At 71.3% G+C, this 57,112-nt stretch carries 45 protein-coding genes and 5 pseudogenes (1 of these 50 running past the window's edge); 18 read left to right on the top strand and 32 right to left on the bottom strand.

Going from position 1 to position 57,112, the window contains the following annotated elements; genetic code table 11:
- The 11 genes from HHL19_RS21150 to HHL19_RS21095 form a co-directional block, all read right to left on the bottom strand.
- On the bottom strand, positions 1-736 hold the 5' portion of the coding sequence (locus HHL19_RS21150; RefSeq protein ID WP_346768323.1) for an MFS transporter. It extends 671 nt beyond the left edge of the window; the window shows 736 of its 1,407 coding nt (coding positions 1-736); it begins with the start codon at positions 734-736; its stop codon lies beyond the left edge, outside the window.
- A gap of 125 nt (positions 737-861) precedes the next feature.
- Complete coding sequence (locus tag HHL19_RS21145) at positions 862-1,215, bottom strand: metalloregulator ArsR/SmtB family transcription factor (protein ID WP_169091848.1); 354 nt, start codon at positions 1,213-1,215, stop codon at positions 862-864.
- Positions 1,212-1,655: an SRPBCC domain-containing protein gene (locus HHL19_RS21140; RefSeq protein ID WP_169091847.1), complete on the bottom strand. Its 444-nt coding sequence runs from the start codon at positions 1,653-1,655 to the stop codon at positions 1,212-1,214. The genes HHL19_RS21145 and HHL19_RS21140 overlap by 4 nt, the downstream gene beginning before the upstream one ends.
- Before the next feature lie 149 nt (positions 1,656-1,804).
- Complete coding sequence (locus HHL19_RS21135; RefSeq protein WP_169091846.1) at positions 1,805-2,989, bottom strand: acyl-CoA dehydrogenase family protein; 1,185 nt, start codon at positions 2,987-2,989, stop codon at positions 1,805-1,807.
- Between the two features lie 53 nt (positions 2,990-3,042).
- Positions 3,043-3,948 (bottom strand): alpha/beta hydrolase, encoded by a 906-nt coding sequence (locus HHL19_RS21130; RefSeq protein ID WP_346768322.1) that lies wholly within the window; start codon positions 3,946-3,948, stop codon positions 3,043-3,045.
- Between the two features lie 66 nt (positions 3,949-4,014).
- A complete protein-coding gene (locus HHL19_RS21125; RefSeq protein ID WP_169091844.1) occupies positions 4,015-4,761 on the bottom strand; it encodes an SDR family oxidoreductase in 747 nt (248 codons plus the stop codon).
- A complete protein-coding gene (locus HHL19_RS21120; protein WP_346768321.1) occupies positions 4,758-6,308 on the bottom strand; it encodes an AMP-binding protein in 1,551 nt (516 codons plus the stop codon). Before HHL19_RS21120 ends, HHL19_RS21125 begins: the two co-directional genes overlap by 4 nt.
- Positions 6,305-7,819, bottom strand: a complete 1,515-nt coding sequence (locus HHL19_RS21115; protein WP_240981781.1) for a p-hydroxycinnamoyl CoA hydratase/lyase — start codon at positions 7,817-7,819, stop codon at positions 6,305-6,307. The genes HHL19_RS21120 and HHL19_RS21115 overlap by 4 nt, the downstream gene beginning before the upstream one ends.
- Before the next feature lie 72 nt (positions 7,820-7,891).
- Positions 7,892-8,587, bottom strand: coding sequence for a maleylpyruvate isomerase family mycothiol-dependent enzyme (locus tag HHL19_RS21105; RefSeq protein WP_169091842.1), 696 nt, complete (start codon positions 8,585-8,587; stop codon positions 7,892-7,894).
- On the bottom strand, positions 8,584-9,645 hold the full coding sequence (locus tag HHL19_RS21100) for an NAD-dependent epimerase/dehydratase family protein (RefSeq protein ID WP_169091841.1): 1,062 nt from the start codon (positions 9,643-9,645) through the stop codon (positions 8,584-8,586). Before HHL19_RS21100 ends, HHL19_RS21105 begins: the two co-directional genes overlap by 4 nt.
- 40 nt (positions 9,646-9,685) lie before the next feature.
- A complete protein-coding gene (locus tag HHL19_RS21095; RefSeq protein ID WP_169091840.1) occupies positions 9,686-11,326 on the bottom strand; it encodes an MFS transporter in 1,641 nt (546 codons plus the stop codon).
- A gap of 177 nt (positions 11,327-11,503) precedes the next feature.
- On the opposite strand from HHL19_RS21095, the gene HHL19_RS21090 reads away from it, so the two are divergent.
- The gene (locus tag HHL19_RS21090; RefSeq protein WP_169091839.1) at positions 11,504-12,253 is read left to right on the top strand and encodes an SDR family oxidoreductase; all 750 of its coding nucleotides are present in this window, start codon (positions 11,504-11,506) and stop codon (positions 12,251-12,253) included.
- Positions 12,254-12,267: 14 nt separating this feature from the next.
- Positions 12,268-12,903, top strand: a complete 636-nt coding sequence (locus HHL19_RS38190) for a TetR/AcrR family transcriptional regulator (protein WP_277349167.1) — start codon at positions 12,268-12,270, stop codon at positions 12,901-12,903.
- Between the two features lie 15 nt (positions 12,904-12,918).
- Here HHL19_RS38190 and HHL19_RS21080 read toward each other — a convergent pair whose 3' ends face one another.
- Positions 12,919-14,277 carry a carotenoid oxygenase family protein gene (locus tag HHL19_RS21080; protein ID WP_169091838.1) on the bottom strand — a complete coding sequence of 453 codons (1,359 nt, stop codon included), beginning with the start codon at positions 14,275-14,277 and terminating at the stop codon, positions 12,919-12,921.
- Between the two features lie 76 nt (positions 14,278-14,353).
- Between HHL19_RS21080 and HHL19_RS21075 the strand changes: the two genes are divergently transcribed.
- Positions 14,354-15,010: a TetR-like C-terminal domain-containing protein gene (locus HHL19_RS21075; protein ID WP_169091837.1), complete on the top strand. Its 657-nt coding sequence runs from the start codon at positions 14,354-14,356 to the stop codon at positions 15,008-15,010.
- 84 nt (positions 15,011-15,094) lie between these two features.
- On the opposite strand, the gene HHL19_RS21070 is transcribed toward HHL19_RS21075, so the two are convergent.
- From HHL19_RS21070 to HHL19_RS21055, 4 genes are all read right to left on the bottom strand, one after another.
- Entirely contained in the window at positions 15,095-15,793 is a 699-nt protein-coding gene (locus HHL19_RS21070; protein WP_240981748.1) for a helix-turn-helix transcriptional regulator, read from the bottom strand.
- A gap of 198 nt (positions 15,794-15,991) precedes the next feature.
- Positions 15,992-16,576, bottom strand: a complete 585-nt coding sequence (locus HHL19_RS21065) for a hypothetical protein (RefSeq protein WP_169091835.1) — start codon at positions 16,574-16,576, stop codon at positions 15,992-15,994.
- 388 nt (positions 16,577-16,964) lie between these two features.
- The gene (locus tag HHL19_RS21060) at positions 16,965-17,840 is read right to left on the bottom strand and encodes an SDR family NAD(P)-dependent oxidoreductase (protein ID WP_169091834.1); all 876 of its coding nucleotides are present in this window, start codon (positions 17,838-17,840) and stop codon (positions 16,965-16,967) included.
- The gene (locus tag HHL19_RS21055) at positions 17,840-18,454 is read right to left on the bottom strand and encodes a peroxidase-related enzyme (RefSeq protein ID WP_169091833.1); all 615 of its coding nucleotides are present in this window, start codon (positions 18,452-18,454) and stop codon (positions 17,840-17,842) included. The genes HHL19_RS21060 and HHL19_RS21055 overlap by 1 nt, the downstream gene beginning before the upstream one ends.
- A gap of 249 nt (positions 18,455-18,703) precedes the next feature.
- Here HHL19_RS21055 and HHL19_RS21050 point away from each other — a divergent pair.
- Positions 18,704-19,687, top strand: a pseudogene (locus HHL19_RS21050) (sigma-70 family RNA polymerase sigma factor); the annotation flags it as partial.
- Between the two features lie 95 nt (positions 19,688-19,782).
- Here HHL19_RS21050 and HHL19_RS21045 read toward each other — a convergent pair.
- From HHL19_RS21045 to HHL19_RS21035, 3 genes are all read right to left on the bottom strand, one after another.
- A complete protein-coding gene (locus HHL19_RS21045; protein ID WP_169091831.1) occupies positions 19,783-19,956 on the bottom strand; it encodes a hypothetical protein in 174 nt (57 codons plus the stop codon).
- Entirely contained in the window at positions 19,956-20,657 is a 702-nt protein-coding gene (locus HHL19_RS21040; protein ID WP_169091830.1) for a DUF899 domain-containing protein, read from the bottom strand. Before HHL19_RS21040 ends, HHL19_RS21045 begins: the two co-directional genes overlap by 1 nt.
- A 65-nt stretch (positions 20,658-20,722) precedes the next feature.
- The gene (locus HHL19_RS21035) at positions 20,723-22,270 is read right to left on the bottom strand and encodes a GMC family oxidoreductase N-terminal domain-containing protein (protein ID WP_169091829.1); all 1,548 of its coding nucleotides are present in this window, start codon (positions 22,268-22,270) and stop codon (positions 20,723-20,725) included.
- A gap of 436 nt (positions 22,271-22,706) precedes the next feature.
- Between HHL19_RS21035 and HHL19_RS21030 the strand changes: the two genes are divergently transcribed.
- The 5 genes from HHL19_RS21030 to HHL19_RS21010 are packed head-to-tail and all read left to right on the top strand — an operon-like array spanning position 22,707 to position 32,430.
- Complete coding sequence (locus HHL19_RS21030; protein WP_240981746.1) at positions 22,707-24,512, top strand: CRTAC1 family protein; 1,806 nt, start codon at positions 22,707-22,709, stop codon at positions 24,510-24,512.
- Positions 24,509-25,501: an enediyne biosynthesis protein gene (locus HHL19_RS21025; RefSeq protein WP_240981745.1), complete on the top strand. Its 993-nt coding sequence runs from the start codon at positions 24,509-24,511 to the stop codon at positions 25,499-25,501. Before HHL19_RS21030 ends, HHL19_RS21025 begins: the two co-directional genes overlap by 4 nt.
- On the top strand, positions 25,498-31,440 hold the full coding sequence (locus HHL19_RS21020) for a type I polyketide synthase (protein WP_206324911.1): 5,943 nt from the start codon (positions 25,498-25,500) through the stop codon (positions 31,438-31,440). Before HHL19_RS21025 ends, HHL19_RS21020 begins: the two co-directional genes overlap by 4 nt.
- Positions 31,441-31,442: 2 nt before the next feature.
- A complete protein-coding gene (locus HHL19_RS21015) occupies positions 31,443-31,916 on the top strand; it encodes an acyl-CoA thioesterase (protein WP_169091827.1) in 474 nt (157 codons plus the stop codon).
- Between the two features lies 1 nt (position 31,917).
- Entirely contained in the window at positions 31,918-32,430 is a 513-nt protein-coding gene (locus tag HHL19_RS21010) for a flavin reductase family protein (protein ID WP_169091826.1), read from the top strand.
- Positions 32,431-32,493: 63 nt separating this feature from the next.
- Here the strand turns inward: HHL19_RS21010 and HHL19_RS21005 are convergent.
- From HHL19_RS21005 to HHL19_RS20985, 4 genes and pseudogenes are all read right to left on the bottom strand, one after another.
- Positions 32,494-33,641, bottom strand: a pseudogene (locus HHL19_RS21005) (IS30 family transposase); the annotation flags it as partial.
- Between the two features lie 180 nt (positions 33,642-33,821).
- On the bottom strand, positions 33,822-35,204 hold the full coding sequence (locus HHL19_RS20995; protein ID WP_169091825.1) for a cytochrome P450: 1,383 nt from the start codon (positions 35,202-35,204) through the stop codon (positions 33,822-33,824).
- Positions 35,201-36,181, bottom strand: a complete 981-nt coding sequence (locus tag HHL19_RS20990) for a DUF1702 family protein (protein WP_169091824.1) — start codon at positions 36,179-36,181, stop codon at positions 35,201-35,203. Before HHL19_RS20990 ends, HHL19_RS20995 begins: the two co-directional genes overlap by 4 nt.
- Positions 36,182-36,456: 275 nt before the next feature.
- A pseudogene (locus HHL19_RS20985) lies at positions 36,457-37,187 on the bottom strand (site-specific integrase); the annotation flags it as partial.
- A 51-nt stretch (positions 37,188-37,238) separates the two neighbouring features.
- Here HHL19_RS20985 and HHL19_RS20980 point away from each other — a divergent pair.
- Both HHL19_RS20980 and HHL19_RS38185 read left to right on the top strand, forming a co-directional pair.
- Complete coding sequence (locus HHL19_RS20980; protein ID WP_169091823.1) at positions 37,239-37,595, top strand: hypothetical protein; 357 nt, start codon at positions 37,239-37,241, stop codon at positions 37,593-37,595.
- Entirely contained in the window at positions 37,588-38,097 is a 510-nt protein-coding gene (locus HHL19_RS38185; RefSeq protein ID WP_169091822.1) for a hypothetical protein, read from the top strand. The genes HHL19_RS20980 and HHL19_RS38185 overlap by 8 nt, the downstream gene beginning before the upstream one ends.
- On the opposite strand, the gene HHL19_RS20970 is transcribed toward HHL19_RS38185, so the two are convergent.
- From HHL19_RS20970 to HHL19_RS20960, 3 genes are read right to left on the bottom strand one after another with little or no spacing between them, the layout of a single operon-like run.
- Positions 38,098-43,077: a hypothetical protein gene (locus HHL19_RS20970; RefSeq protein ID WP_169091821.1), complete on the bottom strand. Its 4,980-nt coding sequence runs from the start codon at positions 43,075-43,077 to the stop codon at positions 38,098-38,100. It abuts the gene before it with no gap.
- Positions 43,078-43,110: 33 nt separating this feature from the next.
- Positions 43,111-46,245 carry a caspase family protein gene (locus tag HHL19_RS20965; protein ID WP_169091820.1) on the bottom strand — a complete coding sequence of 1,045 codons (3,135 nt, stop codon included), beginning with the start codon at positions 46,243-46,245 and terminating at the stop codon, positions 43,111-43,113.
- Positions 46,242-47,111 carry a hypothetical protein gene (locus HHL19_RS20960; protein ID WP_169091819.1) on the bottom strand — a complete coding sequence of 290 codons (870 nt, stop codon included), beginning with the start codon at positions 47,109-47,111 and terminating at the stop codon, positions 46,242-46,244. Before HHL19_RS20960 ends, HHL19_RS20965 begins: the two co-directional genes overlap by 4 nt.
- A gap of 188 nt (positions 47,112-47,299) precedes the next feature.
- Between HHL19_RS20960 and HHL19_RS20955 the strand changes: the two genes are divergently transcribed.
- Complete coding sequence (locus tag HHL19_RS20955) at positions 47,300-47,881, top strand: HutD family protein (RefSeq protein ID WP_169091818.1); 582 nt, start codon at positions 47,300-47,302, stop codon at positions 47,879-47,881.
- Here HHL19_RS20955 and HHL19_RS20950 read toward each other — a convergent pair.
- On the bottom strand, positions 47,875-49,086 hold the full coding sequence (locus tag HHL19_RS20950) for a pyridoxal phosphate-dependent aminotransferase (RefSeq protein ID WP_169091817.1): 1,212 nt from the start codon (positions 49,084-49,086) through the stop codon (positions 47,875-47,877). The two genes, HHL19_RS20955 and HHL19_RS20950, sit on opposite strands and share 7 nt — an antisense overlap.
- A 107-nt stretch (positions 49,087-49,193) precedes the next feature.
- Here HHL19_RS20950 and HHL19_RS20945 point away from each other — a divergent pair.
- From HHL19_RS20945 to HHL19_RS20930, 4 genes and pseudogenes are all read left to right on the top strand, one after another.
- Positions 49,194-49,547, top strand: a pseudogene (locus HHL19_RS20945) (helix-turn-helix domain-containing protein); the annotation flags it as partial.
- A 92-nt stretch (positions 49,548-49,639) separates the two neighbouring features.
- Positions 49,640-49,858: a hypothetical protein gene (locus HHL19_RS20940; protein ID WP_169091815.1), complete on the top strand. Its 219-nt coding sequence runs from the start codon at positions 49,640-49,642 to the stop codon at positions 49,856-49,858.
- Positions 49,859-49,951: 93 nt separating this feature from the next.
- Positions 49,952-50,239, top strand: coding sequence for a hypothetical protein (locus HHL19_RS20935; protein WP_169091814.1), 288 nt, complete (start codon positions 49,952-49,954; stop codon positions 50,237-50,239).
- A gap of 91 nt (positions 50,240-50,330) precedes the next feature.
- Positions 50,331-51,539 (top strand): MFS transporter, encoded by a 1,209-nt coding sequence (locus HHL19_RS20930; RefSeq protein WP_169091813.1) that lies wholly within the window; start codon positions 50,331-50,333, stop codon positions 51,537-51,539.
- Here HHL19_RS20930 and HHL19_RS37495 read toward each other — a convergent pair.
- The 3 genes and pseudogenes from HHL19_RS37495 to HHL19_RS20920 all read right to left on the bottom strand — a co-directional run.
- Positions 51,445-52,102, bottom strand: a pseudogene (locus HHL19_RS37495) (hypothetical protein); the annotation flags it as partial. The gene HHL19_RS20930 and the pseudogene HHL19_RS37495 sit on opposite strands and share 95 nt — an antisense overlap.
- 130 nt (positions 52,103-52,232) lie before the next feature.
- The gene (locus HHL19_RS20925; RefSeq protein WP_169091812.1) at positions 52,233-52,676 is read right to left on the bottom strand and encodes a hypothetical protein; all 444 of its coding nucleotides are present in this window, start codon (positions 52,674-52,676) and stop codon (positions 52,233-52,235) included.
- A complete protein-coding gene (locus HHL19_RS20920) occupies positions 52,673-53,275 on the bottom strand; it encodes an SRPBCC family protein (protein WP_169091811.1) in 603 nt (200 codons plus the stop codon). The genes HHL19_RS20925 and HHL19_RS20920 overlap by 4 nt, the downstream gene beginning before the upstream one ends.
- Positions 53,276-53,376: 101 nt before the next feature.
- Between HHL19_RS20920 and HHL19_RS20915 the strand changes: the two genes are divergently transcribed.
- On the top strand, positions 53,377-54,045 hold the full coding sequence (locus HHL19_RS20915) for a DNA alkylation repair protein (RefSeq protein WP_169091810.1): 669 nt from the start codon (positions 53,377-53,379) through the stop codon (positions 54,043-54,045).
- 37 nt (positions 54,046-54,082) lie between these two features.
- Here HHL19_RS20915 and HHL19_RS20910 read toward each other — a convergent pair whose 3' ends face one another.
- Both HHL19_RS20910 and HHL19_RS20905 read right to left on the bottom strand, forming a co-directional pair.
- Entirely contained in the window at positions 54,083-54,979 is an 897-nt protein-coding gene (locus tag HHL19_RS20910) for an aldo/keto reductase (RefSeq protein WP_169091809.1), read from the bottom strand.
- Positions 54,980-54,993: 14 nt separating this feature from the next.
- Entirely contained in the window at positions 54,994-55,932 is a 939-nt protein-coding gene (locus HHL19_RS20905; protein ID WP_169091808.1) for an NAD-dependent epimerase/dehydratase family protein, read from the bottom strand.
- A gap of 118 nt (positions 55,933-56,050) precedes the next feature.
- On the opposite strand from HHL19_RS20905, the gene HHL19_RS20900 reads away from it, so the two are divergent.
- Positions 56,051-56,959 carry a LysR family transcriptional regulator gene (locus HHL19_RS20900; RefSeq protein ID WP_169091985.1) on the top strand — a complete coding sequence of 303 codons (909 nt, stop codon included), beginning with the start codon at positions 56,051-56,053 and terminating at the stop codon, positions 56,957-56,959.
- Positions 56,960-57,112 lie beyond the last annotated feature (153 nt).

Raw genomic sequence — 57,112 nt, 5'->3', positions numbered from 1 at the left:
GCTCGATCATCCAGAAGGCGGCGAGCAGCAGGAGGCCGACGACGGCGACCGGCAGGTTCTTCTCGATGATCGCGTAGATCGAGGCCAGCAGGCCGCCGGTCACGGTCACCGCGCCGGCCAGGTCCAGCTTCACCCGGTCGGGCACCTTGCTCTCGCCGATGAGGGAAGGCGTGACGAGCAGGATGACGAGGGCGACCGGCACGTTGATGAGGAACGCGGCCCGCCAGCTCAGCAGGCTGACGAGGGTGCCACCGACGAGGGCGCCGACGGTGAAGCCGCCGGAGAGCAGGGCGCCGTTGAGACCGAGGACGCGATCGCGCATCGCGCCCTCCTCGAAGGTGCTGGTGAGCAGCGACAGGGAGGCGGGGATCGAGATCGCCGTGGCGACACCCTGTAGCACGCGTGCGGTCAGGAGCGTCTCGGGGGCGGACGCGAATCCGCCGATCAGCGATGCCGCGGTCAGCAGGACCATGCCGGAGAGGAACAGTCGGCGTCGGCCGTAGAGATCCGCCATCCGACCGAACACCAGGGCGAATCCGGCCGCGGGCAGTGCGTACGCGGACGTGATCCAGGGCAGCTCGGTCACACCGAGACCGACGCCGGTGCCCACCTGGGGGAGTGCGACGTTGAGGATCGAGAAGTCGACGGACAGCATGAATCCCGCGCCGAGCAGAACGAGAAGGACCTTCCGCTGTCTTCCGGTGATGCGAGGCGGCGCGTTGGTTTCGGTGGTCACGAGACGATTCCCCTCTCGGGTGGCCGGAAGACCGGCATCTGTCAGGAGCATGTCAGAACCGTGAATCCTCCGGCCGAGGGTGCTCTGCCGTCCCGGCCGGGTGGAATGCGGGGTGTGCGACGGGGCTACTGTGAGTCCCCTTCCGCCGACTCGGCGATGAGCTTGATGTACGCCAGGCGCCGGTCCCAGTCGGCGGCCAGTGCGGCCATCCACCGCGCCGTCGTGTTCAGGGCGGCCGGCCGGACGGCGTACCGCACCTCACGGCCGACCCGTCGGCTGGTGACCAGGCCGGCGGCGTCGAGGACGGTCAGGTGTTTGACCACGGCCTGGCGTGAGACGGGGAGCCGCTCGGCGAGCGTCGTCGCGGTGACTTCGCCCCGTTCGGCGAGGATGTCGAGCAGCTGCCGTCGAGTGGGTTCGGCGAGCGCGGCGAGGACGCTGTCGACCGCGTCGGCGCCCTCGCCGCCCCCCGTTGTCACCCGGACTGCTCGACGCGCCCCTTGAAGGCGTCGAGCACCTGCGGCCAGCCGCCGGCGTTGTCCTGCATCGCCTTGCGTCGCAGGTCCTCGGAGGCGGACAGGGTCGCGAATCCGCTCTCGACGACGCGTAGACGCGTCTTGTCGCCCTCCGCCGTCAGGATGAACTCCACCAGGGTGCTGTTGTCCTCGGTGAGTTCCTCTCCCGGGAAGGCGCTGGCCCAGCGGTATGCCACGTACGTCGGCGGATCGACCTTCTCGACGCGGACCGGGAAGTCGCCGTACTCGGGGTTCCTCGCCACCATCGACCCGCCGGGCGTCGCCTTGGTGCCGGCCACGGCCGCCGGGTCGGACACCCAGAAGCCCGGCTCGGCCACCAGGGGCCACACGCGCTCCACGGGGGCGGCGATCAGCGTCTCGCGTTCGATCAGGTCCTCGCTCATGAGGGACTCCTCGGTCGATGCCATGTGTGCAACTCCAGGGTTGCACGAGGGCGAGGTGATGCGCAACCGCAGGGTTGCACCAATGGCGGCGGCTCCGGGGGGATGGAGCCCCGGAGCCGCCACTGCGCAGGTCAGGAGGGTGCGGTCGGTCAGATGTAGTAGGTGTGGGGCTCCAGGCCGCACAGCACCCGGCCGTAGATCTCGGCGTTGACGTCGGGGGTCATCATCGCGTGCAGGCTGAAGGTGTGGAGGTCGTTGACGATGCGCCCGATCGGGACCTTGGTGTACGCCGAGGAGCCCCCGCTGGAAGCGGCGAGGATGTCCGCAGCCTCCCGGCACAGCCGCACGGCCGCACCTTCGTCGGCGCGGCAGCGCGCACGCTCTGTCATGTCCCACGCCTCCCCGGAGGCGCACTTGGCGTCCACCAGGTCGGCCAGCCGGCGCGCGTGGAACTCCGCCTCGTCGATCTTCATCATGGCCTCGGCGATCCGCAGGTGGGTCACCGGCGCCTCGCTCTGGCTCGGGTACTCGACGTAGGTGACCTTGCGGCCGGGAAGCCGCTCGAAGAACTCGTCACGGATCGCCTTGACCATGCCGAGGCAGACACCGACGGTGGACGCCGCTCCCACGGAGATGAACGGCGCCCGGTACATCGGCGTGTCGGCGTTCCGCTTCGAGACGGACTGGCTGCTGAGCACCGCCGGCGCGGGGAGGAGCCGTTCCTGGGGGATGAACACGTCCTTCGCGGTCGTGGCGACGCTTCCGGTGGCCCGCAGGCCGGTGGTGTGCCAGTCGTCCGACACCTCCAGCTCCGACAGGCGCACCGGACCCATCACGGGGTACGGCTCCCCCTCGGGGTCGAGGAAGATCGCCGCGACCTGCTGCCACCCGCTGGTGAGGGCGCCGCTGATACACGGCCAGGAGCCGTTGACGACGACGCCGCCGGGTGCCGGGACGGCCGTCGCGGTGCCGGGGCCGATGGTGGTGCACACCTGGCCGTCGGGGTCGGCGAAGACCTCGTCCTGGACCTCGTCCGGGAAGAGCCCGAGACCCCAGGAGGCTATCCAGGAGCAGGTGACGACCCATGCGGCTGATCCGTCGGCGTGGGCGATCGCCTCGGCCACCTCGACCATGGTCCGGGCGTCGCTCTCGAAGCCGCCGTGACTCCGCGGGATCCTCATCCGGAACATTCCCGCGTCGGTGAGCGCCTTGACCGTCTCCTCGTGCAGCCGGCGGTGCTCCGACGACCAGGCCGCGTTGGCGCGCAGCACGGGCGTGATCTCGGTGACGCGGCGCAGAAGCTCTTCCCGGGTCGGGACGGTGCTGGTGGACATCTCTACTCCCTGCTCGAATTCTGACGGACGGGTCGGACGGGTCGGGCGGGTGATCAGTCGAAGAACCTGTTGAACTCGTCGATGACGGCCTGCGGCGCTTCCTCGACGAAGTAGTGGCCGGCGTCCGGCACCACCACGACGCGCACGTCGGTTCCCTGGCCCGGCAGCGTGGCCTTCATCTGCTCGGCGAAGAGGCCGTCGCCGAGGTTGGAGACCATCCCGAGCATCGGTGCGGTCACCTTGCCGTAGGTGCCGAGGTCGACGATGTCCTGGCCGAACGTGCGGTACCAGCCGCTGCCGCCGCTGATGGCCCCCGGCCTGTCATAGGCGTGGGCGTAGACGGCCCGGTCCGACGGCGTCACGGCGGTCCGGTCCAGGAGGAAGTTGTCGAAGATCCAGTCGACGAGGATCCGGGTACGGCCGGCCAGCAGCTGTTCGGGCAGGCCGGGGACCTGGTGGAAGGCGAACCACCACGGGAAGAAGGGCGCGTCCGGCGGCGGGAGCATCGGGATCCCGTACATGGACGGGTCCGGGTGGACCACGTCGAGCAGTGCGACCTTGCGGGTGGCCGACGGATGGTTGACCGCGAAGCTGAACGCCACCTGGGCGCCGATGTCATGACCCGCGATGTCCACCTCGTCGTGGCCGAGCGCGCGGACGAAGCCGTGCACGACCCGGGCCATGGTCTTCTTGTCGTAGCCGGTGGCCGGCTTGTCGGAGCCGCCCATGCCGGGCAGGTCCAGGGCGATGACGTGCCGTCCGGCCGCCGCGAGCGCGGGCATCACCTTGTGGTACTCCCACCAGGTCTGCGGCCAGCCGGGCAGCAGGATCAGCGGCCTTCCCTCGCCGCCTGCGACGTAGTGGAGGCGGACGCCGTCCACGGTGACGTACTCGCTGCGGAAGTCTCCGGTCAGCGAGCCCGCGAGTTCGGCGTCGGACGGGACGGGACTCGTACTCACTCTTCTCACTCCTCTTCCGGTGGGGCGGGGCGGTTGCCTCGAAGGGTTCTCTCCACGGCCCGGCGGTCAGGGCAGCCTGTGCGTCCCGGCGCCGTCGAGCAGATAGGCGGGGGCGACCGCGGTGGCGTCGGTGCGCACCAGTTCCACCAGCGCGGCGCCCGCGATCTCGGGGGTGAGCAGCGGACCCGCCTTCCGGAGGAAGTCCTCCACGGACACCCCGGCGCGGGCGGCGTACGCACGGACCGCCGGCCTGCCGACCCCGGTCAGCGGGGCGAACTTCGGCAGCACCGTGGTGAAGGTGAGGTCCAGTCCGGCCCGGTCCGCCTCGCCCTGCGCGTAGCCGGTGATGAAACGCTGGGTGGCCTTCGCGCCCGCGTATCCGCCGCTCAGGGGCGAGCCGCCCAGGACGGCACCGCTGCTGATGACGACGACCCGGCCGCCCGGCCGCAGCGGTGTGAGCAGCGCCTCGCGCAGCCAGTGGAAGGTGACGCGGACGTCCGTCTCCCAGCCGGCCGAGAACGTCTCCCACGTCTGCTCCTGCAGTGGCCGCATGTGCGGTACGGCTCCGGCCACCAGGACGACGGTGTCGGGTTCGAAGCGGTCGATGAGCTCGGCCGCCACCCTCGGGTCGCCGGCGTCGGCGTGCTCCGGCCGGACGGAGCCGGAACCGTTCGTCGGCGGGGGGAACGTCGCCGGGGTGCGGGACACGGCGACGACGGGGGCGCCGGCCTCGGCGAAGGCGGAGGCGATGCCGTGGCCCAGGCCGCGGCTCGCGCCGACGACGATCGTCGTCCTGCCGGACAGGTCGCTCATGAATTCTCCTTCAGGGCACGGCGCTCGATCTTGCCGACCGGCGTGCGGGGTATCCGGTCGACGAACTCGACGCGCCGGATCTTCTTGTACGGCGCGACGCGCGCGGCGACGAAGGCCGTGATCTCCTTGGGCGGGGTGGGTTCCGTCACGACGACGAAGGCCTTGGGAATCTCGCTGGCCTCGTCGTCCGGAACCCCGATCACCGCCGCGTCCACGACCTTCGGGTGGGTCATCAGCACCGCTTCGAGCTCGACCGGGGACACCTGCTGGCCCTTGTACTTGATGAGCTCCTTGATTCGGTCGACGACGAACAGCTCACCGTTCTCGTCCATGTAGCCGAGGTCGCCGGTACGCAGGAAGCCGTCCGGTTCGAGCACCTGGCCCGTGGCCTCCGGGGCACGGAGGTACCCCTTCATCACGTGCGGGCCGCGGACGAGGACCTCGCCGCGCCGGCCGGGCCCGAGCTCCTCACCCGTGACGGCATCGACGACCTTGCACTCCACATTGGGGGAGTTGTGGCCCACGGAACCGGCTGAGACACCGCCGTCGTGCTGCATGAACGACACCAGGGCCTCGGTCAGGCCGTACCCCTGGCCGATGGCACAGCCGAGCCGCTCCCGGCACACGCGGGCGATCTCGGGGTCGAGTGCCGCCCCGCCGGAGACGATCGAGCGCAGCGACGACAGGTCGTACCGGTCCACGAGGGGGCTTCGTGCGAGGAGGACCGCGATGGTCGGTACGACGTAGAGGCGTGTGATGCGGTGGTCCTGGATCGCCTTCAGATACGCCTCGGGCTCGAAGCGCTCCATGGTCACCAGCGTCGCCCCTTGGAGGAGGGTGGCGTTCATCACCATGATCAGACCGAACGCGTGGTGGAAGGGAGGGACCGCCAGCACCTTCTCGCCCCGCTCCAGGGGGGCGACCTCGCTGGTCTGCAGCACGTTGGCGATCATGTTCCGGTGTGTCAGCATCACTCCCTTGGGATGGCCGGTGGTCCCGCTGGAGTGGAGGAGTGCCACGACGTCCGCCGCCGGCTCGATGTCCGGCCCGGCGTCCGGGGCGAGAGGCGGCGCGTGGCCGACCAGCGCGGAGAACGGCGTGGCTCCGTCCGCCTCCCCGAGCACGACGATCTCCGTGACCTTCGTCCGTGCCATCAGGGTGTGGGCCTTGGCCACGGCGGAGGGCGAGGTCACCAGCAGCCGGGCACCGGCCTCGTCGAGGAGCGTCGTCAACTCGTCGACCGTGTCGAGGGGGTTGAGGACGACCACGGTTCCGCCGACCGCGGCGACCGCGTGGAAGACGATCGGGTACTCGGGCACGTTGGGAGCGAGGATCGCCACCACGTCGCCCTTCCCGAGGTCTCGCGCACGCAGCGCGGCCGCCATGCCGCGGACCGCCGAGATCATCTGCCCGTAGGTGTAGGAACGGGCCCCCGAGTGGTCGACGGCCGCCGGCAGCTCGGCGTACCGCTCCGCCTGCCGGAACACGTACGAGGTGAACGGGGTGTCGGGGACGGGGAGCCGTGGGCGGGGGCCGGTGAAGATCACGACTCCACTTCCGCCCGGCTGTACGTGCTGCGGCCCGGCTGGTAGGCACGCTTCTCGAACTGCTTCAGCGCCACGTTGATCCATTCGTTGCCGCTGAGCCGCGAGAGCTCCCACAGCTTCGCCTGGTCGTAGTCGATCGCGGTCGGCAGATCCATGGTGGTGGTCCGCTCGTACACCTGCTTCGCCAGTTCCAGGGTGACGGGGTTCTTGTTGATGATCTTGCGGACGACGCGGTCGGTCTCCGAGTCGAGCCGGTCCGCCGGCACCGCCCGGTTCACGAGGCCGTACTCCGCCGCCTGCTTTCCGGTGAGGGTGTCCCCGGTGAGGATGTAGTAGAGCGCCTGCTTCCGGGGCAGATTGTGAGTCGCCGCCCATGTCGCCCCGCCGGCCGGAAAGATGCCGAAATTGATTTCCGAGAGTCCGAAGAGCGCGGTCTCCGACGTGATCGCCAGATCGCAGAGGCCGGCCACCAGGAATCCGCCGCCGAAGGCGAAGCCGTTCACCTTGGCGATCGTCACGGCGGGAAAGGCCTTCAGCCGCTTGAACCAGTTGAGCGCCACCAGGTTGGTGCGGTAGAACCGCTGCGGCTCGTCGAACGGCTCCAGGAAGCACTCCTCCAGGTCCATTCCGGAGCTGAAGCTGTCGCCGTTGCCGGTGATGACGACGGCCTTGACCTGGCCGTCCGCCTCGATGGCGTCCAGAGCCGCATTCATGTCGCGGTGCATCTGGGGGTTCATCGCGTTCTTCTTGTCCGGCCGATTCAGATAGATGGTGGCCGTCGGACCGTCGATGTCGAGCTTTACCGTTTCCAGCGTGATCACGTGGTGCCCTTCCTTTTCCCTGGGAAAGATCGACCTGTGGACATGAGCATCACATGATCCGGATACGGTGGACTTCTCGCATCTTGCTTTGTCGGCAGTGCGGCGGGGAGTCGTCAGTTTCCGTATCGGAGAGATGATTCGGATTTCCTGGGCGAGTCGTCCGAAGGCGGGCAGCATCGGTTCGAGCAGCAGGGTCAGGAGAATCACGCGCTCGGACGCTCCGCCGGGATCCGTTTCCGTGCTGGCCCGCCGCAGATCCAGGGCGGCGGTCTGCTCGGCGAGGCGGGCGTAGGGGACGAGCGAGGACCAGTCGCAGTCCAGTCCGAGCGAGTGCAGCGTGTGCAGGCACTCGCCTATGCCCCGTCTCGCCGGATGCTCCTCCGAGACCTCCCAGCCCGGTTCCGCCATCAACGCGCTCACCCCCGCGCCGTCCTCCTGGTGGTCACCGTGCTCGGCCGGGCCCGACCTCGCGCTGGCGGCCGGCCGCAGGCCGCACATCAGGGAGTTCCGACTGTCCCCGCCGGCCCCGGAGGCGGACAGGACGGCGATTACGTGCCTGGCGTCGCCGACCGACAGCCCCCGGACCCCGATCAGGGCGCGGATCAGGCGCGGCCGGTGCAGGTGCGACTCGTCGTACCGGGCCTGGTTCGCCGGGACCCGGCGGCCCGGCGGCAGCATCCCTTCGCGCAGGTAGTACGTGATCGACGCGTGGGAGACCCCACTGCGGCGGCTCAGTTCGGACAGGCGTACGGTCGCTCTCCCTCAGACCCGTGCCACGAACTCGGTCGGATGCTCCGGTGGGACGAAGGGACCCCAGGCGAACGCCGGCCACCAGGTCTCCGGAGGCGCGCTCCAGGACAGCTCACTGACCTGTGCGAACGTCCGCCTGCCCGTGAGCGAGCGGAACACGTCCAGGCTCCCGCCGCGGACGGTGGCCGCCGCCTCGCCGGTGCCGACCGACCATGTGCCGCCGGGCGTCGCGATGCGCAGCGCCGGCAGCTTGTGCTCCGCCACCGACAGGCCGAATCCCATGGCCACCAGTTCCAGGGAGTCGGGGAGGCCGGGTTGGTCGCCGGTCGCCGGCACCCCCAGCGCACGGCGGATGTCGCAGTGATGGGAGACGATGTCCATGAGCGCGATGCGCGGCCGCAGGCCAGGGGCGCGCGCCAGGGTTTCCGTCATCGCCTCGTCCATGTCCGTCCAGCGGGCCAGGAGTTCGTCGATCGGTACGGCCTTCGGCGGCGGAGGAACATCGGGCAGGTCGCGGGGGTCCTCGGCGACGACCCGTCGGCAGACCTGGAGGAGGTGGCCGACGAGGTCGCGCACGGTCCAGTCCGGACACGCGGGCACGGGCAGTCCGGCGGCTTCCGGACGATCCCGCAGCAGGCGGACGATGTCATCGCGGACGCCCCCGTACGCATGCCCGTACGAGAGGTCGGGTCGCTGGGATTCGGTCATGGGCCTCTGTCCTCGTGGTCGCGGTGACGGGAATCATGGGGATCGGCCGCCGTTCCCGCCTGGCGCCGGGAAACGTGTCCCGCCTCGTGCAGCCAACGGATCGTGTCGCGGATCGTCTCGGCGACGGGCCGGGCGGCGACGTCCCCGGTCGGTGCGCTCGGGTCGACCGGCACCGCGTACGCGCAGGTGTACACGGCGCCGTACTCCGCGGGGATGCGCCAGGGCCACACCCGCTGCGCGAGGCTCGCGAGCATGCCGAACGGCAGCATGGCGCGGGCCGGCAGGAAGGCGGCGGGAAGCCGACGGCCCGTCCCCGTACGCACCGCCCGGACGTAGTCCCGGGTCGTCAGGTAGCGGTTCGGGCCGAAGAACCGGTTTCCCGTGCCCGCCTCCTTCATGACGAGGCGGGCATGGAGCTCGGCGGTGTCGCGGACATCGCCGATCGGGAAGCCGCCGAGCGGCCAGAGGGGCATCATGCCTCGCAGTTCCCCGCGGAGCCGGGCGTTCTGGTCGCCGAGATGTGGGTCGTGCGGGCCCAGCAGGGCCGGCGGGTAGGTGATCACCACGGGTGAGCCCGCGGCCTGATGGCGCCGGGCGACGACCTCTGCGGCGGCTTTGCTCCCCAGGTACGTCTCGCGAGGGCTGCCGACGGGGGAGCCTTCGGCGATCGTGGGCCCGGCGGCGGGGAACATCGACCCCACGGTGGAGATGTGGACGATCGGATCCGCTCCGGAACGCACCGCGGCACCGAGGACCAGTTCGGTGCCGCGGACGTTGGTGCGCCGGGTCTCGGCGTGCCGTCTGCTGTCGAACGAGTACACCGAAGCCGCGTGCAGCACCGCGTCGGTTCCGTCGACGAACCTGGTCACGTCACCTGCGTCGGTGACATCACCCGGCATCACCTCCACGGCGTCCGTCGCTACGCCCAGGGGGGCCAACGCGGCTTCCACCCTGGCCGGATCGCGGACGAGCAGGCGCACACGAGCGCCTCGTCGCGCGATGGCAGCCACCGAATGGGCGCCGACGAAACCGGTCCCGCCCGTCACGGCCACCAGCATGTGAGTTCCTCCTGTCTGCCGGGCACCACTGAGCCGGCCTTCACGACCGGGACGCCATCAGCTCCTGGCTGATGTCCTCCAGGCCCCGGCTCTTCGTCTCCGGCCCGACGCGCAGGAAGAGGAGCGCCGCCAGAAGCAGCGGCACCGCGCCGATGACGGCGGTCAGACCGATGGAGGGAACGGCCGCGGCCGCCACGGTGAGGGAGAGGATCAGGACGCCGCCCACCTTGGTCATGCCCGCCGCGAGTCCCGTGCCGTGCGAGCGGACCAGTGTCGGGTAGACCTCGGCGGCATAACCGGCGACCACGGCGACGACCGTGCTGGCCCCGGTCAACGGCACCACGAGGAGCAGCGAGAGCAGGAGACGGTCCTCCGCGAGGGAGTCGCCCGCCACGAGGAACCCGAGGAGCGCGAGCCCCGTCACCGCGCACACGGTGACCAGCGTCCTCCGGCTTCCCCAGACCCCGTACATCCATGCGGCGACGACGGTGAGCGGAAGGCCGAGGACGGCGGCGTTGCGCACGACGTAGTCCGAGTTGACCTCCGAGTAGCCGAGGTGCTGGAGGTTCGTGGGTACCCACATCTGGAAGCCGAAGGTCATCAGGCCGACGCCGATGCCGAGGATCCCGATCGCGAGGGTGGGGCCGAGAAGCGGGCCGCGGAGCAGCGTCCGATAACTGCCGCGTCCGGCCTCGGTGCGGACGGTCTGCTCCGGGGCGTCGTCCGTCTCCGCGACCGCGCCGTACTTCGCCATCACTTGCTCGGCTTCCCGGCGACGGCCGGAAGCGAGGAGGAAACGCGGGGACTCCGGGATCCACCTGTTCAGGGCGATGAAGAGCAGGCCGGTGGGGAGACCGATCAGCCAGAGGATCCGCCAGCTGTACGTCGGGGTGAGCTCCGCCGCGAGCCAGCTCGTGATGACGTAGGCGCCCGCGATGTCGCCGCCGATGAGGACCATGAGCCAGCCGCGGTGCCGGGCCGGGATGGTCTCGGCGAGCAGGGTGAAGGTGATGGGCAGCATGCCGCCGGCCCCGATGCCCATGAGACCGCACATCACCAGGTTCCAGGTGAACCCGGGCATCGCGCCGCAGATGGAGGTGGTGACGAAGAGCATGCCGGCGAAGAGCAGGGAGGAACGCCGTCCGATGCGGTCGCCCAGCCACCCCCAGATGAGGGATCCGATCACCGTTCCGGTGATGCCGGCCAGCGGCAGCCAGGAGACGGGGATGTCTCCACCGGGGTTCATAGGTGATTTCAGGCCGTACTCGTGGGCGACTCCGGGCGCGACGAAAGCGAGTGCCGTCGGCTTCATGACATCGATGGTCACGGCGATCGCCATCACGATCAGCAGCGCGATGTGCGGGCCGCGGAGTGGTGCGTCGTCGAGCGCGCGGATGCGAATCCGTGCGGATTCGCGCTGGATCTCCTTGCCCCGGCGGGGCACCAGGCCGTACAGGACGGCGAGCAGCCCGAGGACGATCAGTACCATTCCGGCGATCATCGAGGCGTCCGCTTCCATTCCCCGCATGTGATAGCCCATGTGACGGGCGCTCACGTACATGGGCAGGTGCAGCAGCACTCCGAGGGTGCAGGCGAGCGCACCGGCCCAGAAGGCGAACGGATGCTCGAAGCCGTGGTGGGTGGTGTCGCTCGAACGGGTTCTGTCTCCAGCGCTGGGCATGGGCGTCCTTCAGTCGCGTGAGGATGGCTGTCGCCGCTGAGCTCCGACGGCGCTGCCATCCTGGGGCCCCGTGCACGGCCGTGACTTCTCGCATGTTGCTGCCGTGCGATTCCTTCGGACCCGAACTCCGGTCTGTATGGGTGAAGTCCAGATCAGGCACAGACAGAGGAGTCATCCATGTCCACCGCACACACCGCAGAGACGACCGCGATCGTCACCGGCGCAGGCCGTGGTTTCGGCAGAGGCATCGCGACCGCGCTGGTCGAGGCCGGCGTCCGGGTCATCGGGGTCGCCCGTTGCGCGGAAGGGCTCGAAGAGCTGCGCGTCGAGTTGGGCGACGGATTCGTCCCCGTGGTTGCCGATGCGGCCGACCCGTCGCTGCCCGATCGGCTGATCCACGCCTACCGGCCCCGCACGCTGGTCCTCAACGCGGGGGTGAATCCGGTCCTCGCTCCGCTGCACGAGCACACGTGGGACACCTTCCGTGATGCATGGGAGACGGACGTGAAGCAGGTGTTCCACTGGGTCCGCTCGGCACTTCGGCACCCCCTGCCGCCGGGAAGTTCGGTACTCTCCCTGTCGAGCGGTGCGGCGGTCAACGGCTCCTACCTCACGGGGGGTTACGCCGGCGCCAAGGCGACGATCCGCTTCATCTCCGCCTATGCCGCGGACGAGTCGGCACGTGGCGGTCTGGGCATCCGATTCGTCTCCGTCCTGCCCAAGCTCACCCCCGCGACGGATCTGGGAGCCGGCGCGGTGGCCGCCTACGCGGCGCGTCGGGGAGTCGACGTCCCCACGTTCCTCGCCGATCTCGGAGCGACTCTGACGGAGGAGCAGGTGGGGACGGCCTTCCTCGAACTCGCCGAGAAGTCCGAGCTGGACCGACCGGCGTACCTGCTCACCACGGACGGCCTCAGGGCGTTGTGACGAGGGGGAGACCCATGGCGACGGCGGATCGCGACGAAGGCGAGGTTCCGATGAACGGCACAGTGAGAGTCGAACACCCCGGTGCGACCATGGGCCTGCTGCTCGGCGCCGCGGAGAGGCTGTTCGGGGAGAGAGGCTACGCGAGCACGTCGTTGGACGCCGTCGTGGCGGCAGCGGGCGTGACCAAGGGCGCGGTCTACCACCACTTCCGCAACAAGGCCGCGCTCTTCCGGGAGGTGTTCGTCCGCCAGCAGAAGCGGGTGGCGGCGGAACTGGAGCAGGCCGCTGCCCGTGCGCCTGACGCCGGGTCGGCACTGCGCGGCGCCGCGCGTCTCTTCCTGGAGCGCTGTATGGACAGGAGGTTCCAGCGGATCGCCCTGCTCGACGCGGGTGCGGTACTGGGGTGGGCCGCGGCTCGGGAGATCGAGCGCGAGCACACACTGAGGGTTCTGCAGGCGAGCATGAGGGAGGCGGCGCCAGGCGCCCTCGACCCGGAAACTCTGGCCGTGCGTTGCCAGATGATCTTCGCGGCCCTGCAGGAGGCGGGAATGCTGTTGGCCCGTTCGGCCGAACCGGAGCAGGTACTGGTCACGGTGACACGCGAGGCCGAGCGCCTGCTCGCGCCGTTCGACGCGCCGAGGCTCCGCTGAGACGTTCGTGCCGGCTCACCTGCCCGCGATCCACTGCGCGTGGAGCCCGTGCGGGATCCGTACGGGCAGGCGGACGGTCGCGACGGGCGGGCCGGCGAAGTCCGCCGTGTCGAGGACGACCAGTTCGCCTCGATCGCTGTCCCGGTCGTGCACGAGGCTGAGCAGCCAGCCGTCCGCCTCGGGCGCGGCGGCGTGGCGCGGTACGAACACCGCTTCGCCCGTCTCTCGTCCGGGTCCGAAGACGTGGACGTCGACAGCACCGGTCGCGAGGTCGTGGCGCAGCAGTGAGGGCCCCGCGAGAGCGGCGCCCTCACCCGGCCGCACGCCTACGGTGAAGGCGTACCGGTACGGCGAGCCCGAGTACCGGTCGTCGATGCGGGGGAACTCCTCGACGTGATGCGACAGCCGGACCTCGGACACCGTTCCTCCGAGGCGGTCCACGGTCCAGCGCCACAGCGTCGGCGCGGACTCGCTGGGATGCAGGGGGTCGAGGTCGAAGGCGCGCTCGTGGCGGACGACGTCGACGACGATGTCACGTCCCTGCTCGTAGGCGTTGACGGGGTGGAAGACGAAGCACGGATCGACCTCCGCCCAGAGGACATCGGCGTCGGCCCCGTCGCGGGGCAGTATGCCCAGTCGTGCGCCGTGTCCCTCGTCCCATGCGTAGGGAACGCGTGAGCCGGCGGCCGCCGCCCGCGCGCTGTAGGTGACCGGCAGGTCGTACAGGATGACGTGACGTTCCGTCAGCGAGAAGGCGTGCATCATCGGGGTGCCCTTGACGGTGATGGTCTCGCGCCGGCGCACGCGGCCCGTCGCGTCCAGGGTCACGTGGTCGACCCCGGGCCGTCCGGGCTCGTACGTGACCGCGTGCAGCTCCCCGGTAAGCGGGTCGTGCAGCGGGTGGGCGCTGAATCCGCCGGAGAGCGTGCCGTCGAAGTCGAACCGCTCCAGGGAGTCGAGCTCGGGCCCGAGGCGGATCGGAAGGACCCCGCCGTCGCCGAGTGCCAGGGTGCGTCCGGCGTGGTGGACGACGTTGGCGTTGGCATTGTCCGAGAGCCCGTGGCGGGGGCCCGGGGTGGGGAGGGTGCGGAGGGCGCGGGCGACCCGGTCCGTGCGCAACCAGCGATTGCGGTACCACGCGACCTTCCCGCCGTGCAGCCGGAGCCCGTGCACCATGCCGTCGCCCGCGAAGGCGTGGTCACGGGCCGGATCGTGATCGCCCAGGGTGTTGGGGCCGATGCGCAGGAGCGTGCCGTCGAGCTCTGCCGGCAGTCGTCCGTGCACGGGGAGATCGAAGAGGGTGACCTCCTCGGAGACCGGCTGGTAGCCGGTGCTCAGGAGGTGTGACGTGCTGTACAGATGATGAGTGGGCATCGCTGTCCATCCTCGTGAATCACTGTTACGTAACGCCGTTATGGAAGGCTCGCAGCGGCATGGAAGGATGTCAAGGGTGAGCCCACGTGAAGCAGATCCGGCTGTCGGCGCCCAACTCGTCCGAGTGGCGGCCGCGTTGTTGGCGGAGGAGGGGCCCGCGGCGCTGTCGACGCGCCGTCTGGCCGCCGCCGTGGGGGCCTCCACCACGGCGGTCTACACCCAGTTCGGCGGAAAGAGCGACTTGGTCCGGGCGATGGTGCGGGACGGCTTCCAGCTACTGGACCGCCGCCTCGGCGCGGTGGGCGAGTCGCGGGACCCCGTCGCCGACATCGGAGCCCTCGGTTGGGCATACCGGCGCAACGCCCTGGAACACCGGCACCTCTACAGCGTGATGTTCGGTGGAGCCGGTCTCAGCGGCTTCTCCCTCAGCGACGAGGACCGCCAGCACGGCCGCTACACCCTCAGGGCCCTCGTCCGGGCCGTGGAGCGGTCCATCGAGACGGGCCGTCTCGATGAGGGGGACCCGCAGATGGTGGCGCATCAGATGTGGATCGCGCTGCACGGACTCGTCACGCTGGAGCTGGGCGGCTACCTCGTCGAGCCGTACGAGCCCGACGACTGCTTCGAGGCGCAGGTGCTCGGACTTCTCGTGGGCGCCGGGGCCGATCGCGCCGAGTCGGCCGTGTCGTTGCGGCGGGCTCGTGAGCGCTGTCTGCCCCGGGACGGCGAGTGACGGGATGGCGCCTGGAGAAATGAACGAGAGGCCGCGGACGCCCGCGGCCTCTCGTTCGTGGCGGCGTGTCGCCGCGCCGGTATGTCAGACCGCGCCGGGCGCGGCCATTTCGTACTGGGGTACCTGCCAGCTGTCGAGTTCGGGGAGGGCGAGCAGGATGGGGAGGTCGAAGGGGCGGAACTCCCTGGTCCGGAGGTCGACTTCCAGAGGCCGGCCGGACCGCACCGTCACCGGCTCGCTGGCGCCGATGAACAGGGGCTGACGGTTCCAGGGGCGCGGGTCGATGCCGTCCTTGGCGACGACGGCGGCGCGCAGGTACCACCGGCCGTCGGGCAGTCCGTCGAGGTGGTACTCCCGGGGGGAGTCGAGGATGTCGCATGCGGCCGGAGCCCCCTGGACAATGGGGTCCTTGAAGGCGGCGACGTAGACCCGTGTGGGCAGCTCCGTGCGGGGGACGGACACGGAGCCGTGCACCGACGTGGGGCAGTTGTCCGTGCGCGGTGCGGATAAGCCGGTCGGCAGGATGGGGATGCCGACGTTCGCGAGGGTGCGGTAACGCGTGGGGGAGACGCCGACGCTCCAGGTGAAGCGGCTGGTGAACGTCCCCAGACTGTTGTAACCCACCTTGTAGGAGATGTCGGTGACGCTGAGCTGCGTCTCCAGGAGGAGGCTCTTCGCGCTGTGGACCCGGACGGCCGAAAGGAATCGGCCGGGCGAGGTGCCGGTGAGGTCTCTGAAAACTCTGGAGAAATAGAACTTGCTGAGAATCGCAGTACTCGCCATTTCGTCCAGCGAAAGCGGCTCGCCATAGCGGTCCCACATGGTTCTGATTGCGCGTTCGACAGCGGCTTGCAAAACATCTCCCTAATCGCGAGCGAAGAAGCAGATGGAGCCCGGAGGAACTCATATTTCTCTGGTGTGTTTCGCAGTACCTCTTGTGTCTTGAGATGCCCGAAAATGGCACCCCGCACGATCGGGATACTAGCGGTATGTGATGTCGCTTACAATGGTGCCTGTGTGAGGGGCGGCCGTTATGTTCCGGATCCGGTCCGCATCCACCCGCCGACGGTATGGGCGTGGGCCGCCGTCATGCTCACCCATGCGGCGAGCGCGGACCCGGAGCAGGCAGCGCACGGAGTCGGGGACCACAGGCCCGGCGGCCTCCTCGGCGGCCCGCGCCGCCCTCGCGAAGGCATCCGCGACGACGGGAGCGCCCGCCGCCCAGGAGAGGTCCTTCGGCAGGGGTGCCGGCGGCAGGAGGTCGGGGGAGACGCCCGGTTCCCCGACAGTGCGGGCAGCGGAACGGATCAGCCGGGACAGGACGTTCAGGACGGGGCCGAGGGCACCGGCAGGCGCGCCCGGTGGTAGTGGCACGTCTTCCAGGAACACGTTGACCATGCGGTTGAGGTACTGCAAGGTCACCGCCACCCCGACCAGCTCCGGGGCCTGATCGGGCGGGAACGGTGCCCCGCCACCCGGAGCCCGCCGCACCGCGTTCGCCTCCGTCGACGCGGCGACCGCCCGTACCCCCGCGTCGACGGAGCTCACGATCCTGCCCTCGGTCACGGTCGCACCACCGGGCAGCAGGCCCCCAGCGTGGTGGCGTGCATGCGCACGCAGAGGGGGCACGTGTTGCCGACGGAGACGGTGACGGCCGCTGCCTCCTTCGCCGTGCGCGACGCGAGGCCGGGAACGGGCAGGCTCTCCCGCGGCATCAACCTGCTTCCGGCGAGCAGCGGGGGCACGGGGGAGTGAAGCGCGATCGGGGGCGCGAGCACACCGAGCTCACGCTCCAGCTCCTGGTAGACCGTGCGACGGTGCCCCGCGCCGTGTCGAAGCCCACCGGGCTGACGTGACGGACCTGTGCCGGCGACAGGCCCCGCAGCGAGGCCCTCACGAGCTTCGTGCGCACGGATGCCTCCCCCTCCCGACCGCTCCGGTTGCCCCGGGCCGGTCAAGGAATAGGGAAGAAGGCGCGCACGAACCTCTCGAAGAGGCGGTCACCGATGGTCCAGCGCATGCGCGGCAGCAACCGCGAGGGCACGCCAATCCGGTACCGGATCCGAGGGTTCTCACTGGTCACCGCCTTCTCGATCACCTTGGCCACGGTTTCCGCACGTACCGCCATCCGCCCCCGCCCGGTGGGGCGGTCGGTCTCCCGGTAGGCGCCGTGCCAGTCGACGAAGTACTCCCAGAACTCGTCGTACAGCTCGGATCCCTCCTGCCGGGACATGCCGAGATCGGCGACCGTGGTCGGGACGAAGCCGCCGAGTACGGGAGAGGGCTCGATGAGCACCACCTTGATCCCGAACCTGGCGACCTCGTGCCGCAGCGAGTCGCCGATGGCCTCCAGGGCGTGCTTGGTCGCCTGGTAGTAGCCACGACCGGGCGTCGCGAACTGCCCGAAGATCGAGGACATGATCACCACCCGCCCCTGTCCGTGGGCGCGCATCCCCGGCAAGACCAGCTGGGTCAGCCTCGACAGGCCGAACACATTGGTCTCGAACTGCCGGCGGACCTCGTCCATCGACGTCTCTCCGATGGTCCCGTTGAGGCTGTAGGCGGCGTTGTTGATGAGCGTGCCGACTCCGCCGTGCTCGGCCGTTATCTTCTCGACGGCGTCGATCATGGACTGCTCGTCGGTGACATCCAGGTGCAGCACCTGGATGCCCTCGGCGGCGAGCTCGCCGAGGGCGTCGACGTCGCGGGCGGTCGCGTACACCGGCCAGCCGGCACGGTGCAGCCGTAGGGCGGCGGCCCGTCCCGTGCCCGACGACAGTCCGGTGCCCGAGGAGGCGCCGGTCAACAGGACGGCCCGGGGCGCCCCCATCAGCCGACACCCCCCGCATCGACGTCGGGCTGCTGGGAGATCCTGCTGTGGGCCACCGACCCGCCGAGCCCGAGCCCGTCCACGAGCCGGTTGATGAAGGCGAACAGTGCCGACGTGAAGACGGCCTCCAGCATCTCCTCATTGCTCCAGCCGGCCTCGGTGACCCGTGCCCAGTCCTCGTCCGTCACCTTGTACGCGGCCCTGCTCACCTGCGTCACCAGTCGCATCAGCGCCAGTGTCCGGGCGTCGATCGGCAGCTCCTCCGGCTCGTTCGCCACGGCGATCGCCCGGGTGAGTTCCTCACCGCCGCCGAACTGCGTGAGGAACCAGTTGTGGGTGCCCACGCAGTAGGGGCAGCCATTGATTTTTGAACTCCAGGCGGAAATCATCTCGCGCGTCGCGCGCGGCAGGATGCCGTCGCCGAAGGCGCCGATGTATCCGGCCAGCACGACTTCCAGGAGATCCGGCCTGGTGGATACGAGTCGGAACATGTCGGGAACGAAGGGAAGACCGGTGGTCTTCTTGATCCGCTCGTACAGTTCCGCAGTCATTCCGGCCGCCTCCGCCTCGTCGATCAGAGGGACGCGGACACCTGGTATAGGTCGGTCATTCATGAACCGGACGCCTTTCGTTGCTCGATGTAGGGATGTGCCCCTCGCGCCGTCGATGAATTCACTGCAGCTGGCTTCACGGAGGGGGGGCAGATATGAGCTGTCCTCATTTCCAGATGCGCGAGGCCGACCGAGGGGAATCCCCCCGAGCCGGGTGGACTCCGTGCTCCGGCCCCTACGGGAGGAGCCCGCGCCGGCCTCCTCTAGGCTGAGCGGCATGATCACCGCGGGACAGGTGCAGCGGGCGGGCGGAGGGCGTCGATGACCCGGGAAGCGGACTTCGAGAGCGTGTCCGACAACCACCGCACGGAACTCTTCGCACACTGCTATCGCATGATGGGATCGGTCCACGACGCGGAGGACCTGGTGCAGGAGACGTTTCTGCGCGCCTGGCGGTCCTACGGCACGTTCGAGGGCCGGTCTTCGCTACGGACCTGGCTGTACCGGATCGCGACGAACGTGTGCCTGAGCGCACTTGAGCATCGCGACCGCAGACTGCTGCCGACCGGCCTCGGCACGGAATACGCGGATCCGGCGTCGCCCTTGGCCGCCGCGCTGCCGGAGGTGCCCTGGCTGGAGCCCGCACCGGACCTGCTGCTGGGCGTGGCCGCGGACGACCCGGCGACCGTGGTGGCCCACCGGGCCAGCTGCAGGCTCGCTCTGGTCGCCGCTCTTCAGTGGCTGCCGCCCCGGCAGCGAGCGGTACTGCTCCTCCGTGACGTGCTGGCCATGCCCGCGGGGGAGGTCGCCGACCTCCTCGGTACGAGCGTCGCGGCGGTCAAGAGCGCGCTCCAACGGGCCCGGAGCCAGATGGAGCAGCTCGCCCCCGCAGAGGACAAGGTCACCGAATGCCTCACACCGGACCAGCAGCACCTGCTCGACCGGTACGCGAAGGCGTTCGAGAACGCCGACGTCCAGACGCTTCTGGAACTGCTGACGCAGGACGCCGTGGCGGAGATGCCGCCCCTGCCGTGCTGGTTCGCCGGTCGTGACGCCATCGTCCGGTTTTTCGCCACTCATGTGCTGACGGCACCGGGCAGGTTCCGGCTGGTGCCCAGCGCTGCCAACGGGCAGCCGGCCTTCGGCCTGTACCGACGTGACGCCGACGGTCCGCATCACGCGCATTCGGTCACCGTCCTCACCCTGGCCGGGCACAGGATCTCCCGGATCTCCGGCTTCCTCGACGCAGGTCTCCTTCGTCCGTTCGGACTCCCACCGACCTGCGGCGGCCGATGAATCCGATCGGACTCGGGCAGGTGACGAGGGGCGCGTGACCGGTTGAGTTCGCCGGACACACGCCCCTCGGCTCGGGCGGGCGCGTCCGCGGGGAGTCAGCCGCGCTCGACCAGGACGACGAGCGCCACCCCGAGGGCCAGGCCCGACAGCACACCCACCCAGGTGCCGTAACCCTGGTGCAACTGCCTGCCCACGATCCCTCCCGAGAGCGGCAGGAAGACGAGAGCGGCGAGAGCGGGTGGCTCGGCGAGCCAGTCGGGTCGGCGCATCAGCTGGCGAACTTGTCCGTGCCGTTCCACCAGTTCTGCCCGGGGGCCGAGGCGTTCTCGTCGTCGTACCTGTCGTGGTGCCGCCACCAGTCCCAGGGGTGCTCCAGCTGCTCCTCCTGGCGGCCCATGGGGGTCAGGTCCAGGTAGTTGTAGAAGTTCTTGAAGACGTCACCGCCCCGGTCGTAGACCGAGTACGTGTGGAAGACGTCCGTTCCGTCGCGCAGGAAGACGCTGACGCCGGGCAGCTCCCCCTGATCGGTGGTGACGTGGTAGTCGCGGTTGAAGTCGGAGCCGAAGGAGGACACCCAGGGGATGGTCCAGCCCATCCGGTGCTTGAACGCCTCCAGCTTCGGGAGCTGTCCGCGAGAGACCATGACGAAGGTGGTGTCGCGGGCGTGGATGTGGGACAGGTGACCGACGGAGTCGGCCTGCATCGAACAGCCGATGCAGCCCTCCTCCTGCTCCGGCCCGAACATGAAGTGGCGGACGATCAGCTGGCGCCGCCCCTCGAAGAGGTCGAGCAGCGTCACCTCTCCCTGCGGGGCGTCGAAGAGGTACTCCTTCTCGACCTTGACCATCGGCATCCGGGGCCGGGCGGCGACGACCTCGTCGCGCAGCCTGGTCAGCTCCTTCTCCTTCTCGAGCAACTCCTTGCGGGCGCGCAGCCATTCCTCGCGCGTCGTCACCTTGGGCAGGTCCATGTGTCTCTCCTGTTGTTCGGTCGCTTCTTCCGTCCGGTACCGGCGGCCCGTGGGGTTCCCGGGCCTCAGCCTTCGAGGAGCCAGCCCGCGAGGCGTTCGCCGATCATGATCGAGGTGAGGTTGGTGTTGCAGTTCACGATGGACGGCATCACCGAGGCGTCGGCCAGGTAGAGGCCGTCCGTGCCGTGGACGCGGAGCCGCTCGTCCACCACGGCGCCGTCGTCGGAGGCCGGGCCCATGCGGGCGGTGCCGACCGGGTGGTATCCGCTGTCCAGGCTCAACCGGACGTACTGGCGGACCATCTCGTCGTTCTCGATCAGCTGGTCGTCGAGGACGATGACGTCCTCCCCCTGGCTGCGGATGCCCGGGTGGCCGGCCAGCTGCCAGCAGGTCCGTACGCCGTCGACGAGCTTCTCCAGGTCGCGTTCGGTGGCCAGGAAGTCGAGGTCGATGTCGGGTGCGGCCGCCGGGTCCGTGGTGCTCAGCCGGAGCCGGCCTCGGGACTCGGGCTTCTGGTCCACCACCATGACGCCCAGGATGGTGTTGCCGCGCGCCAGCATCTGCAGGTCGGGGAACATGGTCAGATCGAAATGGCTGACGAGGTAGTACTGCAGGTCGTTGAAGTCGGCGGAGCCCTTCGAGGTGGTCCGGACGATGGTCTGCAGGAACGGCTCGCTGGTGTCCACCCCTCCCGGCTTCGTCTTCATGAACACGCCGGTGCGGGGGTGGTCGATCAGGTTGGCGCCGACGCCGGGGCGGTCCAGCCGGACGTCGAGGCCCACGCGCCTGAGGTCCTCGGCGGGACCGATTCCCGAACGCATCAGAAGAGCAGGTGAGTTCACGGCACCCGCCGCCAGGATCACCCGCCTGGCGTGCACGTCCTCGGTGGCACCGCCGTTCGTGGACACCGCCACCCCCGTGGCGCGGCTGCCCTCGAAGAGCAGGTGGTGGACCAGCGTGTGCGCGCGGATGGTGAGGTTCTCCCGGCCGCGCACCTCGGCGGTGAGGTAGGCCATGGCCGTGGAGACGCGGGTCCTGGTGTCCCGGCGGTTGGAGGGGATCGGCCCGATGCCCGTGGCCGCGGGATCGTTGTGGTCCTTCACCTCGGGGAAGCCCATGGCGAGGCTCGCTTCGACGAAGGACTGCTGGACGGGGGTCAGCTCCCCGGGCTGCCAACGGCGGATGGGGACGGGCCCTCCCCGCCCGTGGAGCTCGCCGTCGAAGTCGAGGTCGTCCTCCAGCCTGCGGTAGTACGGCAGGACGTCGTCCCACGACCATTCCGGATTTCCGGCGGCCACCCACTCCGCGAAGTTCTGGGGAACGCCGCGGAGGGCGATCGTCGCACCCACGGCGGAAGAGCCACCCGTCACTTTGCCACGAGGATAGATAATCTTCCGACCGTCGCTTATCTCCGCCCGGAATTTCCAGTCGTGCGCGCTCAGGGACATCGCGCTGCCGTTGCGGATGTCCAGAGGGGTCTCTTCGAGCGTGGGGAAATCGGGACCCGCCTCCAGGAGGAGAACCCTGCGCGACGGATCAGCACTGAGCCGTGCGGCGATCGCTGCCCCCGCCGAACCCGAGCCGACCACTATGTCGTCGTACGTCTGCGTCATGAAACACCTTCGGAGTCTCGGATTCCGCTGCGGACACGTTCCGATACCGAGCATCACTGCCGTCTGACCTCTCGGCTTCTCCGAACTTGCCCTGCCCACCTCGCATCCCCGGAGCCGGAGGTCCTCGTGCCGCCGGCGGCGTGGCAAGTGCGCAGGGCAACGTCAGAGAAGCCAGACGTTCGGCCGTAACCCAGTCTCGGAACGCGAACTCAGTGCCGAGCAATTGCCCTTCTTGGTCGAGAGTGAGGAGTATGCGGTGATCCACCGCGAACGGTTTCGCAGGCTGACACCCGGTCTGGTGACGGTATTGGTGGCCGCGTCGTTGTTCTTCGCCGTCCGCACTTCGGTCGCTGTGACCGGAGACGCTCAGGCGGCAGCGAAGTACGCGTTCCAGGAAATGCCCATCGAGCTACCGCCCGGTTACAACTCCCAGCGAATGAACACGGTTCGGAAGGTCAATCCGGCGTACCAGAAGCTGCGGTCCTGGGTTTCCTCGGTCGGCGCTGGAATAGCTATCAACGACCTGACCGGCCACGGCAGGGCGAGCGGGATGTGCATCGTCGACACCCGCACCGACCAGGTCGTCGTCACCTACACCCCCACGGCACCACCGGCCGACCGGTTCACGCCGTTCGTCCTGGACGCGGCACCGCTGCCGATGGACTCCGCCATGGCGCCCACCGGGTGCACGCCCGGTGACTTCAACGGCGACGGCAGGACGGACCTGCTCGTCTCCTACTGGGGGCGGACCCCCGTCGCGTTCATGGCCAAGTCCGACGCCACGATGCCGGCGCCGGCCTCCTACGTACCGCGGGAGGTGGTGCCGTCGCAGTCCATCGACGGCAGGTACCACGGCCCGCGCTGGAATACCGACGCCGTCCACGTCGCCGACCTGGACGGGAGCGGCCATCCGTCGATCGTGGTCGGGAACTACTTCCCCGACTCCGACGTGCTCGACCCGAACGGGCTCGACAACGTCGTGATGAACGACTCGCTCTCCACGTCCACGAATGCCGGTGGCGACCACGTACTGCGCTGGGACGGCGCGACGACCGGCACGGAGCCGACCGTCTCCTTCGTGGAGGAGAGAAACGCCATCCCCCAGGGCCTCGCCAACGGGTGGACGCTCGCCATCGCCTCGGCGGACCTCACCGGCGACGACCTGCCCGAGATGTACATCGCCAACGACTTCGGCCACGACCACCTGCTCTACAACCGTTCGAAGCCCGGGCGGATCGAGTTCACCGCGGCCGTCGGCAAGCGCACGCCGACCACCCCCAAGTCCTTCGTGCTGGGCAACGGCTCCTTCAAGGGCATGGGCGTCGACTTCGCCGACGTCGACTACGACGGCAGCTTCGACATGATGGTCAGCAACATCACCGCCGCCTGGGGCCTGGAGGAGAGCAACTTCCTCTGGATCAACAAGGCGAAGGACACCGACGACATGCGCCGGAAGCTCGACGCCGGCGAGGCCCCCTTCCGGCAGGAGGCGCAGGAGCACGGCGTCGCGTGGAGCGGCTGGGGCTGGGACACCAAGATGGCGGACTTCCTCAACTCGGGGGAGCTCTCCATCCTCCAGGCGACCGGCTTCGTCAAGGGCGAGATCGACCGGTGGCCCTGGCTCCAAGAGATGGCGATGACGAACGACAACCTGCTGTCCGATCCGGCCATGTGGCCCAACGTCCAGCCGGGTGACGACATCGCCGGCGACGACGTGCTCGCCTTCTACGCGAAGAACGCCGACGGGTCGTACGTCAACGTCAGCGAGCAACTGGGGCTCGACGTGGAGATACCCACCCGGGCGATCGCCACGGGCGACACCACCGGGACCGGCGTCCTCGACTTCGCCGTGGCCCGTCAGTGGGGGCCGCCGGCCTTCTACGCCAACACCTCGCCCCAGCGTGGCAACCACCTGGAGCTGAAGCTCTACCGCCCCTCCGCGGACGGAGGCCGGGCGGCGGGCAAGGGGCTCATGGCCCCCGGGGCCCCCGCGTACGGCGCGACGGTGAAGGTCACCTCGGCCGCGGGCACCAGGGTCTCGCAGCTCGACGGTGGCGGTGGCCACAGCGGGTTCCGCAGCTTCGACGTGCACTTCGGCCTCGGTGGGCACGAGGGGCCGGTGACCGTGGAGCTGTCCTGGCGGGACTCCGACGGTGAGCGGCACCGGACGACCAGGCAGCTCACCCCCGGCACCCACTCGCTCATGCTGACCGACGACGTCCAGGAGGTTGCGAGCCGATGACCGCCATCACCGTCAGCCATGCCAAGCCCGGACCGGAGGCCAAGCGCGACCCGCGCTACCTCGCGCTGCGCAACTTCGCCATCTCCATCAGTGTGTTCAACGTCCTCGGATACACCCTGCTGGGCTTCGAACAGCCCTGGCTCTGGCCCATCATCGCCGCGCTCGCCGCCTACGTCACGGAGATCGCGCTGGAACTCGTCAGCGCCTGGGCGCAGCGGCGCCCGGCGCGGTTCCTGGGCAACGGCGCGCGCGGTGTCTACGAGTTCCTGCTGCCCTCGCACATCACGGCGATGGCCGTGAACATGCTGCTGTACGCGAACAACCAGATCCTCCCCGTGCTCTTCGGAGTGTTCGCGGGCGTCGCCGGCAAGCACGTGCTCCAAGCCCCGATCGCCGGCCGCATGCGGCACTACATGAACCCGTCCAACTTCGGGATCACGCTCGCGCTGGTGTGCTTCGGCTCCTGGGTGAGCATCGCTCCGCCGTACGAGTTCACGGAGAACGCGGACAGGTTCTTCCGCGTCGCGATCCCGCTGATCATCGTCATGGCCGGCACCGTGATCAACTCCATGCTCACCAAGAAGATCCCGCTGATCGTCGGCTGGGTCGGCGGCTTCGTGATCCAGGCGGTGATCCGGCACGAGGTCTGGGACGTCGCCCTGGCCTCCGCGCTCGCCCCGATGAGCGGTGTCGCCTTCGTCCTGTTCACCAACTACATGATCAGCGACCCGGGCACCACACCGGTGAAGCCCCGCGACCAGTTCGTCTTCGGGGCGTCGGTGGCCGGGGCCTACGGCGTCCTCATGCTGTTCAACGTCGTGTACACGCTGTTCTTCGCGGTCACCGTGGTCTGCGCCGTCCGCGGCATCGGATGGTGGGTGGCCCATCTGGTCCAGAAACGGCGTGCCTCGGAAGCGCACCGGCGAGACGAGACCGAGGGCCGGCCCGTGGCACTCGGTGAGAGCACGAGCGAGGCGGTGGCCGCATGACCTCATCTTCCCGAACCCCCGAGACCTCCCGCCCCCCCGAGACCCCCCGAACCCCCGACCCGTCCGGGATCGCCGTCGTCGGCATAGCCTGTCGTTACCCCGACGCGGACTCTCCCGCCCAGCTGTGGCGGAACGTGCTCGCCGGACGCCGCGCCTTCCGGCGCCTGCCCGACGAACGGATGCGGGCGGAGGACTACTACTCGCCCGATCCCTCCGCCCCCGACCGCTACTACTCCACCAAGGCCGCGGTCATCGACGGCTTCGAGTTCGACCGGGTCAAGTACCGCGTCGCCGGCAGTACGTTCCGCTCGACCGACATGACGCACTGGCTCGCGCTCGACACCGCCGCCCGCGCGCTCGAGGACGCCGGATTCCCGCTCGGCGAGGGCCTCGACGGGGTCAACACCGGTGTCATCATCGGCAACACCCTCACCGGCGAGTTCAGCCGCGCCAACCTGATGCGGCTGCGCTGGCCGTACGTGCGCCGCACCGTCGGAGCCGCGCTGCGCGAACAGGGCTGGGACGACACCGCCCTGGCGGCCTTCCTCGACCAGCTCGAGGAGCGCTACAAGAGCCCGTTCCCGCCGATCGGCGAGGACACTCTGGCCGGAGGTCTCGCCAACACCATCGCCGGGCGGATCTGCAACCACTTCGACTTCAAGGGCGGCGGATTCACCGTCGACGGAGCCTGCTCCTCCTCGCTGCTCTCGGTGGCCACCGCGTGCGACGCGCTGGCCGACGGACGGCTGGACGTCGCCGTCGTCGGCGGCGTGGACCTCAGCATCGACCCCTTCGAAGTGATCGGTTTCGCCAAGACAGGGGCACTTGCGACGCGCGAGATGCGGGTCTACGACCGTGGTTCCAACGGCTTCTGGCCCGGCGAGGGCTGCGGCATGCTCGTGCTGATGCGCGACCGGGACGCCCTGGCACAGCGCAGGTTCCGCTACGCGAGCATCCAGGGCTGGGGCTACTCGTCGGACGGCAAGGGCGGCATCACCCGCCCCGAGGCCGAAGGCCACCGGCTCGCGATGCAGCGGGCCTACTCCGTCGCCGGATTCGGCATCGACACGGTGGCCTATCTGGAGGGCCACGGCACCGGCACCGCGGTCGGCGACGCCACCGAACTGAGGGCCTTCTCGGAGGCCCGCCGCGCCGCCGATCCGGACGCCGCCCCGGCCGCGATCAGCACGGTGAAGGGCAACATCGGCCACACCAAGGCGGCCGCCGGCGTCGCCGGTCTGCTCAAGGCCATCCTCGCCGTCCGCCACCAGGTCATCCCGCCCGCCACGAGCCACGTCGACCCGCACCCCGAGCTGACCGGTGAGCGCCCGGCGCTGCGCGTCCCGTACGAGGCGGAGCTCTGGCCCCAGGGCGCTCCGATCCGTGCTGGCGTCTCGTCCATGGGCTTCGGCGGCATCAACGCGCACATCGTGGTCGAACACGCGGACGGAGTGCGCAAGAGCGACGTCGGCCGGGTCACCCGCAAGCTCGTACGGTCGAGCCAGGACACGGAACTGCTGCTCCTCGACGCCGACACCCCCGCCGAACTGCGCGGCAAGGTGACGCGGGCGGTGACGCTCAGCTCGAAGCTGTCGTTCGCCGAGGTCGGTGACCTTGCCGCCACCCTGCAGAGCGAGCTCGCCGACCGGCCGATCAGAGCGGCGGTCGTCGCGGCCGATCCCGAGCAGGCCGAGCAGCGCCTCACCAAGCTGCTCTCGCATCTCGACGGTGGCGTGCGCTCGGTCCTCGACACGACCGGTGGGGTGTTCCTCGGCAGCACCGCGACGAGTCCGCGCATCGGCTTCCTGTTCCCCGGCCAGGGGGCGGGCCGCCGCGGCGACGGCGGGGCCCTGCGGCGTCGCTTCGCCACGGTGGACGAGCTGTACCGTACCCACTCCCTGCCGACCGACGGCGACCTGGTCGCCACCGCCGTGGCGCAGCCCCGCATCGTGACGTCCTCGCTCGCGGGACTCCGGATGCTCTCCGCCCTCGGCATCGAGGCGGTGGGCGCCGCGGGGCACAGTCTGGGGGAACTCACCGCGCTGCACTGGGCCGGGGCGATGGACGAGTCGTCACTGCTGCGGATCGCCGGCGAGCGCGGCCGCGTGATGGCGGAGGCGAGCGCCGGCGGCGGGACAATGGCGGGCATCGCCGCGGACGCGGCCCGCGTCGAGCTCCTGCTCGACGGCGAGCCGGTGGTCGTCGCCGGGTACAACAGCCCGCGGCAGACCGTGATATCCGGCCCTGCCGACGCCGTCCGCCGGGTGTGCGCCCGCGCCGAGGACCAGGGGATCGGTACGGCCGCGATCAACGTCTCGCACGCCTTCCACTCCGAGGCGGTGGCCCCGGCGGCCGAAGCGTTCGGCGCCTACCTGGCGACCGAGACGTTCACTCCCCTACGAGGCCGCATGGTGTCCACGGTGACCGCGGACGTCCTCCCCGAGGACACCGACGTTCCCGCCCTGCTGACACGCCAGGTGCTCGATCCGGTGCGGTTCAGCGAAGCCGTCGGGAACCTGGCGGCCGACACCGATCTGCTCCTCGAAGTCGGTCCCGGGCGGATCCTGCGCGGGCTGGCCGCGGAGATCGCTCCCGGCGTGCCGGTCGTCTCCCTCGAAGCCGACAGCGGCTCGCTGGCCGGACTGCTGACGGCCGTCGCGACGGCCTACACGCTGGGCGCACCCGTGCGGCACGCGGAGCTGTTCCGCGACCGCTTCACCCGCCCGCTGGCGCTGGACAAGGAGTTCCGGTTCTTCGCCAGCCCTGCGGAATCGACCGCGGAGGGCGACTTCTCCTTCGCGGGAGTGCTCCGCGACACGCCTGCCGCGGCCCCGGCACGGTCCGCCGCGGCCACGGCCGGCGAGAACCCGTCCTCCGAGGCGGCCGCCGGGAAGGGGGAGAGCAGCCTCAGCGTGCTCCTCCGTCTCGCCGCCGAGCGGGCCGAGCTCCCGATCGAGGCGGTGAACCCGGACAGCAACCCGCTGGACGAACTGCATCTGAGCTCCATCACGGTGGGGCAGATCATGAACCAGGCGTCCCAGGAACTGGGGATCACCGCGCCGATGGTCACCACGGCGTTCGCCACGTCCACGGTCGCCGAACTCGCGGGGCTCCTGGACGATCTGGCAGACACGGAGGACGGGGGCGCCGAACCGGCACGCGAGGTCCAGGGTGTCGGCCCCTGGGTGCGGGCTTTCGCCGTCGACCTCGTTCCCGCGGAGCGCGGCACGCCGGCCGCCCCCGTCGAAGGCGGGAAATGGCAGCTCTTCGCACCCGAACGGCATCCGCTCGCGAGGCCGCTGCACGCCGCGCTCGGCGCCGCCGGTCTCGGAGACGGGGTGCTCCTGTGTCTTCCCCGGGACTGCTCCGAGGAGCACACGGCGCTGATGATCGCCGCCGCCCGCGCTTCCCTGTCGCACACCGGCGTGTCCCGTTTCGTCGCGGTCGGCGACCGGCGCGGTGCGGCAGGCCTGGCCAAGACCCTCCACCTGGAGGCTCCCGGCATCGCGACGACCGTGGTGACCCTCCCTCTGCCGGAGCACCCGGCGGCCGCCCGGGTGCGCGAGCTGACCGACCGCATCGTCGCCGACGTGGCGGCGACCACCGGCTTCGGCGAGATCGTGTACGGAGCGGACGACCGCCGTACGGTGCCGGTGTTGAGCCCGCTGCCGGTCCCCGCTCCTCCTCTCGGCTCCGGCCAGGCCGGCGCGCCGGTACTCGACGCCATGGACGTCCTGCTCGTCACGGGCGGTGGCAAGGGCATCACCGCCGAGTGCGCCCTCGCGCTCGCCCGGGACACCGGGGCGGGGGTCGGGCTGATGGGCCGCTCGGACCCGGCCGAGGACGCCGAGCTCGCCGCGAACCTGGAGCGGATGTCCGCCGCAGGAGTGAACTTCCGCTACGTACGCGCCGACGTCACCTCGGCCGACGAGGTGAAGGCGGCGGTGAACGAGATCCGCGACAAACTCGGCCCGGTCACGGCCGTCCTGCATGGCGCGGGCCGCAACGAACCGCATGCCCTGGTCAATCTGGACGAGTCGTCCTTCCGCCGCACCCTGGCCCCGAAGATCACCGGCCTGGAGACGGTCCTCGCCGCGACCGACCCCGGCTCGCTGCGTCTTCTCGTCACCTTCGGCAGCATCATCGGACGGGCCGGCCTACGGGGCGAAGCCGACTACGCCACCGCCAACGACTGGCTCACCGACCTGACGCGCCGAGTCCAGGAGGAGTATCCGGACTGCCGGTGCCTGGCACTTGAGTGGTCGGTCTGGTCCGGGGCCGGCATGGGCGAACGGCTCGGCGTGCTCGAATCGCTGATCCGCGACGGCATCGAGCCGATCCCCACCGAGGACGGCGTGGCCCTGCTCAAGGAGCTGATCGCCGATCCGCGGACACCGACGGCTCTGGTGGTGACGGGCCGTGCGAGCGGCCTGCCGACCCTGACGTTCGAAGCGCCGGAGGAGCTGCCGTTGCTGCGGTTCGTGGACCGGGTCCAGGCGCACTACCCGGGGATCGAGCTGGTCGTCGACGCGGACCTCTCGGCCACCGGCGATCCGTATCTGGCCGACCACGAGCTCGACGGGGACCTCCTGTTCCCGGCCGTCCTCGGCATGGAGGCGATGGCGCAGGCAGGGTCCGCGCTCACGGGGTTCGACGGTGCTCCCACACTGGAGGACATGCGGTTCCTGCGACCGATCGTCGTGCCCAAGGAGGGAGGGACCACCATCCGGGTCGCCGTCCTCGCCCGGACCGTCGGTACCGTGGAGGCGGTGATCCGCAGCAGCGAGACCGGTTTCCAGGCCGACCACTTCCGCGCCGTGCTCCACTACGACCGGCCGGATGTCGGGGACGACCGCCCCTCTCCCGTCGCCGAGGACGCCCCCCGCGTCCCCCTGGATCCGGCCCGTGACCTGTACGGAACGGTGCTCTTCCAGGGACTCCGCTTCCAACGCCTCAACGGCTACCGCGGGTTGGCGGCAAAGGGATGCGTCGGCGAGATCTCCAACACGGCGGTCGCCCCCTGGTTCGCACGCCATCTGCCCGCCGATCTCGTCCTTGCCGACCCCGGCACCAGGGACGCCCTGATGCACTCGATCCAGTGCTGTGTCCCGGACGCCACCCTCCTGCCCGTGAGCGTCGAGCGGCTCCACCTGGCGGATCCCGGGCCGATGGCGAGCGCGAAGCGGGTGACCCTGCACGCCCTCGAACGCTCCCGGGACGGCGACACGTACGTGTACGACCTCGATGTCCGCGACCAGGCCGGCCTGCTGGTCGAGCGCTGGGAGGGACTGCGCCTCCAGGCCGTGCGGAAGCAGGACGGAACGGGACCGTGGGTGCCGTCCCTCCTCGGGCCCTACCTGGAACGCCGGGCCGAGCAGTTGCTGTCCGCCGACGTCCGGGTCGTCGTCCGCCCCGACGACGGACCCGCCCGAGGGGTGGCGGAGCGGCGGGCGCAGACCGCGAAGGCGGTCGGCTGGGCGCTGGGACGGGAGACGTCCGTGACGTACCGTCCGGACGGCAAGCCCGAGATCGAGGGTGGACCGCATGTCTCCGCCTCGCACGGAGCCGGTGTGACCCTCGCGGTGACCGGCTCGGCGCCGGTGACCTGCGACGTGCAGACGGCCGAGGCCCGTTCGGACGAGGAGTGGGTGGGGCTGCTGGGGCCGGAGGGCGCCGCCCTCGCCCGGCTGCTCGGCACCGAGCCGGGCGAGTCGCCGTCGGTCGCGGCCACCCGGGTCTGGAGTGCGGTCGAGTGCCTGCGCAAGGACGGTCGGGCGATCGCCGGGCTGACGGCCGACAGCGTGCCCGGCACGGAGGAGCACTGGGTGGTGCTGCGTTCGGGAGACGCGCGGATCGTCACCTTCACGACGGCACTCGACGGTGTCGAGGAGCCCGTGGTCTTCGCCCTGATGACCCGGACGACGGAGAGGAACGTCTGACCGTGCAGCCGTACTACGAATACCGCCACCTGGTCGGCTTCGAGGAGACCAACCTCGTCGGCAACGTCTACTACGTCAACTACCTGCGCTGGCAGGGCCGATGCCGGGAGATGTTCTTGCTGGAGCGGGCCCCCGAAGTGCTCGCCGAGATCCGGGACGACCTGAAGCTGTTCACGCTCAAGGTGGACTGTGAGTTCTTCGCGGAGATCAGCGCCTTCGACGAACTGTCCGTCCGCATGCGCCTGGACGACCTGACCCAGACCCAGATCGGCTTCAGCTTCGACTACGTCAAGGTCGGCGGCGACGACTCCGAGACGCTGGTGGCCCGGGGACGGCAGCGGATCGCGTGCATGCGGGGGCCGAACACCGACACCCGCCCGGCACGGGTCCCCGAAGCGCTGCGCAAGGCCCTGGAGCCGTACGTGTCGCACCAGCCGGCCGCACCGCAACTCGCCCACGTCACGAGCGGAGGCTGAGATGACCGCCATCGACCGGGTCGCGACGACGTACGACAAGCGGGAACTGCGCGGGGTCCTGGGGCGGTTCGCGACCGGGGTCACCGTGCTCACGGCCGGACGGGACACTCCGCGGGGCATGACGGCGAACGCCTTCACCTCGGTCTCGCTGGATCCGCCGCTGATCCTCGTCTGCGTGGTCCGCACGGCCGCGATCCACGACGTCATCCTGGAGGAGGGTGCCTTCGCGGTCTCGGTCCTCGCAGGCCACCAGGAGGGCCTGGCCACGTACTTCGCGGACCACAGCAGACCGCGGGGCCGGCGGGAGTTCGAAACCGTCGACACCGTACCCGGCAAGCACACCGGGACCCCCGTCCTCAGCGGCGCGCAGGCATGGCTGGAGTGCCGTCTCGCGGCGGTCCACGAGGGTGGCGACCACTCGATCTTCGTGGGTTCGGTGCTCGACGTCGGCCGGGAGGAGGCGGACGACCCGCTGCTGTACTTCGGCGGCGGATTCCATCGCCTGACCGCCTGATCCGTGCGTGAGGGAGGCCCCAGCCGAATCGGTGAATTCCAGGGGTCGTTGCAACACAAGTGATCAACTGGCTGTGGCCAGGAGCTTAGCGAGACGCTCGGCTGGGACTTCCCAGCCGAGTGTTTTGTGTGGCCGGCTGTTCAGCTCGGCGACGACCGGTCCTCGGGGGTGGGGGCCGCGAGGTCGGTGCCCGTGGGGAAGTACTGCCGCAGCAGGCCGTTCGTATTCTCGTTCGAGCCGCGTTGCCAGGGGCTGGCCGGGTTGCAGAAGTAGATTGGGATGTCGGTGGCGACGGTGAACGGCCGATGGCCGGCCATCTCCGAGCCCTGGTCCCAGGTCAGGGACCGCCAGGGATGCCGTGGAAGGCTCTGGACGGTCGTGGCGAGCGCGTCGCGGGTGGCGATGGCGGTGTGGCCGGCGGGCAGGCGGACGAGCATCAGGTAGCGGGTGGAGCGTTCGGCCGGAGTGCCGATGGCGGACTTGCCGTTCCTGCCGATGATCAGGTCGCCCTCCCAGTGCCCCGGTACGGCCCCGTCGGCTGCTTCAGCGGGCCGCTGACTGATTACGACCATGTTCTTGGCCGGTCGGCTGATGCGCTTGGCAGCGTGGCGGTGAGGGCGTCTCATAGCCCGGCCGGTCCGACAGGCTCGGGTCAGTTGCCGGCGGAGTTCACCGCGGCCTTGGACGCGGAGGGCTTGGTAGATCATCTCGTGGACCACGTGCATCTCCGGCCGGTCGGGGAAGCGGGCCCGCAGGGCCTGGCAGATCTGCTCGGGGCTCCACCGGCGTGCGAGGTGTCCTGGATGAAGTCTCGCAGCTCAGGGTTCTGGCCGATCTTGCCCGCCTTGGGGCGGGCGAGTCGGCGCTCGGCCCGGCGGTGGGCGTGGAAGGGCTGGTAGGTGAAGCCGCCTTGGGCATGGGCCGACGGTTGCGCCGTGTCTCCCGGCCGATGGTCGAGGGGCTGCGGCCCAGCTCGGCGGCGATCTGCCGGACGGATACCTTCTCGCGCAGCCGGTCGGCTGTGTGGATGCGGTCGCACCGGCGGAGGTGTCGCGACGGTGGGGAAGGCGGTTTCTCCACCCCGCTGCCGGGGTCTGCCCCGGCTCCGGGGAGATCGGACGAACCGCCTTCCTACCGCCGGGCGGCGAGTGCCAACCGTTGCGCCACCGCTTGCCGGTGCGCAGGTTGATCCCGACGATCCGTGCTGCTTCCCGGGTGCTGTAGCCCTGCTGCATGAGCTGGAAGTGTGCGGCCCGCTCCCGGGTCACCCTCTTCCCGGTCGGTTAACCCCGGTTCTTCCGGATCTCAACGTCCATGACTCCCCTTGAGCTGGGGTGTTGCAACGACTACCAGAACTCAAGGGGAGGGCCGGGGGCTCCCTCACACACGGATCACACGACCGACCGCACGCTCATCGGCAGCCCGCCGCGCACGCGCAGCGTCAGCATGGGTTCGGGCCTCACCACGTGCCCGGGAGCCTTGGTCAGCCTCAGCTCACGGACCACGGTGGCGAGCACGACGGTGGCCTCCAGCATGCCCAGGTTGTTGCCGACGCAGAAGCGCGGCCCCGCACCGAAGGGAACGTACGCGTACCGGTGACGCCCGGAGGAACGGTCGGGCGCGAAGCGTTCCGGGTCGAAGCGGTCCGGGGCGTCCCAGAACGCCGGATGCCGGTGCAGGGTGTACGGGCAGATCAGCACGTCGGCCCCGGCGGGCACCCGGAAGCCGCCGATCTCGTCCGCCGCCTGGGCCGCGCGAGGCAGGATCCAGACGGGCGGATAGAGCCGCATGACCTCCTCGATGACCATCGTCGTGTACGTGAGGCGGTGCAGGTCCTCAGCCGTGGGCAGCCGGCCGCCGAGCACCTCGGTCACTTCCCGGTGAACCCTCTCCCAGACGAGAGGATGCTCGTCCAGCAGATGGAAGGCCCAGCTCAGAGTCGAGGCGGTCGTTTCGTGGCCGGCGAGCAGCAGGGTCACGAGCTCGTCCCGCATCCTGCGTCGGCCCGCCGCCGGGTCCCGGTCCCGACGCGTCGACTCGACGAGCCGGGACAGGACGTCGTCGCCGTCCCCCCCCGGGTGAGCGGCGCGCTCCGTGGCCAGATGGGCGACGATCCGGTCCAACTCCGCGCGCGCACGCCGGAAACGCCGCTGCCGTGCCAGCGGCAGCCAGGCTGGGACGGTGCCCAACGACATCATGTCGAAGATGGCCTGGTCCTGAACCGCCTCGAAAGACTCACCGATCGTGTCGAAGGCGTCCAGGTCGGCGTCCAGAAGCGTGCGGCCGAGGACCCCCAGGGTCAGGCCGGTCATTGCCGCCCGGATGTCGACGAACCCTCCGGTCTCCCGTTCGCGCAGGCGGGCCACCAGCTTGAGGGCCTCCTCTCCGATCACGCCTGTCTGCCGGGCGATCCGCTTGGCCTGGAAGACCGGCTGGATCGTCCTGCGCTGGCTGCGCCACAGCTCGCCCTCGCTGGTCAGCAGGCCGTCCCCGAGCGCTCGCCTCGCGTGTACCAGGCCGATGCCCTTGTGGTAGTTGCTGTGGTTGTCGGTGAGCACGTGCTTGGCGTGATCGGGGTGGTTGAAGAACAGCAGGGTCTTGGGCCCGAGCGGCAGTCGTACCGCGTCTCCGTACGTGCCGGCGACCGAGGTCATGACGGCGAGACGGTCCCGGGCCATCCTGGAGAGCAGCTGCGCGGTCATCGCACGGGACGGCCCCGGCGGGAGCCGCCGGGGCCGGGAGGTCGGTGCGACTCCTGTCCGCGCGCCGGTCATGCCCGTGCCTCGCGCACTTCGACGACCTGTTCGGCGACGCGCCGGCGCCACACCTCGTACGCGGGCACCTCTCCGTCCTCGACCGGGTCCGGCCGCGCCTCGTCGCACAACCGTGCCACCTGCTCCGCCCCGAGGCCGCAGAAGAAGCGTGCTGCCACCTCGGTGTGCGGGACGACCAGGTCGGCCTCCACCCGCGCGGTCACGGCGAATGCGGCACCCTGCGCCACCTGCGGGCGGTACTGCCCCGCACGCTTCCAGAAGGCTTCGAGGTCCGCCTCGTCCCCGCCACCCGCGTACGAGGCGGCGAGCCCGGCGCCCGCGTAGAGGTCGGCCCGTCGGGACGCGGGGAAACGGTCGAACAGATCGGCCACCACATCCGGCTCCGCGCCCCCGACGAACCACGAGGCGCGGCCGATCCCTTGATCGATGACGCGAAGGGAGTACCCGGGGGGCCCGTCGGCCGGCCAGGGGAAGCCCGGCACCTGGTACTGCTCGTGCACGTACTTCCGGGTCTGGAAGTATGCCTGGTGGAAGCCGTAACCGTCGAGCGCCAGCCAGCGCAGCAGCGGATCTGCCGGGGCGACGGCGCTCCAGCGGAAACGCGGCAGCCGGGCCATGGCCCATCCGACGCCCACGTTCACCATGTAGTGGTGACGGCTGCCGCGGCCGTGGAGGAGATCCTCCACCTTGCCGCCCGTACCGAACGGCAGCCCGTCGAGCATCGCGCAGCCCATTCCAGCACCTTCGTAGGCGAACCCGCGGAACTGCCGTGGTATCCGCTCCAGCCGTGTCTCGGCCTCGGCACCGGTGCGGGCCTCCACCGCGTATGCGTAGCCGGTGAGGAACGTCTCGCCGACGGTTTCAAGGAGCTGGCGCGCCGCAGGACTCTTCTCGTGGAAGCCTCGAGTCGAGAGCCGAGTGGCCGAGTGGCTTGGTGTCAGAATCCGGCGCCGGAGTGCACGCCATGAGCCAGTCATGGATCCCTCCTTCGGTCGTGCTGCCCGTGGCAGCTGTCCGGATCCGATGCTCCCGGCCCCCCTTCGCACCCGCCTACTTCGAGCGTGCCCTCCAGCAACGCGGGGGGCTGGCGGCTGGGGGTCAAGGGGTCGCAGGTTCAAATCCTGTCGTCCCGACTCGAATGAGTCGCAGGTCAGGGGACGTTTCAGAGTGATCTGAAACGGCCCCTTGATCGTTTTTGGGGACCAGTTGGGGACCAGGGGAGTCGGCGCCGGTCAGGCGGCGACATTGCCGTGACAGGCAGCGAACGAGGTGCACGGAGAACCATGAGGTGCGCGGAGAGGGCTGCACCGGCTGCGGTGATCTGGCCGGCGTCGGGGTGAAGGTAGCGCTGGGTGGTGGTCAGTGAGCCGTGCCCGGCGATTTTGCGCAGGACGTGAAGGGGGACCCCGGCGTCCGCGAACCACGTCAGCCCGGTGTGGCGCAGGTCGTGTCGTCGAAGGTGCTCGAAGCCGAGCTGGGTCACGATGTCGTCCCAGTGTGTGGCGTCACGCAGGACGGCCGTAGAGATGCGTCCGCCGCGAGGGCCGAAGAAGACGCGGGCGTCCGGGCTGTCACCGGCCGCGAGCAGGCGCTGGGCGACCATCGGTCGGACTTCTTCGATGAGGGGCACCTTGCGGGCGCGCTTGCCCTTGGTGGCCTTGTCGACAAGCCCACCGCGGGCGGGGGTGGTCTGCCGGCGGACGGTCCAGATCCAGTTGTCGGTGTCGATGTCCCGGACACGGACCCCTGAAACCTCGCCGATGCGGGCTGCTGTAGAGGCGGCGAAGGTGACCACGTCGCCCCAGCCCTGGTACTGGCTGTGCGAGCGAGCGACCAGGGCCTTGGCGAGGGCCTGCAGCGTCTCCCAGTCGGGAATGGCGAGTGCGCGAGGATCGTTCAGCTCTCCTCGACCTGCTGGTACTGCCGCTGCCAGCCGCTGACGCGGGCCGGGTTGACCTTGATCAGGCCGTCGCGGACCGCCTGCCGCGCTGCGAGGCCATCAGCCCCGATCACGCCTGCCCCTACCGCGGCGCGGTGGCCGACGCGGTGGCGTCGGGCCGCTTCTCCGAGCTGTGGGCCGAGGCGGACGCGTCGGACCGGGCGGAAGGAGGCCGGCAGGCGACATGGCGCGTCTGCGACACGGCGGCGTACGAACTGGTGGAGTACCCGCCCGACGACGCCTCGCCGGAGGAGACGGCCCGCATCGAGGCCACGAGGCGGCGGGTGGGTCTGTGCTTCGCCCAGCACATGCTCGCCGCGGACGGAGGGGAACTGCCCCGCTCCGTCATCCGGATCACCGATGCGCTGAGCGAAGCGTCGTCTCCCGAGACCCAAGAGACATACGGGACCCACGAGACCCACGAGACCCAGCTGGAACGAAGCGATGAGTGACCAGTCGAAGGACAAGCGGGAGGGCAAGGACGGCTCCCAGCGGACCGACCACGACAAGTCCAAGGACAAGCCGAAGCCCCCGGAGGGCAAGGACAAACCCAAGCCCCCGGACCAGCCCCCCAAACCGGGCGACCAGAAGCCCCAGCCCGGTGACCAGAAACCGAAGCCGGGGGATCAGCATCCGAAGCCGAAGCCCGGGGATCATCACCCCAAGCCCGGTGACCAGAAGCCGAAGCCCCGGGATCAGCATCCGAAGCCGGGTGAGCCGAAGCCGAAGCCGGGTGATCAGCATCCGAAGCCGAAGCCCGGAGACCATCACCCCAAGCCGGGTGAGCCGAAGCCGAAGCCGGGCGATCAGCTTCCGAAGCCGAAGCCCGGAGATCAGCATCCCAAGTCCCCGGAGCCCAAGCCCAAGCCCCCCGAGCCCAAGCCCTTCACGCCCAATCCGCGGCTTCCTTTCGAGGACAACCGTGGTCTTCCGCCTGGGTACGGCTCCGTCTAGTCAGATGTCGAGCGCGCCCTTCGGGTTCGTGCCCGGGGCCGGTGGGCGGGGGCAGAGGCGGTGTACGGCGGCGCGGAGTTCCTTTTCGCAGAGGTGGTGGGAGAGGCCGGGGCCGAGCGTCTTCCACAGGCGTCCGGCGATCGGCGGGGTCCGGAAGTGCGCGCGCAGGACCGGGGTGTGGTCCGCCTCGCGGGTGAGCAGCGTGACGAGTTCGGGGTACGCGTCGGTGGCCTGCTGCCAGTGGGTGGGCAGCGGGCCGGTGGCCGGGAGCAGGCCGGCGCGCGCGGCGGCGATCAGGACCCGGCAGGTGTCCTGGGGATACCAGTGCTGGGTGCCGGACCGCTCGAAGGAGTCCACGGCCTCCGCGACCGTCGCGGTCGACCAGTCCGACTCCGGCAGCCACGCGGAGGCCCAGGCCACCGCGGCCGGATGGGCCACGGTGTTGGGCCGGAGCGCCGGGACGACGTCGGGGAGGAAGTGTCGGGCCCCGCACTCGTGCAGGGCCTGGGCCGCCCATCCGATGCCGTTCCAGTGGGCCTCCGCGTCCACGACCAGGCCGCGGCCCGCCACCTGCGCGATGAGCCGTCCGACCGCCTGCGCGAGGGAGTCGACGGACCGGTCCGCGGTCTGTGCCACCTTCAGCAGCTTGCTCGCCTGGTGGAGGCCGAGCGCGTGCGCCAGGAGGTCACCGGGCAGGCCGAGCACATGGCCGAGGATCTCGTCGAAGGCGTCCTCGCCGCCGGTCAGCCACAGGGCCCGCAGCAGGCCGGGGACCTCCTTGAGGTCCGAGCGGAGCGCGAGACGGATCCGGTTGATCAGCCGGTCGACGTTGACGCTGGCGGCCAGCTGCTCGCCCCACTGCGGCTCCCACATGTGGGCGAGCGTCAGCATCTCGTTGACCGCCCGCGGGCTGGCGAAGAGGTGCAGGGTGGACTCCCACCGGGTGGTGACCAGGGTGTGCATCCACTCGGTCTCCTCGGTGCGGTTGGTCACCCCGAGCCGGGCCAGCGACCGGCCGACGTGCCCCTGCGTCAGCGGGTCCTGGTCGAACTTGAAGGCGTCGACGAGCGTCATCCACCGACGGTCGCCCCGTAGGGCCCCGAGCTCCGATCTGCCGAGCCCCGGGACGCAGCGTTCCACCTCGCTGAGCAGCTCGGCGGTGAGCGGCGGATGCGCGACGCTGCGGAAGACGAGCTCCCGCAGGTGCGACTGCTCCTGCCCGGCGTGCGGTCGGGCGAGGGCGTCCACGGCGGTGGACGCGGCGCCCGGCTCCAGGGTGCGGAGCTGGCCGAGGGCGGTGGTGAAGGCGCCGATGCCGCGGCAGACCTGGAGCTGCTCCGCCCAGTCCCACTGGGGGTGCTCCTTCTTGAAGTTGTGCAGGACGATGCGGGTCGCGTCGGCGTGGCCGCCGGCCCTGAGCGTGCCGGCCGTCACATGGAGCTTCTGCGCCACGTCGCTCGCGCCGCGCAGCAGCGGAGCACGTACGGCCCGGTCGACGTTGATCCGCTTGGCGTAGTCCACCCCGATGTCGGGTACGAGCGCGAGCCCGAGGCGGTGGGTGTGCACCATGCTCTCCGGGTCGAGCCCCGGCTGGGACATCCGGTCGCACAGCACCTTCCGGTCCAGGCGCTCGGAGAGCCTCTTCAGGAAGGCCTCGCCGAAGTACTCGTCCTGGATCAGCAGCATCGCGAGCCGGGGGCCCCAGGGGCGGGCGGTGCCGCGCTGGCTGTGGATGCTGGTGACGACGAGCCGCAGCGCCGCCTCCTCGATGTCCTGCCGGAAGTCCGCGCCCGCCTCCCACAGTCCGCGCAGCAGGTGGTAGACGATGGCGGGGCGGCGCTCGCGCCGCATGACGTTCTCGACGAACTCCTGGCCGATCTCCATGGCGAGCCGGTAGCTGAACCGGTCCCTGGTGGCGCAGTACAGGTCGTCCACGCGGCTGACCGCGCCGAGCAGCATGCCGGCGCCCCGCGCGTCCTCGAAACTCCGTACGCTCTTGGCGAGTTCGCGGGCGAGCCGGGTGTCGGCGATCAGGTCGCCGTCGCGGTTCTCCTGGTACAGGAGCGTACGCAGGGTGCCGCCGTGGATGTTGCGGACCGTCGAGATGAGGATGGCGGCCTCGGCGGGCGGCGCCGCCTTCACCACGGGCACCAGGGTGCGCCCGAACTTCAGATGGTTGAGCAGCCGGTTGCACAGCCCGCGGTTGCTCTGCGCGAGGTCGAACAGGGCCTGGCTGATCTGGATGGCGTCCGAGTGCGCGAGCGCCGCCTGGAGCTGCGACTTGTAGTCCTCGATGATCTTGTCCCAGTCGCCCGTGCCCTCGAAGTGGAGGCTCAGCGAGATCCAGGAGAGGATCGCGGCCAGGGACCTGTCCTTGGTGGGCTTGACCTCCAGGAGGCGCTGCGCGGGCTTGAAGAAGGGGCGCAGCGCCGTCGCCGGATTGTCCTCACGGGCCTGCCGCGACTTGGCGAAGATCAGGTCGTCCATGCGCCGTACGGCGATGAGGTCCCGGTGGTTCGCGGGATCGGCGTCGCGGGCCAGTTCCTCGGTGCGCGCTTCGAGCCAGTCGCAGACCGTCGCCGTCGGCGTGGTGCCCTCACCCGCCAGCTTGAGCAGGGCGCCGACGAGGTGGTGCCGGTCCGTGAGGCTGGAGGGCCGTCCGAGGACCGTGTCCAGGCCGCCGTCGGGCGCGCCGACCCACGCCACCAGGTCCGCCGGCTCGGTCGTCTCCGACAGCCGGAACTCGTCGTCCCACAGGGCGGAGAGACCGAACGTCAGGTCACGCACCGTCAGATCGTCGACGCGCCTGAGGTGTTGCAGGACGGCCGGGAGCGCGGCGGCCGTCCAGTCGGCGTCGCTGTTGCGCCGGCACAGCCGCAGCACCTGCAGGGCCTTGCGCGGATGCGCCCGGGCGGCCCAGTCGGTGATCGCCTCGCGGACCGAGGGCAGCTTCAGGAGCAGCGCGAGCCGTTCCGGCGCGTACGCCGCGCACTTGCGCAGCAGCGCGTCGAGGCGCGGCTGGTCGTCGTCCCGGAAGAGGCCCACCACGTACGCTTCGAGGCGGGCGGGGAAGGCGTCGAGGCCGTCGGGGCTCGCGGCGGCGATCAGCGCCTCCGTCCGGACGGTGCTGGGGATCCGCGCCAGCCCCTGGTGGACGACGACGCCGAGCGCCCGCCGGGTCTCCTCGGGTACGGCCGCCACCCGGGCGACCGGGACCCCGTCGTCCAGCCAGGACACGGCGGCCAGCAGGTACACGGCGGCCCGGGCCTCGTCGTCGAGGCCGTCACAGAGGGCCTGCGCCCGAGCCCGTACGCGGCCGGCCCCGAGGCCCTTGTCGGGGAGGGTCCCGGCGGCGGCCGGCTTGTCGGCGGGTTCCTCGCGCAGCAGGTCGGCGAGGACGCCGAGGTCCCCGTGGCACGCCTCGACGGCCAGGTCGACCGACGCCGTGTCGTCGGCGCGGACCCGGTACTCCCCGGGCGCCTGGCGGATCATCCGCCGGGCCAGGTCGGGGACGTCCTCGGGCGGCACCAGGGTGACGTAGGCGGTCACCCCGTGGTTCTCCCAGCGGTTGGTGGCCCCGTCGACGTACCGGGTCAGCGCGAGCACGCCCACCGTCAGCCCGCCCAGGCACTCCAGGGCCTCGCCGATGTTGCCGTCCTCCAGGGCGTGGAGGCCCTCCAGGACCACGAGCGCCTTCCGGCGTCCGGTGTCGACGCCGGCGGCGGTCAGCGCGGCGCGCACCACGGGCAACAGGTCGCCGTCCGAGGGGAGTTGGTGGCTGTCGGGCGACAGGACGACGGTCTGCCAGCCGGCGGCCTCCAGCTGCCGCACCACCTGCTGGGCGCAGACCGTCTTGCCGCTGTTGCGCGCTCCGGACTGGATCACCCGGGACAGGGGCCGCTGGTGATAGCGCTGGAGGAGGAAGGAGGAACGCTCGAATGCGACCAGGCGCGCGTCCGCGGGTCCGCTCCACCCCGGCTCGGAGTCGCGGGCCCCGGTCGCGTGGAGGATCCGCCACCCCTCCTCGTCGAGGACCTGCGCGGCCCGGCGGCCCACCGCGGCGTCCCACTCCTCGCCCCAGAGCAGCCGGGCGGCTCCGAGCAGCGTCGGTTCGGCGTCGGACTCCACGGCGCCCGCCCGGTGCAGCCGCCAGCCGTCGGCGGCCCGCCACAGGACGTCGAGCCCGGCTTCGGCGGCGGTCGCCCGCGCGTCTTCGAGACCGGCCGGAGGCAGCCAGTCGCCGTCCTGCGAGAGGCCCGCCAGGGCGAGGACGCCCAGGGTGCCGAGGTCCGGGAGACCGCCCTCGGCGGCGATCCAGGACAGGGCGACGGCCGGCGGCGCGGAGTCCGGGGCGACCGTCGAGGGGCTGAGCACGTACGGGGCGTCGACGCGCGGGTGCGCTTCTCCGGCGGGCTTCCGGCCCACCGCCGCCACGAGGGGCTCCGCCGCGAGCAGAGCCCGGTCGACCGCCGCGGAGTCGGGGAGCGGCGAGGAGGCCGGCGCCCCGTCACGGGCGGCCGGCACGAGGTCCGCGCCGGCGATGACGTACCAGTCGTCCACCGGTGCGAGGAGCAGGGGCATCCCGCCCACCGGCCTCGGCCCGGGGATTCCGCCGCCGGGCTTCACGTCGTCGGCCCGGGCCACCAGCCGGAAGAGCTCGTCCAGCAGCCCGGCGTCGAGCTCGCCGAGGACCTCTTCCAGGTGCGTGGCGCCCTCACCCGCGTACTCGAACACCAGCGCGCCGGGGCCGATGGGCTTCTCCTCGCCGGAGAAGTCGAAGGGGCGCCGGGGGAGGGGGATCCCGCCGTCCAGGGACCGCTTTCCGAGGTCGACGACCGTGCGGAGCCGGGACTCGGCGCGGACCCGGTCGACGGCGGAGGTCGCCAGGTCGGTGGCCAGCGCGTGGAGCGCCATGTGCAGTTCATGTGCCAGGGACGACTCCCTGACGGCCGCGGGCGCGCTCTGCTTCTCGTCGCTCACACTCGACTCCTCGACTCCCCGTATGCGTGCGGTTCATGGCGTGATGCGGACCAGGCCCTCGGCGGTGCCGACGAGGATCCGGCCGTCCCGGTGCAGGTCCACCGAGTGGACGTCGAGCCCGATGTCGACGTGCCGGGCCGGACCCGTACCGGTGGGGGACGTGAGCCGGATGTCGCCGTGGACGCCCGCGCTGACCAGCACCTGCGTGCGGCCCGCGGTGCACAGGCGCAGTTCGCCGACGCCGCTCGCGTGGTCCGTGATCCAGCGGCGGGAGCGGCCGTCCCAGGCCGTCCACCAGACCGAACCGTCCCCGGCCCCCGTGTAGATGCCGTGGGCGTCGGAGGCGATCTTCACCAGGCCGCGTTTCTGCGGAGGTTCGAAGGTGTGCAGGCGCTGTCCCTCGTCGTCCCACACGACCACCTCCCGGGCCGTGCGCGCCGCCACCCGGATGCCGGCCGCGGTCACCGCGGCCGTGGCTCCGCCCAGGCGCAGCCCCGGCCGGTCGACGCGCCCGCCGGTGACCTTCGCCCTCCGCCGGTGCCAGCCCTCGCTCCCGACGACCAGCAGGTCCGGCCCGACCTGGAGGCAGCTGTGGACGGGACCGGGGAGGTCCAGACCCGGGATCTCCGCCCCCCTGCGGTCGCCCAGGACCGAGATCCATGCCCCGCCGTAGAGGTCACCGGCGAACAGCGCGGGCAGACCCTGGAGTTCGATGACCGAGGAGGTGGTGATCCGCGGCGGGGCCTCCGCGCGACTCGGCACCGATTCGGGCTCGAACACGGTCCAGGCGGTGTCTTCGGCATCGCCCGCCCGGTGGAGGACGGTGCTGCCGGTCAGCGCCAGTTCGCCGCCGTCGGGCAGGCAGTGGACCATCTTGACGCTCCGGTCCTCCGGGAGGCCGCGGTGCCTCGGCTCCGGGCGCGGGGACGGCGGCCGGCAGTCGACGGTCACGGCCTGCCAGCCCGAGGCGTACGCCCGGGCCCGCCGGGCGAGTTCGTCCAGGGAGCGCACCTGGGCGTGGAGCGCGAGCCGGGCCAGGGTGTGCCCGTCGGGCTGCCATCGCGAGCCCGTCAGCTCCCGGCACAGCGAACGGACCCTGGCCGCCCGGTCGTCGGTGGACTCCTGGAGGTGGCCAAGGGTCCGGTACAGCGCCTCGCCGTTCATGGCGAGCAGGAACTCCGGGTCGTCCAGGAGCGCGTCGAGGAGGCCGGCGAGGCGTGCGTGGTGCGGGAGGTGCTCACGGGTGTACTGGTCGGCGCCGGACCAGTCGCGCTGTCCGGACGGCAGCAGGGGGAGCTGCTCGGTCATGGCCTGGACGAACCACTCGTGGTACCGGCGCGTGTCGGCGGACTCGGCCAGGTAGCCGGCGGTCGGCGGGCGGGTGAGCCTCCATCCGTGACCGTTCATACCGTCCTCCGGGGCATCGAGGTGGTCCCTCGCCTCCGCGCGCACGTCGGCGATGTCCGTCGGGCCCGCCCCGGGTCTGCCGGCCTTGCGGACCACCGCGGCCCACAGCCGTCCGTCGGCGGGGAGCCCGGCGCCGTGCGCCAGGGCCACCGGCAGGAGCAGGTCGCGGGCCCAGGAGGGATCGTCGTCGTCGCGGTCGCGGCTGAGCCGTCGGAGCGCGTCGAGGAAGAGGTCGGTGTTGGACCGCTCGGCCTGGACCCGGGCGGTCGCGGGGTCCTGTCCGCTGGTGTCGACGGCGAAGAGGTAGGCGCGGAGCCAGGACCGGCCGGCGGCCGCGGCCGTGGCGAGCGCGATGGCGCGCACCGACAGGGCGCTCGTCGTCGACCACCGGGTGCCCGCGCGGTTCCTGAGGACGTGTTCCACGAGCTCGACCAGGTCGGCCTCGTCGAAGTAGTCGTCCGCGTCGAGGTCGACGACCGGCCCCGCGAAGCCGTCCGGCACGTCGCTGGTGGCCATGACGACCCGGGTCCGGGGCTGTGCGGCCAGGGGGACGAGGAGGGTGCTGTGGAGGAGTTCGGGTTCCTGGCTCGCGTCCACCGAGTCGAAGACGAGGCGGAGTCCCCGGTCGCCGAGGGCCTCCACCAGGTCGACGCCGTCGTCCTGGCAGGCCGGGGCGAGGCGGGCCAGCCTGGACATGACGGTGGCCACGCTCTGGCCGCGGACGTCGAGGAGCAGGTCGACGCAGCCGCCGGGCGCGGCGGCGGGCGCCCGCGTCCCGGTCGGCAGCGGATGCTCCGGGGACGACGAGACGTGGATCCAGTCGAGCAGTACGGACTTCCCGGAGCCCTGTCCGCCGGTGACGACGAGCGGCGCTCCCGGCTCCGCCGTCGGCGCTCCGACCAGGTGGGAGGTGACGTCCTGGACGGCTCGGGTGCGCCCGCAGAAGATCCAGCCGTTGCGGTCGTTCGCCTCGGGAGGGCGCCGGACCGGGCGGCGGGGGTTGTGCCGGGGGTTGCGGAAGGCCCGGGTCTCCTCGCGAGGGGGGAACCAGTCGGGCAGCTGGGGCTCCCCGGGGTTCTCGGACCCCTTCCGCATGCGGTCCTTCAGCTCCGCGAAGAGCTTGTAGGCACCGAGGTACTCCTCGTCGTCGCCGGCGCGGGTGTTGCGCAGGGCGCCCGCGAAGGCGTCTGCGAAGTGCATCTGCCGGGCGTCGGTGGTGCCGTCCGTGGAGCTGATCAGGGTGAGCAGCGGCAGGTCGGCACTCTTGGCGCCCTGCTTGCGCACCTCCTCAGCCAGCCGTTCGATCGCCAGGCCCGAGCGGCAGGCGTCGAACAGGACGACGACCTCGCGCGGGCGGGGCCGGCCGTCGGTGCCGGGAAGGATGATCGACATGAGCTTGGCGACGTCCAGCATGCTCGCCCGCCGGGTGCTCGTGCTGTCGTGGGCGGCGAGCAGGCCGTCCCGGTTGCCGATGTCGACGCCGTGTCCCGAGTAGTAGAACAGCAGGACGTCGGGGGGTGTGCCGTCGTCGCCCTCCAGGGCCGTCTCGAAGCCGTGCTCCAGGTCCGCGACCCCGGGGTCGGTCTGCGAGCAGCGATGGATCGTGAAGCCGGCCTCCGCCAGGACGGCCCGCATCATCCGCAGCTCGTCGGGCACGCGCGCCAGCGGCTTCAACCCTTCCCCGAACGTACTGGTCCCGGAGACGAGCGCCACCCGGACGAGGTCCGCCGGACCGCCGCCCGGGTACGGAGCCGTCGTCACCGGTCGGCGGCCGGCAGCGCCCTGGCGACGGCGTCGGCCACCTCTTCGGTCGTGAGGTAGCGGAGCACGGAGTGGCTGCCGAAGAAGTACTTGCCCGGCTTGTGCCAGGGGAGGTTGACGACGGGCTGGTCGTCGACGTCGCCGAAGGCGGGCGCGAGGTGCTTGACCAGGGCGATGGGATCGTCCTTGGCGGCCACGTTGACCCAGCGCTCGACGGGCGGCAGCGCGTCGCCCGCGGAGGGAGGCGACGGCAGCAGGCGGTCCTGGACCGCGCGCAGCCCCAGGGGGGAGCCGAGGCTGATGAAGGTGTGCACGTTCCACTCGGGGTGGGCGCGCAGCGCCTCGTAGGCCACGACGGAGCCGAGGGAGTGCCCGATGACGACCCGCGTGTCCGGGGTCACGACCCGGGCGAAGCGCTGCTGCGCGCACGCCCGCACGGTGTCGGAGGCGTCCAGGTACCGGCGCACCTGCCGGATCATCCAGATGACGGTACGCCCCATGGGCTTGCCGAGCCCCTCGTACCGCTCCAGGCGGCGCAGGGCGATCTGTCCGAGGCCCTTGCCGTCGGCCAGGGGGGCGTCGGTCCCCTCGGCGAACGCCTCCAGGAGTTCCAGTTCGAACGGGTCGCGCACGTCACCGATCTGGTACGAGGGGATGTCCGCCAGCTCGTCGTCGGCACCGCCGCTCTTGGTGTCCCGGCTGCGGAAGCAACTGCCGTAGTACACGGCGGCCACCTCCGCCGGGTCCGGCACCGGATGCGCGGCATCCGTCATGCCGACGCGCAGGGCGTCGTACCACTCGGTCAGCATCGTCTCGGCGTGCTTGTACTGGTAACCGATGCCGTGACAGACGACTACACGCGACACTGCGCCCCCCTCGTGCCCCGGCCGAAGCGCCGGACCAGAAGACCTGAGGCTCCATCATGCCGCATTTCTCCAAGGCGGTTAACCGATACGCGCGTTCGATCGAAGCGCGTGGCGGCCGGGGGTCCGGGGCGCGCGGGTTAGGATCCTGCGGCCCTTCGACCGCCCGCGCCAGCCCAGGAGTCAGCCCTATGCACCGTTTCGATGTCGAGTCCCTGGCGGCGGGCCGGTGGCGCAACGGCGGGGGTGTGACGCGGGAGATCGTGTCCTGGCCGGAGGGCGCAGCGGACTTCGAGTGGCGGGCGAGCGTGGCCGACATCGAGGCGGACGGGCCGTTCTCGGCGTTCCCCGGGGTCGACAGGACCTTCACGCTGCTCGAAGGCGGGGGCGTACGTCTGACGGCGCCGGGGGGTTTCGACCGGACGGCGCGGCCGGAGGAGCCGCTCGCCTTCCCCGGCGACCTGGAACTGACCGCCGAACTGGCGGCCGCGCCGCCCGGTGGCGCCTGTCGCGTGCTGAACCTCATGGTGCGGCGGGGGCGCCGGACGGTCCGGGTGGAACGCGTCACCGGCGCCGTCGCGCCGCCGGCCGGCCACGCCGGGGTGCTCCTCGTGCGGCGCGGGCACTGGCGCGTCGGCGGGGAGGAGCCCCCGGCGTCCGCGGGGCAGGGCGTGTGGTGGGGAGAGGCGGAAGGCGCCGGTGGCGAGGTCGTGCCCCTCTCCTCCGACGCCGTCGCGCTGTGGGCGGACCTCGCGCCGGGGTCCGGCTACTGACGGTACGTGGCGAGGAAGCGGCCGATGCGGTTGATCGCGGTCTCCAGCTCGTCGGCGCGCGGCAGCGTGACGAAGCGGAAGTGGTCGGGGCGCGGCCAGTTGAAGCCGGTGCCCTGCACGATGTGGATCTTCTCGCGCAGCAGCAGGTCGAGCACGAGCCGTTCGTCGTCGACGATCTTGTGCACGGCCGGGTCCAGCCTGGCGAAGGCGTACAGGGCCCCCTTGGGCTTGACGCAGCTGACGCCCGGGATCTCGTTCAGCGCCTGCCAGGCGACGTCGCGCTGCTCGGTGAGCCTGCCGTTCGGCAGGGTCAGGTCGTGGATCGACTGGCGGCCGCCGAGCGCGGCCTGGACGGCGTACTGCGCGGGCACGTTGGGGCACAGGCGCATGCCGGCCAGCATGGTCAGGCCCTCCAGGTAGTCCGCGGCCCGGTCCTTGGGGCCGGAGACGACCAGCCAGCCGCTGCGGAACCCGGCCACCCGGTAGGACTTGGACAGGCCGTTGAAGGTCAGCGTCAGCACGTCGTCGCTCAGCGCGGCCAGGCAGTGGTGCTCGGCGTCGTCGTAGAGGATCTTGTCGTAGATCTCGTCGGCCAGCACCATCAGGCCGTGGCGGCGGGCGAGTTCGAGGATGCCCTCCAGGAGCTCCTTCGAATAGACCGCGCCCGTCGGGTTGTTGGGGTTGATGACGACGATGGCTTTGGTGCGGTCGGTGATCTTCGACGCGATGTCGTCGAGGTCGGGGAACCAGTCCGCGTCCTCGTCGCACAGGTAGTGCACGGCCCGGCCGCCGGCGAAGCGCACCACCGCCGTCCAGAGCGGGTAGTCGGGCATCGGCACGAGGACCTCGTCGCCGTCGTCCACCAGCGCCTGCACGGCCATCTGGATCAGCTCGGAGGCGCCGTTGCCGAGGTAGACGTCGTCGACGGTCACGCCCGTGACGCCGCGCTGCTGGTAGTACTGCATCACCGCGCGCCGGGCCGGGAGGATGCCCCGGGAGTCGCTGTAGCCGTGCGCGCGGGGCAGGTTGCGGATGATGTCCTGGAGGATCTCCTCCGGCACCTCGAAGCCGAACGGCGCGGGGTTGCCGGTGTTCAGCCGCAGGACGCTGTGACCCGCCTCCTCCAGGGCGTTGGCCTGGTCGACGACCGGGCCACGGATCTCGTAGCACACGTCCTTCAACTTGCTGGACTGTCGAAACGTCATCTGCGGCCTCCCGACCGTCACTGTCACCGTCATCCGCGCCGCTGCGGCTGCTTCGTTCTACCAAGTACTCACTTGGAAAGTCCAACCTTTTGGCTATGCTGGCCCTCATGCCACGCCGAAGCTACGACCAGTACTGCGCCGTCGCCCGAGCCCTCGACGCGGTGGGGGAGCGCTGGAGTCTGCTGATCGTCCGGGAGCTGCTGCACGGCCCGCGGCGGTACACCGACCTCCACGCCGACCTCCCCGGCGTCTCCACCGACATCCTCGCCAGCCGGCTCAAGCAGCTGGAGGGCGAGGAACTGGTCGAGCGCCGCCGCCTGGAGCGGCCCGCCAACGCGACCGTCTACCAGCTCACCTCGCGCGGGACGGAACTCCGCCCCGTCGTCGAGGCACTGGCCGCCTGGGGCCTCGACGCCCTCGGCGACCCCCGCCCGACGGACGCCGTCCGCACCCACTGGTTCACCGGGGACTGACGGGAGGGAACCTTTCCCCGCTCCCCGCCGTCCTTCCTTCCGAAGCGGTGATCCATCGTGTGCGAGCCGAGCGAGGTGCCATGCGGACGAACGAACCGAACACCCTGGAGACCACCCTGGCCGACGGCCGGCGGATGACCCTCTCCCTGCCCGCCACGGACGCCGGCTGGGCCGCCGACGGGCTCGCCGCGCTGCGCCCCGTGCGGCCCACCCACACCGGCCGCGGCGAGGAGCCGCCCGCCTTGCCCGAGCGGCCCGCCCTCCCGCTGGAGGTCGCCCTCCTGGGCTTCGGCATCTAGCGCCCTGCCCGGCGGAGCGGGTGCCGTACCCGCCCCGCCGTGGTGTGCTGGTACGGAGGGGGGCGGACCGTCGCCTCACGAGGAGGAAGGGTCATGGCGATCCTCGTCCACGCCGTCCTCGACGGAATCACCACGGATCAGTACGACACGCTCAACGCCCGGCTGCAGTCGACCCCCGAGATCTTCGAGGGGTGCATCTCGCACGCGTGCGTGCCCACCGGGAGCGGCCTGGAGATCTTCGACCTCTGGGAGAGCGAAGCGCAGATGGAGGCCTTCGCCGACAAGATGATGCCCATCGCGGTCGGCCTCGGCTGGCCGGAAGGGGCGAGGCCGCGCGTGGCGGAGGTCCACCGCTACTGGGTGCCGGGCGCCGCCGGCTGACGGAGTCCCGGCTGCCCGACGTACGACAACGGTGTGGCCGGTCTGCCGCGCTGCCCGCCCGCGACGGGACGGGCGGGTTACCGTCGCCGGTATGGCCGATGATCGACGCGGATGGCTGCGGTGTCTGCTCGGCGGAGCGGTGTTCGTGGTGTGCATGGCCGGCACCACCCTCCCCACCCCGCTCTACCCCCTCTACCAGGAGGAGTTCGGCTATTCCGAACTGACCGTCACCGTGGTGTACGCCGTGTACGCCTTCGGCGTCCTCGCCGTCCTCCTCCTCGCCGGCAACGCCTCCGACACCATCGGCAGGCGCCCCACCCTGCGCTGGGGCCTCACCTTCGCCGCCGCCAGCGCCGTCTGCTTCCTCTGCGCCGACGCCCTGGGCTGGCTGTACGCGGGCCGGCTGCTCTCCGGCCTCTCCGCGGGCCTCTTCACCGGCGCCGCCACCGCCTACGTCATCGAACTGGCCCCGCCCGGCGGCACCGCCCGCGCCACCCTCGTCGCGACCGCCGCGAACATGGGCGGCCTCGGCTGCGGCCCCCTCCTCGCCGGACTGCTCGCCGAGTACGCCCCCGAGCCCCTGCTGCTGCCGTTCGCCGTCCACCTGGCCCTCGTCGCGCTCTCCGCCCTGGTGCTGCGGTGGCTGCCCGAGACGGTGGCGGAACGCCGGCCGCTCAGCGCCGTACGCCCCCGCAAGCCCGCCCTCCCGGCCCGCGTACGGGCGGTGTTCGTGCCCGCGGCCGTCGCCTCCTTCGTCGGCTTCGCCCTCTTCGGCGTCTTCACCTCCGTCAGCCCCGCCTTCCTCGCCCGCTACCTCCACGTCGACGACCACGCCGTCAGCGGCCTCGTCGTCGCCCTCGCCTTCTTCGCCTCCATCGCCGGACAGGCCGCCGCCGGCCGCGTCGGCCCGGACCGCTCCCTGCCGCTGGGCTGCGCCGTCCTCTTCGCCGGACTGCTCCTGCTCGCCCTCGCCCTCGCCACCGACCACCTGCTCTTCATCGTGCTCGCCGCCCTCGTCGGCGGCACCGGTCAGGGCCTCGCCTTCCGCGCCGCGCTCTCCGCCGTGGCCGCCGCCTCGCCGCCCGACCAGCGGGCCGCCGTCATCTCCTCGCTCTTCGTCGCCGCCTACACCGGCATCTCCCTCCCGGTGATCGGCGTCGGCCTGCTCGCCGACCCCCTCGGCCTGGAGGGCGCCGGACTGGTCTTCATCGCCTCCATGCTGGTCCTCGTCGCCACGGCCGGCGCCTACCTCCTGCGACGCGCCCGCGCCGCCACTGGCGCCGGCGGCCCCCCACCGTGAGCATCCCGGCCGACGGATCCGCGCACACCAGGCCGAACCGGCCGATGGGGCTGCCCGGCAGCAGCGGCGGCACCTGGATCTCCGCGCCCACCCGCCCCAGCCCGGCGGCCCGCAGCAGCGAGGGGAAGGACGGCACCCAGGAGACGTCGGTGCCGATGGTGTCCCGCGGCCCCCGCCCGCTCGACCGCTCGACCGCATCGCCCGTGTGTACGGCGTCCCCGGCGACACCCCGCTCGTCGGGTCGACGGCGTCGCTCGGCACCAGCACCAGCACCCCGCCGGGCTCGACCAGCTCGGCGAGCCGGGCCACCAGCCGCTCCCGCCAGGGGGAAGCCGCCAGGGGGAGAAGTCCGGGGCCGTGACAGCGGCCTCCAGCACGTCGAGCCCCGGCACGGGCCGCTCGGCGAGGAACCGTACGGCCCGGTCGACCGCGAGCACGTCCGCCACGTCCGCCACGCCCGCCTCCGTGAGCAGCCGCCGGGACACCCCGTGCCCGTCCCCGCCCCCACGTCCGGACAAACGCCATCCGGACCCCGCCCCGAGCGCCCGCAGCCGCGTCAGGCTGTCGTACCGGCCGCCCCGCCGCCCCGCCGCCTAGGGGCGGGGCGGCAGGAGGGGGCCGATGCGCGTGCTTCCACGTACCGATCGCGCGTCGCCCGGTCAACCCGCCCCACCCCTAGGCGGGCCGTACGGCTCACGGGTCGCCCGGGGCGGTCCGGGCCTCGGGCGCCCCCGTCAGATGGACGAGCATCAGCTCGTGGTCCGCGCGTGCCAGCTCGTGGCCCCGGCCGTCGGTCAGCCGCCCGGTGACCTCGTAGAGGCCGCAGTGGGCCCGGCCGACCGGCATCCGCCGGGGCGGCAGCCGCACCTCGTACGGCCCGCCGCGCCGGAAGCCGCCGAGCGGCGTCCGGGTGACGACCGGCTCGCGGTCGTCCCCGGTGCGCACCTCCTCGAAGGTGAGCCCGTCGACCGCCCTGCCCACCTGGAAGGTCAGGCCGACGCTCACCACCGCGCCCTCCGGGACCCTCAGCGGACCGGCCTCCCCGGCCCGGCCGCCCAGGTCCACGACGAGTCGCCCCTCGTCCTCCGTGTGCAGGGACATGTCGAGGAGCCGGAAGCCGGGTCCGGAGCCGCTCACGGTGCCACGGGTCCGTCGTACGGCGGCGGGCCGTCGCGCCGCGGCATCCCGCCCGGTGCGGCCGGGGGCATGCCGTGCGCCGGACTGTCGTCTTCCCGTGGCATGCCGTACGTGGGCGTGTCGGCGCCCTCCGTACCGCCGGCGCTGTCGGCGGGGCGCAGCCGCCCGCGCCAGCCGCCCGTCGCCTTGTCGCGGTCCTCGATGAAGTCCTTGAACCGGTGCAGGTCGCCCTCGATCCGCTGCTCCACGACCCCCATCGCCTGCGCGGCCCGGTCGGCCAGGCCGGAGGGCTCCACCTCCATCTTGAGCCGTACGAGAGTATGAGATTCGTCGATCTGTTCGAACGTGACGACACCCTTCTGCCGCACGTCCCCGCCGACCGTCCGCCACGCGATCCGCTCGTCGGGCAGCTGGTCGACGATCTCCGTGTCGAACTCGCGGGTCGCGCCCGCGACCTTCGTCCTCCAGTGGCAGAGCCGGTCGTCGAGCTGTCGGACCTCCTCGACCCCGTCCATGAACCGCGGAAACTCCTCGAACTGCGTCCACTGGTCGTAGACCCGGCGCAGCGGGGCCTCGACCTCGATCGTGTCGTACACCATCCCGGTCATCTCCCTGTTCGGGGCGCGGCTACCCGCGCCGGGACCGCGTATTCCTCAGACCGTAGGGTGAAGCGGTACGCGAGGCAGGGCAGGAGGACCGGATGGCCGGGGAGACGGTGGACGAGGTGCTGGCCGAGCTGGCCGCCCTGGAGGACCCCCGGACGCGCGAGGTCAACGCGCGCCACGGCGACGACCACGGGGTGAACCTCGCCAAGCTGCGCGCGGTCGCCAAGAGGCTCGGCACGCGCCACGAGCAGGCCCGCGAGCTGTGGGCGACCGGCGACACCGCCGCCCGGCTCCTCGCCACGCTCGTCTGCCGCCCCAAGGAGTCCGGGCGCGAGGAGCTCGACGCGATGCTCCGCGAGGCGCGCGCCCCCAAGGTCCACGACTGGCTCGTGAACTACGTGGTGAAGAAGAGCCCGCACGCCGAGGAGCTGCGCCTGGCCTGGCTCGCCGACCCCGATCCGGTCGTCGCGAGCGCCGGCTGGGCGCTCACCACCGAGCGGGTCGCGAAGCGGCCCGAGGGCCTCGACCTCGACGGGCTCCTCGACACGGTCGAGGCGGAGATGAAGGACGCGCCCGACCGGCTCCAGTGGGCGATGAACCACTGCCTCGCCCAGATCGGCATCGAGCACCCGGCGCTCCGCGAGCGGGCCCTCGCCGTCGGCGAGCGCCTGGAGATCCTCAAGGACTACCCGACCCCCAAGGGCTGCACCTCCCCCTACGCCCCCGTCTGGATCACCGAGATGGTCCGCCGCCGCGAGGGCTAGAGCCTGTCCGGCGGATCATGGCCGAGGCCGCGACCGGTCACCCCGCTCGACCGCCCGGCGGATCGGCGTCCAGTTCCCTCAGCTCGCGCGCGTCCAGCGTGAGGTCCGCCGCCCCGGCGGAGTCGGTGATGGAGGCGGGGCGCCCGGCTCCCGGCACCGGGAGCATCGCGGGGGAGCGGGCGAGCAGCCAGGCCAGCGCGACCTGCTGGGGGCTGACCTCGCGCCCGGCGGCGACGCGGTGGAAGGCCGTGCCGGCGGAGGTGGGGCCGGAGGGGCCGTCGAGGGAGCTGCGGGAGATGCCGCCGAGCGGGCTCCACGGCAGGAAGGCGAGGCCGAGCCGTTCGCACAGCCGCAGTTCGGGCTCGCTGTCGCGGACGGCGGGGGAGTACCGGTTCTGGACGGAGACGAGCCCGTCGCCGAGGATCCGGTGCGCTTCGAGGATCTGGGCGGTGGTGACGTTGGAGACGCCGGCGGCGCGGATCGTGCCGGCGTCGAGCAGCTCGCGCAGCGCGCCGACGGACTCCGCCCAGGGCACGGCCGGGTCTGGCTTGTGCAGCTGGTACAGGCCGATCGCGTCGACGCCCAGGCGCCGGGCGGAGGCCTCGGCGGCCCGCTTCAGGTGGGCGGGCGTGGCGTCGACGGTCCAGCTGCCGTCGCCGGGGCGGCCCCGGCCGCCCTTGGTGGCCACCAGGACCCGGGAGGCGTCGCCGCCGTACCGGGCCAGGGCGCGGGCGACGAGGAGCTCGTTGTGGCCCGTCTCGCCGGCGTGCCAGTGGTAGCTGTCGGCGGTGTCGACGAGGGTGACGCCGGCGTCGAAGGCGGCGTGCAGGGTGGCGAGGGCCCGGGTCTCGTCCGGGCGGTTCTCGATGGACAGCGGCATGGCGCCCAGGCCGATGGCGCTGACGGTGGTGTGGGCGAGGGTGCGGTAGCGCATGGGGGCCTTGTCCGTCAGGGGGTGGGGGCGGGGAGGAGGGCGAGGGCCTCGGCGGCGGCGCCGGGCAGCCAGTCGGTGGTGCGGGAGAAGCGGAAGCCGAGCGCCTTCGCGCGGGCGTTGTCCATGGCGTAGTGGCGGTCGAAGGAGAACGGCGAGGCCTCGGCGCCCGCCGGGACGGTCCGGTACACGGCCTCCCGGCCGGCCGCGGCGGCGACGGTCCCGGCGAGGCCGTACACGTCGAGGGGACCGTCGGAGCAGGCGTTGACCGGGCCGGTGAAGCCGGCCGTGGCCGCCCACGCCAGCAGCTCCGCCAGCTCCTCGTAGTGGACGAAGACGGTGGGCAGCGCCCGCGCGTGCACGGTGATCTCCTCGCCCCGGGCGATGCGGGCGGCGTAGTGCGCGAGGCGGCCGGTGAACTCCCGCGCGCCGCCGCCGAGCACATGGGCGCCGCGCACGGTGGCGAAGGCGAAGCCGCCCGCGCGGGCGAGGACGGCCTCGGCCTGTCGCTTGCCCTCGGCGTAGTGCGCCTCCAGGTAGGCGCCGTCGTGCCAGGGGAGGTCCATGGCCACCCGCCAGCCGGCCGGGGCGACGCTCTCCTCCGGCACGGGCGTCCCCGGGGGTACGGCGGGCAGGGCGGCGGTCGCGGGGTCGTACACCTCGATCGTGGAGGTCATGACGTAGCGCCGGGTGCGACCGGCGAAGGCACGGGCGGCGACGGCGGCCTGGACGGGGGTGTAGCAGACCTGGTCCACCACGACGTCGAAGGCGCGGCCGGCGAGCGCGGCCGTCAGGGCGGCCTCGTCGTCGCGGTCGACGACGAGGTGCTCGACGCCGGCGGGCGGCGCGGAGGAGCCCCGGTTGATCACGGTGACCTGGTGGCCCGCCGCCCGCAGGCGCTCGACCAGGAGCTTTCCGAAGTACCGGCTTCCGCCGATGACGCAGATCCTTTGCATGCCCTCATCCTGGGGACCTATCGTCATCAGCAGAAGTACCGGCTTTCTGTATACGTGTGCAGGAAAACTGTTGACCGGACTGTTCCTGGTCGACCGGGCTGTTTCCTGGGGGGAACTGTTGATCGATGTGCAGCGGCTCCGCGTCCTGCGTGCGGTGGCGGAGCACGGCAGCTTCAACCGGGCGGCCGCGGCCCTCCACCTCACCCCCTCGGCCGTCTCCCAGCAGGTGGCCGCCCTGGAGCGCGGCCTCGGCGCCCAGGTGGTCGCGCGCAGCACCCGCGGCGTGACGCTCACCCAGGCCGGCCGGATCATGGTGGGCGCCGCCGAATCCGTCGCCGCGGAGCTGGAGCACGCACGGCAGCGGATCGCCGCGCTCGGCACCGGCCGCACCCAACTGACCGTCGCGAGCTTCACCAGCGGCGGACGGCTCCTGCTGCCCACCGCCCTCACCCGGCTCATGGAGGCCCATCCCCGCACCGTGCTCCACGTCAGGGAGGGCGAACCCGAGGACACCCTGCCCCTCGTCCGGCAGGGCGCCGTGGACCTCGCCCTCGCCTACCACTTCGACGGCCCGCTCCCCGTCGGACCGGGCACCGGCTCCGGCCTGGAGTGGACGCCGCTCCTGGAGGACCCCCTGTGCGTCGTCCTGCCGCAGGGGCACCGTCTCGCCCGGCGCGACGCGCTCGACCTGGTGGATCTGGCCGCCGAACCCTGGGTGCTCGGCTGTCTGAAGACCGAGGCGTACCTGCGGCGTTTCGCCGAGCGCGCGGGCTTCGATCCGGAGATCCGGGGGACCACCACCGACTACTTCTTCGCCCGCTCCCTCGTCGCCGCGGGCATGGGGATCTCCCTGGTCCCCTCGATCGCGCTCGTCCCCGAGGTCCCGGGCGTGCGCACCGTCCCGATCACGTCGCCCGGCCCGGTCCGGCACATCGGCGTCGCCACGATCGGCGGCCGTGACCGGCCCCAGGTCACCGCGCTCGTCCGGGCCCTTCGCGAGGAGGCGGCGCGGCACGGCGGGCGGTGAGCCGGCGACGACCCGGCGTGCGGTTCCCCCACGCCCGGTCCCGTCCGGACCGTTGACGGCCCCGCGCTCCGGCCACAAGGATGTCCCCGACGCGCTTGGGAGCGCTCCCACTCCGACGCGGCGGCGCATCGGAGGGCCGAACCCCCCCCCCCC

It is taken from the genome of Streptomyces sp. R302, from assembly GCF_012927245.1.
Lineage (GTDB): Bacteria > Actinomycetota > Actinomycetes > Streptomycetales > Streptomycetaceae > Streptomyces.
The sequence above is the reverse complement of the archived record's forward strand: the minus strand, read 5'-3'. Positions and strand labels throughout refer to the sequence as shown.

Bases quoted from the DNA above. Each gene is read 5' to 3' on its own strand.
- HHL19_RS21140 (WP_169091847.1), bottom strand. From the start codon at position 1,655: ATGAGCGAGGACCTGATCGAACGCGAGACGCTGATCGCCGCCCCCGTG.
- HHL19_RS21135 (WP_169091846.1), bottom strand. From the start codon at position 2,989: ATGTCCACCAGCACCGTCCCGACCCGGGAAGAGCTTCTGCGCCGCGTC.
- HHL19_RS21125 (WP_169091844.1), bottom strand. From the start codon at position 4,761: ATGAGCGACCTGTCCGGCAGGACGACGATCGTCGTCGGCGCGAGCCGC.
- HHL19_RS21105 (WP_169091842.1), bottom strand. From the start codon at position 8,587: ATGACCGAATCCCAGCGACCCGACCTCTCGTACGGGCATGCGTACGGG.
- HHL19_RS21100 (WP_169091841.1), bottom strand. From the start codon at position 9,645: ATGCTGGTGGCCGTGACGGGCGGGACCGGTTTCGTCGGCGCCCATTCG.
- HHL19_RS21095 (WP_169091840.1), bottom strand. From the start codon at position 11,326: ATGCCCAGCGCTGGAGACAGAACCCGTTCGAGCGACACCACCCACCAC.
- HHL19_RS21090 (WP_169091839.1), top strand. From the start codon at position 11,504: ATGTCCACCGCACACACCGCAGAGACGACCGCGATCGTCACCGGCGCA.
- HHL19_RS38190 (WP_277349167.1), top strand. From the start codon at position 12,268: ATGGCGACGGCGGATCGCGACGAAGGCGAGGTTCCGATGAACGGCACA.
- HHL19_RS21080 (WP_169091838.1), bottom strand. From the start codon at position 14,277: ATGCCCACTCATCATCTGTACAGCACGTCACACCTCCTGAGCACCGGC.
- HHL19_RS21070 (WP_240981748.1), bottom strand. From the start codon at position 15,793: ATGGCGAGTACTGCGATTCTCAGCAAGTTCTATTTCTCCAGAGTTTTC.
- HHL19_RS21060 (WP_169091834.1), bottom strand. From the start codon at position 17,840: ATGGGGGCGCCCCGGGCCGTCCTGTTGACCGGCGCCTCCTCGGGCACC.
- HHL19_RS21055 (WP_169091833.1), bottom strand. From the start codon at position 18,454: ATGAATGACCGACCTATACCAGGTGTCCGCGTCCCTCTGATCGACGAG.
- HHL19_RS21045 (WP_169091831.1), bottom strand. From the start codon at position 19,956: ATGCGCCGACCCGACTGGCTCGCCGAGCCACCCGCTCTCGCCGCTCTC.
- HHL19_RS21040 (WP_169091830.1), bottom strand. From the start codon at position 20,657: ATGGACCTGCCCAAGGTGACGACGCGCGAGGAATGGCTGCGCGCCCGC.
- HHL19_RS21035 (WP_169091829.1), bottom strand. From the start codon at position 22,270: ATGACGCAGACGTACGACGACATAGTGGTCGGCTCGGGTTCGGCGGGG.
- HHL19_RS21030 (WP_240981746.1), top strand. From the start codon at position 22,707: ATGAACACGGTTCGGAAGGTCAATCCGGCGTACCAGAAGCTGCGGTCC.
- HHL19_RS21025 (WP_240981745.1), top strand. From the start codon at position 24,509: ATGACCGCCATCACCGTCAGCCATGCCAAGCCCGGACCGGAGGCCAAG.
- HHL19_RS21020 (WP_206324911.1), top strand. From the start codon at position 25,498: ATGACCTCATCTTCCCGAACCCCCGAGACCTCCCGCCCCCCCGAGACC.
- HHL19_RS21010 (WP_169091826.1), top strand. From the start codon at position 31,918: ATGACCGCCATCGACCGGGTCGCGACGACGTACGACAAGCGGGAACTG.
- HHL19_RS20995 (WP_169091825.1), bottom strand. From the start codon at position 35,204: ATGACCGGCGCGCGGACAGGAGTCGCACCGACCTCCCGGCCCCGGCGG.
- HHL19_RS20990 (WP_169091824.1), bottom strand. From the start codon at position 36,181: ATGACTGGCTCATGGCGTGCACTCCGGCGCCGGATTCTGACACCAAGC.
- HHL19_RS38185 (WP_169091822.1), top strand. From the start codon at position 37,588: ATGAGTGACCAGTCGAAGGACAAGCGGGAGGGCAAGGACGGCTCCCAG.
- HHL19_RS20955 (WP_169091818.1), top strand. From the start codon at position 47,300: ATGCACCGTTTCGATGTCGAGTCCCTGGCGGCGGGCCGGTGGCGCAAC.
- HHL19_RS20950 (WP_169091817.1), bottom strand. From the start codon at position 49,086: ATGACGTTTCGACAGTCCAGCAAGTTGAAGGACGTGTGCTACGAGATC.
- HHL19_RS20940 (WP_169091815.1), top strand. From the start codon at position 49,640: ATGCGGACGAACGAACCGAACACCCTGGAGACCACCCTGGCCGACGGC.
- HHL19_RS20935 (WP_169091814.1), top strand. From the start codon at position 49,952: ATGGCGATCCTCGTCCACGCCGTCCTCGACGGAATCACCACGGATCAG.
- HHL19_RS20930 (WP_169091813.1), top strand. From the start codon at position 50,331: ATGGCCGATGATCGACGCGGATGGCTGCGGTGTCTGCTCGGCGGAGCG.
- HHL19_RS20920 (WP_169091811.1), bottom strand. From the start codon at position 53,275: ATGGTGTACGACACGATCGAGGTCGAGGCCCCGCTGCGCCGGGTCTAC.
- HHL19_RS20915 (WP_169091810.1), top strand. From the start codon at position 53,377: ATGGCCGGGGAGACGGTGGACGAGGTGCTGGCCGAGCTGGCCGCCCTG.
- HHL19_RS20910 (WP_169091809.1), bottom strand. From the start codon at position 54,979: ATGCGCTACCGCACCCTCGCCCACACCACCGTCAGCGCCATCGGCCTG.
- HHL19_RS20905 (WP_169091808.1), bottom strand. From the start codon at position 55,932: ATGCAAAGGATCTGCGTCATCGGCGGAAGCCGGTACTTCGGAAAGCTC.